Genomic DNA, 56,916 nt, shown 5'->3' on the forward strand with positions numbered 1-56,916 from the left:
CATCATTCGCGATCCAAGTGAAATGGATCGTGTTCAGCCTGGTGATGTTTTGGTTGCTGATATGACTGATCCAAACTGGGAGCCGGTCATGAAGCGTGCTTCAGCCATTGTGACGAATCGCGGGGGGCGCACTTGTCACGCAGCGATTATTGCTCGTGAGCTTGGTGTACCTGCAGTGGTTGGTTGTGGCGATGCAACCGAGAATTTACAAGACGGCATGATGGTGACCGTTTCTTGTGCTGAAGGTGATGAAGGTCATATCTACGATGGATTGATCGAAACAGAAGTGACTGAAGTATCGCGTGGTGTATTGCCAGATATCCCAGTAAAAATCACCATGAATATCGGTAATCCTCAATTGGCATTTGATTTCTGCCAGATTCCAAATGCTGGCGTTGGCTTAGCTCGTCTAGAGTTCATTATTAATAACTACATTGGCGTGCACCCTCGCGCAGTATTGGAGTATCCAAACATTGATCCTGACCTCAAGCGTGCAGTAGAGAGTGTTGCTCGCGGCTACGCTAGCCCACGTCAGTTTTATGAAGATAAGTTGGTTGAGGGCGTTGCTACTATTGCGGCCGCTTTTTATCCAAAGCCTGTCATCGTGCGCTTGTCAGACTTTAAGTCTAACGAATATAAGAAGTTGATCGGTGGATCGCGTTATGAGCCAGATGAGGAAAATCCAATGTTGGGATTCCGCGGTGCCTCACGCTATGTATCGGAAGATTTCGGCGAGGCATTTGCTCTAGAGTGCGCTGCAATGAAGCGTGTACGAGAAGATATGGGCTTAGACAATGTAGAAATCATGGTTCCATTTGTACGTACGATCAAGCAAGCTGAGCGTGTGATTGGCATGATGGAGAAGTTTGGCCTCAAGCGTGGCGTCAATGGCTTACGTTTGATCATGATGTGCGAGATTCCTTCAAATGCCATTTTGGCTGATCAATTCTTAGAGTATTTCGATGGCTTCTCTATCGGCTCTAATGATATGACTCAGTTAACTTTAGGTCTTGATCGTGACTCTGGTATGGAGCTATTGGCAATAGACTTCGACGAACGTGATCCATCAGTGGAATTTATGATTGCTCGCTCGATTGATGCTTGTCGTAAGCAAAATAAATACGTTGGTATTTGTGGTCAAGGACCTTCAGATCATCCAGACTTTGCCCGTTGGTTGGTCGAGAAGGGTATTACCTCTATCTCATTAAATCCTGATAGCGTAGTGACTACTTGGGAAATGTTGGGTAAGAATCTCAAAGCCTAAACATTCTTTAACGAACAAAAAAAGCCTAGATATTTCTAGGCTTTTTTGTTTTTACTGAGGGGCGTTGATTATCTTGTAGACCTACTTTTTCTTGGGCAGTGCCTTCTTGACCACCTTTTTCGCTAAGGTAGCTTTTTTGCTAACTGAAGACTTTACTGCTTTCGCTTTTGACGAAGGGGTATTAATCGGAACGCTACCCATTTTTTTGGCGGGAATGGAGATGTCACTTGATTTTTGAGTGCCACTCCAGCTTGGTTCGGCAATAGAGTTAAAGGCTTCACGCAGCTTCTCCCCCCATGATTGATGAATCATCGCAAAATAAGGATTTGCATCATCAAGGGTAACTAGTTTTGTAGCCTTTAAAGAATTTTTTTCATAAACCAGCATATCTAAAGGTAAACCAACCGAGATATTACTTTTTAATGTGGAATCCATCGAAATTAATGCGCACTTAGTTGCCAGATTAAGTGGAGTGGTGAAGTTAAGCACTCTATCTAAAATTGGCTTGCCGTACTTGGACTCTCCAATTTGGAAATAGCAAGTTTCAGGGGTGGATTCAATAAAGTTTCCGGCAGAATAAATATTGAATAGACGTGGCTTCTCACCTTTTACTTGACCGCCGAAAATCATATTGCAGTTAAAGTCGAGTCCGGCCTTCTCTAGGGCTGAATGATCTCGTTCATAAACTTGTTTAATTGCATCGCCTACAACAACCGCAGCTTCATATGAGTTTTTGGCTGTCCATAAGTTTCTGCCCTTGAGAGATTGACCTTGCAACAGAATTTCTTTAACAGACTGAGTGATGGCAAGATTACCAGCGCTCATGAGGGCAAAGAAGCGATCCTTATTCTGAAATAAGGTCATTTTTCTAAAAGTGCCAATTTGATCTACACCCGCATTTGTGCGAGTGTCAGACAAGAAAACAAGACCATCTTTAAGGCAAAGCCCAACACAATACGTCATACATTGACCCTCTTAATAATTTCTTGGAATTATCCCTTAATTATCCAAGAGGGTTGCTATGGCAACTGTTGAATGGAGATATTTGCGGTGAGTTCTTCGCCACCACCGCCTGAGCGAACACCCTTCACGGGCGCCGCTGAGTAATAGTCTCGACCAATGGCTAAACGAATGTGACTAGAATCAATTAAGCGGGCATGAGTAATGTCGACACTTGTCCAAATTCCTTTGTCAATATCACTACAAAAATCAATCCAAGCATGGCTAGCAAGGTTAGGTGATTCTTCAGCAAAAAAATACCCGCTCACATAACGTGCAGGGATTCCTGTTGCCCGACATAAGCTCAGCATGATATGAGCATGATCTTGGCAAACGCCAGATTTCATGGCGAACGATTGTGCTGCTGTAGTGGCAAAGTTCGTTTTTCCGGGAGAGTAAACAATCAAGCCTTGGATTGCTTCAGCGAGTTTAAGAACCTGATCAACTGAATTTTTCTTAGGCAGACTATAAGAGAAGTAATCGAGCATCTCTTCTGTTGGCTCAGTCAGATTGGTTTGTTGCAAAAGGTAGTAGGGTGAAACTGCTTTGGAATCATCAATGAACTCAAAAGCATCTTGTGTATGTACTTCGCCTTCAGCCTCAATCATCATCGAGGTATAAGGGCTTTCTTGCACAAACACACTGCATGTATTGCCAAATGTATCTATGGAGCTTGATGATTTTATGGGAGTGCTAATTCTCCACTTGTCGACTTGCTGGCCTGCAGTTGTTGGTGGTGTTAGGCGCAGTTCTTGGATGGAATACCGTACTGGAGTTTCATAGCGGTATTCAGTGCGGTGGCGAATTTTAAGATGCATATAGTCTTCGTGATTCTTAGGCGACAGCTAATGGAATGAGGTAAGCGTTACTGAACTCATCAGCTATGTGGTTGATGCGCTCTAGGAAGGTCTTAATAAACTCTTCAAGACCTTGCTCGAATACCTCATTAATATCTGAATAATCTAGACTGGCCTTAAGCTTCCCAAGTAAACGCTCGATTTCTTTTGATTGCTGATTCTTCACTTCGGAAATCAGAGGAATGAGTTCATTGATACAACAGACTAATGAGCGCGGCATTTGCTTGTTGAAGATCAGAAGTTCCGCTACTTGTTTGGGTGTTACCTGATCAGAGTAAATTTGACGGTAAATCTCAAAGGCGGACACGGAGCGGAGTAAGGCAGCCCAGTGATAGAAATCAAAAAATTCTCCATCTGTACCGTCTTCAGAAGATTTCTGGGCGCCCAGAACCTTGAGAGCATCTTGATCTTCGTATTTAGTCTCCAAAATGCGGGCAGTATTATCAGCGCGCTCTAGCAAGGTTCCCACATTAATGAAGTAGAAAGCCTCGTTCTTAAGCATGGTGCCATAGAAGACGCCTCTAAATAAATGACAACGATGCTTGACCCATTCAAGTAAACGACTAGGATCGGCTTGATGTCTTGCTTCTAGGATGCGTTGCAGCTCTAGCCAAGTGGTATTTTGAGTTTCCCAAACCTCGGAGGTGATCTTCCCGCGAATGACACGAGCATTTTCACGCGCAGCAAACAAGCAAGAAACAATGCTTGAAGGATTGCTAGTTTCATAGATCATGAAGTCCAAAACGTTTTCACGATTGATCACATCATATTTGCTTAGGAAAGCATCTTCCAGCTTCGAAATCGTGAGTAGCTTTTTCCAACTTTGCTCTAAAAATTCAGCGGGTTGTGGAAGTAGGGAGGTTTGATGATTTACATCCAACATGCGGGCAGTGTTCTCTGCACGTTCGGTGTAACGGGCCATCCAATAAAGACAATCAGCGGTACGACTTAACATTTTTTGTGGTTCCTCTTACTCTTCTCTCACTCTTCCAGTACCCAGGTGTCTTTAGTTCCACCACCTTGGGAGGAGTTCACTACTAAGGAGCCTTCTTTAAGTGCAACTCTAGTTAGTCCACCAGGCACCATCTTGATGGTTTTTCCAGAGAGCACAAATGGTCTTAAGTCGATATGTCTAGGAGCAACACCTGACTCTACAAAGGTAGGGCATGTAGAGAGAGCCAAAGTGGGTTGAGCAATATATTTATCTGGATTGGCAATGAGATGAGCTCTAAATTCTTCAACCTCTGCTTTGGTAGATGCTGGGCCAACCAGCATGCCATAGCCACCAGCTCCATGCGTTAACTTGACTACCAATTTATCTAGATTGGCCAATGTGTAAGCTAGGTCATCTGGCTTGCGGCACTGGAATGTAGGAACGTTATTCAGAATAGGTTTTTCGCCAAGATAAAACTCGATCATCTCGGGCACATATGGATAGATTGACTTGTCATCGGCAATACCAGTACCAATTGCATTTGCTAGAGTGACGTTACCAGCGCGATGTGCTGATAAAAGTCCTGCTACACCTAATGTTGAATCTGAGCGGAATGCTAGGGGATCCAAGAAATCATCATCAACACGGCGATAGATTACGTCTACTCGCTCAGGGCCTTGAGTAGTGCGCATAAAGACTTGCTCATTTTTTACAAACAAGTCCTTGCCTTCGACTAACTCAACTCCCATTTGTTGGGCTAAATAGCTATGCTCAAAGTAGGCGGAGTTATACATGCCTGGGGTGAGGACGACTACATTTGGTTTTTTTACATCATCGGGCTTAACCGACTTGAGACACTCGAGCAAAAGATCTGGGTAGTGTTCTACAGGAGCGACGCGGTATTTTTGGAAAAGATCCGGGAAGAGTCGCATCATCATCTTACGGTCTTCAACCATGTAAGACACGCCAGAGGGAACGCGTAGGTTGTCTTCTAATACGTAGAACTCGCCTTCACCTGCGCGAACAATATCAATACCTGCAATCTGTGCATAAATGTCGCGCGGCACGCTTACATTGCGCATCTCAGGCCGATATTGCGCATTGTTATAAATTTGTTCAGCAGGTACGATTCCCGCTTTAATGATTTCTTCATCGTGATAGACGTCATAGATGAAGCGGTTAAGTGCTTTTACTCGTTGGCGCAGTCCAGCCTCGAGCTGTTCCCATTCTTTAGCTGTAAATATTCGGGGTACCTGGTCAAAAGGGATTGTCCTTTCTGACCCTAGGTCGTCTCCGTAGACGGCGAAGGTAATGCCAACCCGTCTAAAGATGAGATCAGCTTCAGCACGCTTGAGACCCATTAAGGTGTCGCTTTGCTGCTTTAACCAATTGTGGAAGATTTGGTAGTGTGGACGCGCTTTGCCTGCGGCGTCGAGCATTTCGTCAAAAGGCAATTTCATAGTTACAAAACTAATGCCTTTTATAAGTATTAGGTAGGGGATTTTGAAGCGGCTTGGTGCTATATTGCACCATTAAAGTGCATAAATACTAAATTTCTAGCTTTTAGGGCTGTCCAAGCAAGTTTTTTGGTGCTTAAGCGTTTAAATCACCTCGAGCGATACGTCCCTTTTGTACTTCCCATTCACGCTCTTTGGTAGCGGCACGCTTGTCATGCTGCTTTTTGCCTCTAGCAAGCCCGATTTCGCATTTCACATTCCCCTTTGAGAAGTGGAGGTTCAGTGGGACTAGTGTGTAGCCCTTTTGCTCTACCTTCCCAATGAGTTTGCGGATTTCAATGGCGTTAAGCAGAAGCTTTCGAGTGCGGGTACTGTCGGGAACAATATGAGTGGAAGCTGATAGCAGGGGGGTAATATGGCAACCGATTAAAAATAGCTCCGCCTTGCGAATGACTACATACGCTTCTTTAATATGCACACGACCTGCTCGAATGGCTTTTACCTCCCAGCCTTCCAAAACAAGTCCAGCTTCAAAGCGCTCCTCGATAAAATAATCAAAGAAGGCTTTTTTGTTATCGACGATACTCATATTTATTTAGCTCTCAAGAACGATTATGGCAGACGTCTACAAGACCGTTTTAATTGGCCAGTCAGCCGACCGTATGTATGGCTTGGTTACTGATGTCGCCCGTTACCCTGAGTTTTTGCCTTGGTGTGGCGGGGTGGAAATTTTTGAGCAAACTGAGACAGTCCTTGATGCCAAAATCAATATTCACTTTAAAGGGATTACGCAGTATTTTCACACTCGTAACGTGAATCATCGTCCAGAGACTATTGATATGGTTTTTGTCGATGGTCCTTTTAAGCATTTTTCGGGGCAGTGGAACTTCATACCCTTGCGAGAAGACGCCTGTAAGGTGGAGTTCAAGCTTCACTGGGAGTTCAAGAGTGTCATCCTCGATAAGATTATTGGTCCTGTTTTTGGCCATATAGCCGGCACCTTTGTGGATTGTTTTGTAAAGCGTGCAGAGGAGTTGTATGGCTGAGCGCACGCTTGATTTGCTGCTCTGTGATGCGCGACAAGGTCAACCCGTTTTAAGGCCCTTTCAGCTCATTATTAGTGGTGATGAGACCCCAACGATTGGATTGGCGCTGATCCAAGCTGGGATTGCCGCAAGTCCAGACGACCCTGCTCTAGCCAGAAAGGGGTGCTATGGAGTCTTTGGCAAGCGTAAGGAGTGGGATAGCCCTATCTATCCTGGAGATCGCTTGGAGCTTTACTCTCCTTTGTTAATTGACCCCAAGATGGTACGCCGCAAAAAGGCCAATCAGAACCAGGATGCCAAATTCCAGGCTGCCGCAGCTAAAAGAAAGGCTAGGAGGCTATAATCTGTTTTTGCGACTAGGGGTTTTGCATGCGACTCATTCAAAAAGCACTCACTTTTGACGATGTGCTCCTCGTACCGGCTTATTCATCGGTACTCCCTCGAGATGCCAGTTTGGCAAGTAAATTAACTCGAGAAATTTCACTTAATACACCATTGGTGTCCGCTGCTATGGATACTGTCACTGAAGGTCGTTTGGCAATTGCCATGGCTAGTGAAGGCGGTATTGGCATCATTCATAAAAACTTGAAGCCTGCTGAGCAAGCGCGTGAAGTAGCTAAGGTAAAGCGTTACGAATCTGGTGTGTTGCGTGATCCAATCACAATTGGCCCAGACGTTACTTTGCGTCAGGTTAATCAACTTTCACGTGAGCATGGTTTTTCAGGATTTCCTGTTCTTATCGGCAAAGAAGTGGTTGGCATTATTACGAACCGCGACTTGCGTTTTGAAGAAGATTTAGACGCTCCAGTAAAAAGCAAGATGACTCCACGTGAACGCTTGATTACAGTGAAAGAAGGTTGTTCATTGGATGAAGCAAAGCGCTTGATGAGTCAACATCGATTAGAGCGTGTACTCGTTGTCAATGACAAGTTTGAATTGCGCGGCTTGATTACTGTGAAAGATATTCTGAAAGCTACTGAGCATCCTAATGCTTGTAAAGATAGCGAAGGCAAGCTACGAGTTGGTGCGGCGGTTGGTGTAGGCCCTGATAACGATGAGCGTATTGAATTATTAGTACGCGCTGGTGTTGATGTGATTGTGGTTGATACTGCCCATGGTCACAGCCAAGGAGTATTAGATCGAGTCAAGTGGGTTAAGAAAAACTACCCTCATGTGCAAGTGATTGGCGGCAATATTGCTACAGGCGATGCCGCAAAGGCATTGGCTGATCATGGCGCCGATGGAGTCAAGGTTGGTATTGGTCCTGGTTCCATTTGCACGACTCGTATTGTTGCGGGTGTAGGTGTTCCGCAAATTACAGCGATTGTGAATGTTGCGACTGCGCTCAAGGGTACCGGTATTCCGTTAATTGCTGACGGTGGTGTGCGTTACTCGGGTGACGTTGCTAAAGCGTTGGCGGCTGGCGCAAGTGCTGTCATGATGGGCGGTATGTTTGCCGGTACTGAAGAGGCGCCTGGCGAAGTATTTTTGTATCAAGGGCGTTCTTACAAGAGTTATCGCGGTATGGGTTCTTTGGGGGCGATGGCTGATGGTTCAGCTGATCGTTATTTCCAAAGCGACATTGTTGCCAATGCTGAGAAGCTTGTACCTGAAGGTATTGAAGGTCAAGTGCCTTATAAAGGAAGTGTTCTAGCAATCTTGCACCAGCTGACTGGCGGTATTCGTTCTTCCATGGGTTACCTCGGATGCAGAACGATTGATGAGTTGCATGAAAAAGCTAACTTTGTGGAGATTACCTCGGCTGGCGTGCGCGAGTCTCATGTGCATGATGTAAAGATCACTAAAGAAGCGCCAAATTACCATATTGATTAAGACTTAAAAAAGATTGCTTTATTCGTGCACGACAAAATACTGATTCTCGACTTTGGTTCACAGGTAACTCAACTTATTGCTCGGCGCGTACGCGATGGACGGGTGTATTCGGAGATTCATCCATATGATTGCGATCCCGAATTCATCCGCAAGTTCATTCAAGAGCAAGGTGGCAAAGGCATCATTCTTTCTGGTGGCCCTAGCTCTGTAACCGAGGAAGGAAGTCCACGCGCACCCCAAATAGTTTTTGAACTGGGTGTACCAGTGTTGGGGATTTGTTATGGCATGCAAACCATGGCTACCCAATTAGGTGGTGCGGTTGCATCAGCAGAGTCCTTGGGTAAAGCGCGTGAGTTTGGCTATTCTGAAGTGCGAGCTCATGGTCACACCAATTTACTCAAAGGTATTCAGGATTTCTCCACTAGTGAGGGGCATGGCATCCTCAAGGTATGGATGAGTCATGGGGATTCAGTCACTACACTGCCACCATCATTTAAGTTGATGGCCTCAACTGAGTCTTGTCCGATTGCTGGCATGGCTGATGAAGAGCGCCGTTTTTATGCGTTTCAATTTCATCCAGAAGTTACTCATACTATCCAAGGTACAGCAATTATTAATCGTTTTGTACATGAGATTTGCCATTGCAAACCTGATTGGGTAATGGGTGATTACATCGCTGAAGCTGTAGAAAATATTCGCAAGCAAGTAGGTGATGAAGAGGTTATTTTGGGTCTGTCAGGTGGAGTGGATTCCAGTGTGGCAGCAGCGTTGATTCATCGCGCTATAGGTGATCAACTCACTTGTGTGTTTGTTGATCACGGACTTCTTCGTTTAAATGAAGGCGACATGGTAATGGAAATGTTTGCGCGCAACCTAGGTGTGAAGGTAATCCGCGTTGACGCTAAAGATACCTTTATGGGTGAGTTAGTTGGCGTTACTGATCCAGAAGCAAAACGCAAAATCATTGGTAAAGAATTTGTTGAAATCTTCCAAACAGAATCTGGAAAAATTAAGAATGCAAAATGGCTTGCACAAGGAACTATCTATCCTGATGTGATCGAGTCCGCTGGTAAAGGCAAGAAGGGTGCGCATACTATTAAGAGTCACCATAATGTTGGTGGCTTACCTGAAGATATGCATCTCAAATTACTTGAGCCATTACGTGAATTATTCAAAGATGAAGTGCGTGAACTAGGTGTTGCATTAGGCTTGCCGCGCGAAATGGTTTACCGTCATCCCTTCCCAGGCCCTGGTCTAGGCGTGCGAATTTTGGGTGAAGTCAAAGCAGAATTTGCAAGCTTATTGCAACGAGCAGATGCAATATTTATTGAAGAGTTGCGCAATACGATTGATGAAGTTAGTCAAAAATCATGGTATGACCTCACCAGTCAAGCTTTCGCAGTATTCTTACCAGTAAAGTCTGTTGGTGTCATGGGCGATGGTAGAACATATGAATATGTTGTTGCGCTAAGAGCAGTGCAAACCCAAGACTTTATGACAGCGCATTGGGCTCATTTGCCACATGAGTTGCTTGGTAAAGTTTCTAACCGCATCATTAATGAGGTGCGTGGCATCAATCGTGTTGTTTATGACATCAGCGGAAAACCGCCGGCAACGATCGAGTGGGAATAAGAGCTCACACCAATTCCTTTGGTGTATCCATAGCTCAATAAAGTAGGTATAGTAATTCGCTATTGCTGTAGGCTTAAGGTGTAAAACATTCACCTGAAAATTCTAAATAAAAGATATGCCAATTTCATCTTACGGAGAAATTCATGGATAGCTTGAAAGAAGAGATACGCGAGCATATTTCAGCCATATACCAAACGGCTTTAGATGAAATTAAAAACGTATTTAATTTATTAAAAGAAATTTGGCCACTTTTATTTTTATTATTGCTTGCTCTTAGCGTTTTGATCTGGTTTGCAAAGCCTGCTCCCCCTAAAAAAGTACTAATGGCAACTGGTGTTGGTGGTTCATACAAGGTATTGGGGGAAAAATATCGCACTTTTTTTGAGAAAAAAGGTATTGAGCTCAAGCTTATTGAGACGCATGGTTCCAAAGAAAATCTTCAGCATTTAATTGACCGAAATGACCCAATACAGGCAGCTTTTGTTCAAGGTGGAATGATTGCGTCAGATGATCTTAGTGGCGTTCAATCTTTAGGTAGTGTTGATTATGAGCCAGTTTGGGTTTTTTATCACAGCAAGGCGTTCAACGAAAGTACAAGACTCTCGGATCGAGATATTGCTAGGCTCAAAATTAATATAGGTCCAATAGGAAGTGGTACCCATACTCAGGCGGTGAATATCTTCAAGTTAAACCATTTAAACACCAGCTCCCCTAATTTATTAAATATGGGTAATACGGATGGTGTGAGCGCTTTAGAACGTGGCGAAATTGATGGGGTTATTTTAGTTGATGGTTTTGATTCTCCTAACGTTCAGCGACTGATCAAAAATCCCGATATAAGATTGGCCACATTTAAGCGCGCAGATGCTTATACACGCCTGCTATCCTATTTCGAAGAGGTAAGCGTTCCTATGGGCGGTTTTGATCTTGGTAGTAACACTCCAGATCATCCCATTCAGTTGATATCGACCACAACAAACCTCTTGATTGATGATCGCTTGCATCCTGCCATTCAGGTCCTATTTCTCGAGGCGGCAAGGGAAATAAATGGCGGGAAGTCGTATTTTTCTAAAGTGGGTGAATTCCCCGTTTATATGAATACTGAAGCGCCTTTAAGTAATGAGGCAAAGTATTTTTATGAAAAGGGTACACCTACTCTCATGAAATATTTACCTTTTTGGTTGGCAGAATTTATAGAGCGGATGTTTGTGCTTTTATTGCCCTTTGCGGCATTTGCTTATCCAATTGTTAAATCCATACCAAACTATCGTATGAACCTCGCACGAAAACAAATTAACTCAATCTACAAGGATTTGGATAAATTTGAACAAAATACAATTGAGTCATTTGATCCAAGTAAGAGGGCGGAATACATTGAGATACTCAATGAGATGGAACTCAGAGCATTAAACTCAAAAGCATCTAGGTTAGCCACTGCAGAGTGTTATAGCCTCAGGAGCAATATTGAATTTATACGCAACGCACTTGAAAAGCAGGTAATTTACAAGGGTAGGCAAGCGCATTAAAAATATGTCCCGCCTGAAAATTACTATTCAAAATCTTTTTATGGGATTGGCTACAGAAGCCTATTGCTGTTATGTCTGAATTAAGACAAATTTCTTTTGAAGTTCTCGCTGTCGCAGATGCGCAAAGTAAGGTGGATAGGCTATTTCAATTATTTGATGACTATCAAAAGCAAGCAATTGAACTCGATATCTTTCTTAAGATTGACTCTCGAAATTTTATACTTCCCGGTCGTCCATCAAGGCCAGAGTTGGTGCCTCCCAAACTCGTCCCCAAAAGAAGAATGAATAGCCCAGAGGGAAGGGCGCGTTTATTGCACTCTTTAGCTCACATTGAATTTAATGCCATGAATCTTGCGCTCGATGCGATTTGGCGTTTTCCAGATATGCCTCAGCAATACTATGAAGATTGGTTACGGGTGGCCAAAGAAGAGGCGTATCACTTTAGTCTAGTGAATGAATATTTGCATTCTTTAGGTTTCTGCTACGGTGATTTCACTGCCCATAATAGTTTATGGGAGATGGTGGAGAGAACGACGGATTCAGTCATGGCCAGAATGGCATTAGTTCCCAGAACAATGGAGGCTCGTGGATTGGATGCAGTGCCTATGATTTTGGAGCGGTTCCAGCAGGTAAAAGATGCAAGGGCAGTAGAGATCCTTGAGATTATCTTGCGCGATGAAATTGGTCACGTACGAATTGGTAATCATTGGTTCAACTTTTTGTGCACTCAAGAAAATATCTCACCAATTGCTGCGTATAGAGACTTAGCTAGAAAATATCGTGCTCCTGTTTTAAAGCCGCCATTTAATTTGGAGGCACGTAAGCAGGCTGGTTTTACATCTGAAGAGTTAAGTCTACTGGGGGTCTAATTGATGAATATATATGCGAAGCTCTACAATGGAGCTTATTGACTTTTAATTGTTGCTTAGAGGGTTGGTTTAAATCTACATCTTCAGTATGAAAATTAAGCAAAAATTTACCCTTTTTTTAATGCCACTATTAATTGTGGGTTGTATTTCGTCTCAACCTTTTCCGCAAGGCGTTGTAGAGATTCAGCCTCAACCAATTCCTCAGATGCGCGCTCCAAGAGTTGGTCAAGAGTGGGTGTATCAGGTTCGCAATGTTTTTAATCAAGAAATTATTGATACCATCACTGAAAAAGTAGTTTCTGTTGGTAATGAAGTGCGCATTGCTCGTTCGAGCGCTAAAACAGGCCCATTGCCAGATGAAATTCAATCTCCTTGGGGATTTGTAACTCAGGATCCTCATTGGAGGCCGGCTCAGATTTTTACTAAGCCCATTCCTTTATGGCCCCCGCAATTAAGTGCTGGTTGGAATGGATTTTTTACTACTCAGTATCAAGTCCCATCCTATCCTGATAGTAAATACTACTGGGGCTTAGGCATGACCGCTTTGCAATGGGAGCGTATTAAGACCTCAGCAGGTGAATTTTTAGCCCTACAGGTTCATAACGATGTACCTAACTTTGTTAGTAATGACCTATTTAGGCTTGCCAATGAACGTCAAGAGGATTTGTGGTTTGCACCCGAGGTAGGTCGCTGGGTCATTCGGCGAAGCTCTGGACGCTACATTACCGCGGGGGTCTATTGGTCTAATGCCTACTGGGAAGATTATTTACAGTGGGAGTTAATCTCCTGGAAATAGGCAATGCGCTTAAAATAGACGCATTGCTATGTATACCGTAAAAGAACTATTTCCCACGCTTCAGGGCGAAGGAGCCCACGCTGGTAGGGCTGCAGTATTTTGTCGCTTCGCAGGATGCAACCTTTGGAGTGGGCGTGAAGAGGATCGTGATACTGCTGTTTGCCAGTTTTGTGACACTGATTTTGTGGGGAGTGATGGTCTAGGTGGGGGTAAGTTTGAAACGGCCAATGCTCTTGCGGATGCGATTGAGTCTTCATGGCGCAGTACTTCAGCGGGACCCCAACAACGTTATGTCGTGTTTACGGGAGGTGAGCCCCTCTTGCAATTGGATGAGAATTTAATTGCAGCTCTTCATCAAAAGGGTTTCGAAGTGGCTATTGAGACAAATGGCACGATTAGAGTGCCCAAGGGGGTTGATTGGGTTTGCGTTAGCCCAAAAGCAGGCGCTGAATTAATCGTTCTTCAGGCGGATGAGTTAAAGCTGGTGATTCCACAAAATGACCATCGAGAGTTAGAAAAACTGATGTCACGATTTGAGAAGATGGATTACCGCAATCGATTCTTGCAACCAATGGATGGCGCTAACCTCAAAAACAATACTGAATTAGCAGTAAGCTTATGCCAAAAGAGGCCCTTATGGAGATTAAGTTTGCAATCTCATAAACTTATCGGGATACGCTGAGCAAGTTAAGCTTAAAGAATAATGAATGACTTAATCAATGACTAATAAACAACCCGCCATCTCCATTACGCGTCGCTTAGAGTTTGACTCAGGACATCGCATCCCAAACCATGACGGTCAATGTCGTCATCTCCATGGCCATCGTTATGCCATTGAGGTAACGCTTACCGGAGAAGTGGCAGATCATCCTGGCAAAGCAGATGATGGGATGGTGCTAGATTTTGGCGACATCAAGCGCTTAACTAATCAACACGTTGTTGAGCTTTGGGATCATGCATTTCTGGTGGCAAAAGAGGATGAGGCTCTGGTTGCATTCTTAGGAACTTTGCCTAATCACAAGACGGTCATCATGGAGCATGTGCCTACTGTTGAGAATCTAGCGAATGCGGCCTTCGCGATTTTGCAGCCCATTTTTAGCAAAGCCTTTGGAGGTCGATTGGAGCTTTCTGCAATTCGACTTTACGAGACGCCGAATTGCTGGGCGGATGTTCATCCCTCTTAAATGATCCAAGCAGAGCTTGACCATCAATTTATGCGTTTGGCTATTGAGCAGGCTCAATTAGCAGCGCAATCAGGAGAGGTTCCTGTGGGTGCTGTGCTGGTACGTGATGGCAAGGTGATTTCTAAGTCATTCAATAAGCCTATCACCAACCATGATCCTAGTGCTCATGCGGAAATGTTGGCTTTACGAGAAGCGGGCGTGATTGAGCAAAATTATCGATTTCCTGGTAGCACCTTATATGTGACACTTGAGCCTTGTGCAATGTGCTCTGGTGCCATGCTCCATGCTAGGATTGATCGAGTTGTATATGGAGCGGCAGATCCAAAAACGGGTGCTGCGGGTAGCGTATTGGACTTATTTGCATCAAAACAGATCAATCATCAGACTAGCGTTGAGGGTGGCGTCTTGAGCGAAGAATGCGGTCAGTTGTTGCGCAATTTTTTTAAGGAGCGACGTTGAAATCGATTCATCTAATTGCTCCATCAGGGGCAAGTTTAGATAGCAAGAGTCCCTTAGTAGGCATTCAATGGCTTGAGAATCAAGGCATTGCTGTCCAAAATACGGACTGTGTTCAGCGCGTGTATGAGCGCTTTGCTGGAAGTGACAAAGATCGCCTTTCAGAATTAAATGCTATCTCCCAGCTAGATCCTGGGAAAGTGGTAATGGCTATGCGCGGGGGTTACGGTTTGCATCGCTTGCTACCAGAAATTGAATGGGATTTGATCGCAAAAGCAATTCAAAAGGGTCTGCAAGTGTGCGGTCATAGCGACTTCACTGTATTTCAACTAGGATTATTGGCTAAGACTGGCGCTGTTACATTGGCTGGTCCAATGCTCAACTATGATTTTGGTCGACTTGGGGATGACGGTTCTCCAGTTACGCCTGATGAATTTATGTGGAGCCATTTTCAGACGGCCATTCAAGAGCGAAAACTTGAATGTAATGTGTTGGTTGCACAATCCTTTTTAGGTGAGGCGAGCCCTAAGTCTCTTCAAGGTTTATTGTGGGGTGGTAACTTAACTGTATTAGCTGGTTTGGTGGGAACTCCCTACTTGCCGAGCACCAAACAAACTCAAGGCGGTATTCTATTTTTAGAGGATGTAAATGAACATCCTTACCGTATCGAAAGAATGCTGATGCAACTATTGGATGCAGGTGTTCTTGAAAATCAAGGTGCGATATTGTTAGGTGGCTTTTCCGCTTACCGCCTATACGATAACGACAAGGGTTATTCACTCGAGCGTGCTATTGAAGCGATTCGCAAGCGTTTGCCAAAAGATATTCCAATTCTCACTGGCCTACCATTTGGCCATCAGTCGAACAAATTGACCTTACCAGTTGGTGCTCAAGCAAGTTTGGGTTTCAACCCAAATGGCTTTGAACTAAAAGCCAACTGGTAATTTTTTGACACATCCATTCATGCGGGGCGCTTTCATTCTGATAGTGTTCGCCTTTACTGGGGTAGCAATGGCAACTGAAGAGCCCAAATTTACTATTCTCGAAAAAGAACCCCCGTTTGAGGTTCGTGCTTACGCTCCCATGATTGTTGCTGAGGTGCGGGTGGAGGGTGATTTGGATAGTGCTTCAAGTCAAGGCTTTAAGTTGATTGCAGCATATATCTTTGGACAAAATCAAGTAAATGAAAAAATATCCATGACTGCACCTGTAGTAGTTGAAGATCAAGGACCTAAGAGCGCCAAGATTGCGATGACTGCGCCAGTAGGAATTGAGTCAACAGCAGGTAAGTGGACAGTGTCTTTTGTGATGCCTGCTGAATACACTATGGACACAATACCCAAGCCATTAAATCCGCAGGTTCAACTTCGGCAAATTCCAGCACTTAAAAAGGCAGTAGTGAGCTTTAGTGGTTTTTATGACAACCAGAAGGTTTTGGAAAAAACCTCAGAACTTGAGCAATGGATGAAAACTCGTAATTTATACGCAAACGGGGCGCCTAATTTTGCGCGGTACAACCCCCCGTGGACCTTGCCTTTTATGCGTCGTAACGAGGTAATGATTACTTTGCGAGATTAGTTTTTCGCCTCAAAACTCTTCAAGATAAACTGTCCACCACCATTAATTTCTAAGGCCTTGGTTAAGGTTGGCAGTGCTTGCGCTAAGTGTTTTTCTAGAGTCCAGGGCGGATTAATAATGAACATGCCGCTTGCCTGCAGGCGACGCTCGCCTTGTGCGTTTTCAACGCGCAGTTCCGTATGCAACCAAGAACGCTTATAAGCACCGGCAATTTTTTTAAGACGATCAGGAAGGGCGGCTGATTCTCTGCGGGAGAGTACTGGGTACCAAATAGCGTAGCAACCAGTAGCAAAACGTTGCAAAGCTTCTTCCATAGCAACTTCTAGATAGCGGTAATCTTGTTTGTCCTCATACGATGGATCTATCAGCACTAGGCCACGTCGACTGGGAGGGGGAAGAAGTCCTTTTAATCGATTGAAGCTATTTTCAGAATAGATATCAATCTGTTTAGATTGTTTTAGTTCACTAATGTTGTGGCGAAGAATATCTATCTCTTTGGGATGCAGTTCAAATAATTTGATTCGATCTTGGGGGCGCAGGAGACGTGCCAAAATAAAAGGGGAGCCAGGATAAGTCTTGAGTTGCCTATCAATATTCTCAGCCAAAATGTAATCTAAATAGTTTTGAACGCTCTCTGGAATGGGGTTGCCTGCTTCCTTATATTTCATGAGTCGAAATATGCCTCCCTCTGCCTCTTTGCTAACAGAGGCAAAGCCATCTTCTAGGCTATAAATCCCAGCACCAGCATGCGTATCAACCAGCGTTAACGCTCCAGGCTTTTCTTGTAAATACTCGACAAGATGAATCAGAGTAAGGTGCTTAAGAATGTCAGCATGACTACCAGCATGAAAAGCATGTCGATAACTAAACATAAATTATTTTGGGTTACCAGAAATCTGGCTAAATTGCGCCTTGACAAAGAAGATCAAGGTGATTGTGACGATAGCAATGGACGCGTATTGCAATGGCAGATTTAATTCAAGATCCATGGTTTGGGTAAAGTGCGCATAGATTGCTGCACCACCACTAATTGCAATGATGCGAGGCCAGATATTTCTGGGTGTGAGTTGATTTTCAGGAACGTATTGCGCCAGAATTGCACCCAGCATTCCACACCAAATACCTATTCCAGCTCCAGCTAGTACGTCCGTAAGCCAGTGAGCTCCTACCCCCATGCGCGAAAGTCCTACAAGCGTAGCCACAATAAAAATAGGGAATGCTTTTATACGTCTAGATTGATCGCAGGCGAAGTAAAGCGCACTAGCGATGGCAAACGCCGTCAATGTATGACCCGATGGAAATGCCTTGCTTAGCAACGGCCCTCCAAGGTGATGAAAACTATCGCTACTGAGAAGGCTTTCGGGTCTCGGTAAGTTAAAGAGACGCTTGAGGCTGAAACTTGCTATCGCAGTAAATCCACCAGCAAATATTCCAGCGCTTAATAAGCGGGGCGCCAAGAGAAGTAAAGGAAAGGCGAGTGCAAAGACGCCCCAGCCATTTCCTAAGAATGTAAGCCAGGCCCATAGAGTGTCTGGGAGTAACTGTGTGAAGCGATTGATGAATAAAAAACTACTAGTTTGAATTTCACCGAAATAAATTGCGCATGCTAGCGCAAGAGGGGCCAGCGGAATAAACCAGGCGAAAGTCGGTATTACTTTCTTGCTCATCCAGCAGAGCGACCCTTTGCTTGATCAGAGGCTTTAAGTTGTACAACAACTTTCTCTAAAACTTGAGCTACAGTAATTGCTTGCATACAGACGTTGTCATGGCAAGGAGTCTTGCGATGATTGGCAGCGCTTACACAAGGTGAACAGGCTAAGTTGGCTGTAATGGCAATAGAATTACCAACTGATCCGTAGAGAGCCGGGGTCTCTGGGCCAAATAGAATAACAGTTCTTAATGGTGTTACTGCTGAGAAGTGGCCAGGGCCAGAATCGTTAGTCACCATGACATCAGACAGGGTGTAGAGCGGTGGAAGTTCAGCAAAGTTCACCTGGCCAGCAAAGTTCAAGGCATTTTTAACGTTAGCTACAGATCGAACCTTATCCACATACACGAATTCAGCAGGTGAGCCAGTAATTAAAATAAGATCATTGGGGTATTGTTGGTGGATTGCTTGAATCAATTCCGAAAAACGCTGTTGCGCCCAGCGACGCTGTGGCAGTAGGTCGCTAGCATTCGGATTGATCAGAATGAGGCGATCTTTTCCAGGGGTGTAACTGATCCTGGCTTCTCTTGCCAGTCTCTCAATACGTTCACGTACTTTTTCTAGGGCATTTGGATTGATGATGGCTTGCTCTAAGCGAACTTCAGAATCTGGAATCTCGATTTTGCTAAAAGGGATCTCAATTTTTTGAGCAAATGCCGCATGAATTAAGGATAAAAAATTCTTGGTAATGTGAATATGCGGGTTGTAATGAACTTTGCGAGTTAGCATGAACCCGCGCCATAATCCTTCACCATGAAAGATATGATACCCAACGCGACGACGCGCACCACACATCCCCGTTAGTAGAGCGGTAAATCTAGAAAATAGCTCCAAATCAATAACAGTATCGATGCGGTGTTTACGAGCAAGCACCAAAAAGCGCAAAGTATCTTTAATCAGACCACCCAAGCTAGACGAATCAATCGTAAAAATATTTTCTGGTTTCACCGTGTTGAGCAGTGTCAAACTAGCGCGATTACTTTTAAAGATCAAAAAGTAGAGTTCTGCACCGCGTGCTTGCGCATTACGCATCGCAGGATCGACCAAAATAGCGCTACCCATTTCGGATAGTTCAATGAAAAGTAGTCTTTTGGGTGTTTGCGGACCGCGGCTGAAAATATTTTTGATACCGTCGACCAGAGCAACTACAGGGCTCACGATTGCGCATAATGGCACACCAACCCAATGATCGATGGCGCGCATTGTATTGACACTAATAGTCATAGTCTTACTCTAGAAAATTATTTTCGTTTTAATAAAAAATAGGCGCCAGGCAAAACCGACAATACAGTAATGGCGCCGTAGCTAATGGAGGCAAGAACTGTTAATGAAGGATTTACACCCCACAGGGCGAGGACGGATGAAAGCGTAGCTTCTCGCAGGCCCCAGCCTGAAATACTAATTGGTAACATTAGTAACAAACTTAGTGCTGGCAGGCCAATCATTAATCCTTCAATAGGAGCATCCACCCCGTAGGCTTTCATGCAAAAAAGCAGAGTCAGGATGGTAAGGAAATGAATCCCAATTGCTAAACATGCTTGCGCAATATTATTAGGCCAAGCAAATGCAAGCTGGATACCTGGCATCGCTTGATACATATTGAAGCGATCTAAAACTTTTTGTAAAAGTTGTTTGCTAGGGGTCCAGGCCAGGATGACTGCAATCACTACGCCAGCAAGCAGCATGACGGCCATTACTGCATAGCCCAAGTCTTTACCCCATGCGGCTAGGGTAGCTCCACCCAGTATTAGGCCAATAGCGCCAAGCAAGTTATTTCCAGCTAAGCCCAAAAGTCGATCGACTAAGACCATTGCAAAACTCAGGCGTAATTTTGGCGTTGCGTGTTCGAGGTCTACAGAATGATGAAGCTCTTCATCGAGCTCTTTGGTTTCAGTAAAATTTCCTGTGCTGCTTAGGTGGGTGGCAGTGATGGCGCGATAGCTATCTCCACCCAATGTGCTCGGCAAGCCTTGATTAATTAAGCCGCCAGTAAAGTAAAGACCGATATAGGAATAGATTCGGCGAGGAAAACCTACGGACTGCATGAATAATCCCCAACGATATCCACCACAAACAAATGCCAACATCATGCTTCCTAGTGCGGCTAAAAACCAAAGAGGCTGCATTTGAATATGACTATCAAATAAAGAATGCCAATCAATGCCGCTAGTTGCTTTCCACAGAAGGGCAATCGATAGCAGAATGCGAATAGTGGGCCAAGCCCGTTTAAGAATAGATTTCCACCCCGATTGGGCTTTGGGTGTGGGCTGGGCTTGTGAACTCATAAGCGTAAGGATAATGCCTTAGGCGCCTAAGGTCTTGAATTTGAGGGAATTAGTCTATCTGACCCATGCCCCGCCAATTGCTACAAAGGCTAAAGTCAAATTTGGATAAGACGCGACCAAATCGTTCAATCTCTAAGCTATCCAATGGTTTGCAAGCCTCAAAACCAGAGTTGTTTCCTATGGGCATACCATGAGGCATGCCTGACCATTGAATAAGAAGGACATTCGCTCCTGGCGGGAGCTCTCCAAACCAGAGATCAAATTGATCTTTTCTTTGGTCTAAAACAAACACAGTAGTGGGTGAGGCATACCAAGCGGCGCGGCTACCCAAGGTCCAATTTTGTACGGCGATACCTTGTGCATTAGAGCCCTTTGTTAGTTCCGCAGCTTTTTGACCAGCTGCTTTCCATCCATATAAATCAGCGATGGGATTGGATTTCACAGATGTGGTGCTAATACCTCCTGATAAGACATAAGCAAAACCAATGCAACATAAAGCGATTTGCAGGGCAAATAGAATGCGAATCCATTGGCGATGTTGTGTAGCCCATGCTTTTGCCAAACCAATTCCTGCAAAAGGTGCAAGACAGAACCAAGCAGGTGAGGTCCAATGTGGCAGACCGCCGCCGCCAGAGAGGCTGACAAAAATGATGAAGGGAATTAAAAAGAAACCAAAAAGCGCTAGCAATGAAAGTTTTGTTGCATGCATGCAGTCTTTTAAAAAAACAACAGCACCTAATATTAGGAGAGGGCCAAAGACAAGTATTTGAACGCCGATGTAAGCGACCAATCTTCGCCAAAGCCATTCGCCGCCACTGCCATGGGCAAGTTGGTATTTAAATGAGATCCAATCATTAGCCCAATTCCAATACAGAACTGGCGTAATGAGTAGTAAGGCGATGAGTGCTGCAATCCAGAAGCCAGATTTAGAGAGCCAGCGCTTTCTGGGTGTGCTCAAGAAGACAAATAACAATGCAAGAGCAGTAAAGCTGGCCGTGTATTTACTAAGACCTGCTAGTCCCAGCAGAATGCCTGTGGCCATCCAATCGCCAAAGCTAAATTTATCTTTTGTGAGCCAACGCAAGGCCATCAACATCAGACCAAGGCTTAAGGGGGCTAGTAAAGTATCGGGCAATAAACCAATTGCCAAAATATGAAGCATAGGCGCAGCGATGATGGCTAAGACAGCCATCAATCCGCACAAATTAGCTGATGGGAGTGCACTTGTGAGATATCCCGCATTACGCCCGCGAATAAAGTGATGCACTTCAACGGTTACCTGATAAACCAAATAACAGGAAATAATCCAGAGCAATTCTGGAATCAGTCTAATGATGCCCTCTAAGGAAGTGAGAGTCACTAATGGCCATTGAATCCAGCCTACCAAAGGCGGATGATCATAGTAGCTCCAGTCAAGGTGTTGAGCATACAGCGCATAGTGGGCTTCATCTACTGAAAATTCGATTGAAAATCCCAAGGCTAGATGCACTCCTGCGGCAATCAAGACACAGATGACGGCCCAACTGGAAGGAGATTGATGGCGCATATGCTGATTTTAGACTCATGCAGGCTATTCTTTGGGACAATTAAAGTATGTTGAAACAAGTCATCAGATATTTATTTCTAGGCGTAGCCTTTTTCTTGGTTGGCTGTGCTGGCCTAAGTACTGATTCTGTGCAAAACGAAGCTGGTCAAGCAATTAACTTAGACCAATTACCGGCCCAGGAAGAGCTGCCTAAATTCTCAAGCGAAACTGCCCGTGAAGGTATGCCAAATGGCTGGAACTTTTATCGCATAGCCCCCTTCAAAAAGAACACGGTTTACCGTCTTGAAAACTATCAAGGTAGAACGGTGCTAAGTGCTAATTCCAAAACATCTGCTTCTGGGTTGGCAGTTAAGTTGCGTCCTCGTCAAGCATCCAACTTATGGTTGCAGTGGGAGTGGAAGGCGATAACTCCAATCGTCAATGCTGATAATGCTGATGGTTACACGGATGATGCACCGCTACGCATATTGGTTGCTTTCGATGGCAACAAGTCGAAACTGCCTTTAAAAGAAAAAATGACTTTTGAAATGGCCAATCTGATTAGTGGACAAGAGATGCCATACGCCACATTGATGTATATCTGGTCAGGAAAATCTCCCATAGACACAATCATTAGCAATGCACACACCTCCAGAATTAAGATGATTGTTGTGGATTCTGGTTGGGAAAATTTAGGTCAATGGCATAAACATCAACGTGACTTGGCTGCTGACTTCAAACGGGCTTATGGGGAGGCGCCTGGCGAAGTCATTGGGATTGCATTACTTACTGATACTGACAATACCAAATCAGAAACACGTGCTTTTTATGGTGATATTGAATTGATTCGCAAAACTCAAAAGCAGTAATAAAACATTGTCTAGGTTGAACTTAACCTAGTGCTGGGAAGGGTGCCAGCGCTTCAATAAGAGTGCATTGCTCAATACGCAGAAACTGGAGAGTGCCATGGCGCTGCCAGCTAGCATGGGTGATAGGTAGCCCAAGGCAGCCAGGGGAATGCCTGTGGCGTTAAAAATAAATGCCCAGAATAAATTTTGCTGAATTTTTCGCCAGGTTCTTTTTGAAATATCAATTGCATTTGCCACTAACGTTGGATCGCCTCTCATTAAAGTGATTCCGGCTGCTTGCATGGCCACATCAGTACCTGTTGACATTGCCATTCCAACATCAGAAGTAGCTAGGGCTGGGGCATCATTTACGCCGTCACCCACCATTGCAACAAACTGACGTTGACCATTCTTTAATTGAAGTTGACGAATAATGTTCGCCTTATCGCTTGGCATAATTTGCGCAAACACTTCTTGAATACCAATATTTTTTGCAACACGATTAGCTGCCGCGACATTATCTCCAGAAAGCATGACTGTGCGAATATGCATGTCGTTTAATGAAGTAATTGCATCTTTTGAGCTATCTTTAAGTTCATCTCCAAAAGTAATGATGGCAATTGGCGACGAAGGCGCTTCACCATTCATTAAGACGGAAACAGTTTGACCTGCCTCAAAACATGTTTTTGCTTTTTCTAGGATCGCGCAATAATGCGGACTTCCCTCCAATGATGCAATGCTTTGAAGAGTAAGATTTTGACCTTTAAAAACTCCTGAGCTGGGTTTGCCGCTAATACCAATGCCTGCCAATGCTTTGCTATCCATGGGAATAATGGGTTCTATTCTCTTTTGTTTTGCCGCCTCAAGTAGAGCTTTTGCAAGTGGATGTTCGCTGCCTAGTTGAAGTCCTGCGGCACTTGTGAGAATGTCGTCTTCAGAAAATGCATTCGTAAACGAAATAATCCCAAGCAGTTGTGGCTTGCCAATAGTGAGGGTGCCAGTTTTATCAAAGGCAACGACATTTAAGCGGTGCGCCAACTCCAATACCTGCGGATCTTTAATTAAGATCCCATAGCGAGCTGCTACGCCAGTTCCTGCCATGATGGCTGCCGGTGTCGCAAGACCAAGGGCGCATGGACATGCAATCACTAATACAGATACCGCTCTCAAAATAGCAATTGATGCGGAGTCTAAATAGAACCAATTGGCCAATCCAGTGATGATCGCTATGGCTATAACGCTAGGTACAAAAATAGCACTTACTTGATCAACTAGTTTTTGGATGGGTGCTTTTTGGGTCTGAGCATCCTCTACTAGTGAAATGATTTTCGAAAGAACGCTCTCAACTCCTACTGCTTGCGCCTCAATGACCAAAAGACCTTCGCCATTTAGCGAGCCACCAATCACTTTTTCAGTTAGATGTTTTTTGACGGGCTCACTCTCGCCTGTAAGAAGAGATTCATCAACATGACTGCTGCCACGAAGAATGACGCCATCCACCGGAATGCGCTCACCTGGTAAAACCAAGATGCGGTCTTTGGGGAAAACCTGATCCAAAGGAAGATCGCGAAATTGATCTAAGGGAGAGTTTTCGGAAATGATGATATTTCGTTCAATGACTTTGGCGTGTTCGGGCCAAAGCTTCTGAAGGGCGCGTATTGCTTCACTCGTTTGTTGTTTGGCTCTGGACTCTAACCATTTGCCAAGCAAGACCATGCAAATGATTACTGCAGAGCCTTCAAAATATAGTTCATGCGCTGCATGATCTGATGACAGCATTTGGTAAATACTTAATCCATAGGCGGCACTTGTGCCAAGTGCTACAAGCAAATCCATATTGCCAACCCCAGACATCAGGGATTTAAAGCCAGCTTTATAAAAACGCCATCCTAAAAAAAATTGAACTGGGCTTGCTAGTAGAAGTTGCCATTTTGGTGCAAGGGCCCAATGAATTCCGAAGGGCATTAGGAACATTGGTAGAAAGAGTGGGGCGGAGAGAGCAAAGCCTAATAAAACACGTCCTAGACCGTCTGCCCCCCAGAATAATTTAGCTGGCGCTAGCTCTTGGGTGCCATGAGGTGTACTGACTTTGGCTTCATAGCCTGTCTTTTGGACCATGGCGATAATTTCATCAATTTTGACTCCAGAATTGGTATTTAGGCGAATTTTGGCCTGCTCAGTGGCTAAATTGACGCTGGCTGCCTCGACCCCAGGAATTTTGTCCAAGGCCTTCTCAACCCTGCCCACACAAGAGGCGCAAGTCATGCCGCCAATATCTAGAGTAAATAGCTCGGAATTCGTGTCTTTTTGAGTGTTCATATAGAAGATAATCTACCCCATGAATGCCATGCTTACATTAAAAAGGTCTTTATGTTGACTCTAAAAGTATCCGGAATGACTTGTGGTGGCTGTATTAATGCCGTTACTCGGGCGATTCAGGCAGAGGATCCGCAAGCAAAGTTGCAGGCAGATTTAACGACTCAGACCATCAATCTTGAGACAAGTCTGCCAATAGAGAAGGCTAGTCAGCTCATAACAGATGCCGGCTTTCCAGTTGTTCAATAGCAATTGTTTAGAATGACCGCAAATCTAATAAAACTTGCAGTTTTGTCCTCAAAGGATCGTGATTTATGTTCTTCAGTAAGTTAATGCCTCACGATGGTAATTTCTTCGAGCTTTTCAATGAGCACGCCAATAATATTGTGTCTGCATCCGAATCTTTTTTAAAGTTCGTTGAGCATTACAACGATGAAACATTGCGAGCTAAGTACACCCAAGAGGTGGATAAAGCAGAGCATGCTTGCGATGATGTTGTGAAAGAGGTGCATCGTCGATTGCATAAAACTTTCATTACACCGATTGATAGAGACCAAATTTTTTCACTCATCAATACGATGGATGATGTGGCTGACCTGTTGCAGAATGGTACAGAAGCGATGCATTTGTATGATGTGAAGAAGATGACGTCTGAGATGTTGCAAATGGCGGAACTCTGCAACCAGTGCTGTATTGGAATGAGAAATGCTGTTGCCACTTTAAAAGACATTTCAGATCCAGAGGTGGCCAAAGCTGCCTTGAAGACCTGTGACGAGATTGATCACTTGGAGTCTGGTGCGGATCGTCTGCTTTCCACGGCTATCACAAAGTTATTCCGTGAAGATATCGAAGTTCGTGAGCTGATCAAGTGCCAACGCATTTATGAGTTACTCGAAGAAGTTACCGATAAATGTGAAGACGTTGCCAACTTGGTTGAGGGCATTGTTCTTGAAAACTCTTAAGGCGAAATAAGTTGCCAGCGACAGAAGTAGCTTTTTGGGTTGTGGCGCTTTTAGTGGCGCTAGCTCTCGCATTTGATTTCATGAATGGTTTTCATGATGCAGCCAACTCCATTGCAACGGTAGTTTCTACCGGAGTGCTTAAGCCGCAGCAAGCGGTAGTTTTTGCGGCCTTCTTTAATTTTCTAGCTATTTTTATTTTTCACTTAAGCGTAGCCGCTACAGTTGGTAAAGGCATTGTTCATCCAAGCGCAGTGGATTTGCACGTTATCTTTGGCGCTTTAGTTGGCGCAATTGTTTGGAATGTCATTACTTGGTATTACGGCATTCCATCTAGTTCTTCACATGCCTTGATTGGTGGTTTAGTTGGTGCCGCACTCCCTAAAGCAGGTATTGATGGTCTAGTCTGGTCGGGTATTTTGAAGACAGTCTCTTTTATTTTTATTTCACCGTTTGTTGGTTTCCTGCTTGGTTCATTAATGATGTTGCTAGTAGCTTGGGTTTGTAGAAACGCCAACTTGGCAAAAACCGATCGCTGGTTCCGTCGACTTCAGCTACTTTCTGCAAGCGCATATAGCTTGGGTCATGGTGGTAATGATGCGCAAAAGACAATCGGGATTATTTGGTTATTGCTGATTATTACTGGATACGCTGACGCTAGCGCAAAGATGCCACCAACATGGACCATCATTTGCTGTTACGTCGCGATAGCCATGGGCACGATGTTTGGTGGTTGGCGCATTGTGAAAACGATGGGCCAGAAACTTACAAAACTTAAGCCGGTTGGTGGTTTCTGTGCCGAGACAGGTGGAGCCATTACCTTATTTGCTGCAACTGCTCTGGGTGTGCCTGTTTCTACTACCCATACGATTACAGGGGCTATTGTTGGTGTGGGTTCAACTCAAAGAGCGAGCGCGGTTCGTTGGGGGGTTGCTGGAAATATTGTTTGGGCATGGATCTTCACCATTCCAGCAACAGCCTTGATGTCGATGGCTGTCTATTATCTAAGCTTGCTAATTTTTTAAGGTATTGCATGCCGGCTGAAATAGATCACTTTCAGCAAATATTGCCGGCTACGAGTAAGCTAGCGCTAATTAAGAAAATATAAGAGACCTAGGGGTGCATTCTAGGTTGATTCATTATTAGGAGAAAGTAGTGTCAGTTACCCCAGAGTTAGTGCAGGCGACTTTAAAGAATTTAATCGACTCCAACACAAAAATTGACTATGTGACCGCTAAAAGCGTGAAAAATATTCGCGTTGAAGATGGCGATATTTCTTTGGATATCGTTTTGGGTTATCCAGCTAAAAGTCAATTTGATTCCATTCGCAAGTCAGTCATTAGTGCTTTGCGTGAATTACCTGGCGTGAAGAATGTCAGCGTCAATGTTTCTAGTCAGATCGTTGCACATGCAGTGCAGCGTGGTGTGAAGTTATTACCCAGCGTAAAAAATATTATTGCAGTTGCTAGCGGTAAGGGCGGTGTTGGAAAGTCGACTACTGCGGTGAATCTAGCACTCGCTCTTGCTGCCGAGGGCGCACAAGTAGGAATTTTGGACGCGGATATTTACGGTCCAAGCCAACCCATGATGTTGGGTATTACGGGTAGACCGGATTCCCTTGAAGAGAACACGATTGAGCCGATGGAAGCTTACGGCCTTCAGGCTAGCTCGATTGGTTTTTTAATTGATGATGATGCACCGATGGTCTGGCGTGGTCCTATGGTGACATCTGCGTTGGAGCAACTTCTTCGTCAAACTCGTTGGCGTGACCTGGATTACCTAATCGTCGATATGCCTCCTGGCACAGGTGATATTCAATTGACTCTGGCGCAAAAGGTTCCTGTTACTGGTTCAGTGATTGTGACTACTCCGCAAGATATTGCATTATTAGACGCTCGTAAGGGTCTGAAGATGTTTGAGAAGGTGGGGGTACCGATCATCGGCATCATTGAAAATATGAGTACCTATGTTTGCACCCAGTGCGGACATGAAGAGCATGTCTTTGGTACTGGTGGTGGCGAAAAAATGTGTAAAGAATATGGAGTGGATTTCTTAGGCGCTTTACCGCTAAATCTATCCATTCGTGAGCAAGCGGATGCGGGACGTCCTACTGTGGTTGCTGACCCTGATGGTGCTATTAGCGCTATTTACAAAGGGATTGCTAGACAGGTGGCTATCCGCGTTGCTACTCTAGCTAAAGATATGAGCAGCAAATTTCCGAACATTGTGGTTCAAAACACCTGAGGACTTATGCGTTTTGCGGTATTAATGCGTAAACAAAATATTGATAACCCATGGGTCTCATACCGCTGGGTGCCTCAGGAGGTATTGCCAGATTTTGGGCAATTCAATAGCAGTCAAGGCAATTGCATCACGGGCCAATTCTTGGGTCGTGATGCTGAGGGCGAGTCCTGGTTATTTACAGGCTACGAATTGGATCTCTTTCCTGACGAGGCAGAAGGTTACTATCTGAATGTATCTGCAACCACACCGAGTTGGTTTGTTATGTGGCGTTTAGAGGAAGATGTTGAGCGCTATTTAGATGAGCAATCCATTGCCTTGGCAAAATCAGAACCCTCATTTGCAGTGCCGCACCGTATATGCGTCAGCTATAACGAAGCTGCTCGCTTACTGGATGGTGGGGAGTCGGTAGATACCATTCCTATGAGTGAGCAACACACGGCTTGGTTACAAGAGTACGCTAACGAACACTATCACCCAGAACCCAAAAAACGTCATAAGCCCGCTTCTTTCAAAGGCGCCGAGCGCCCACTGGAGGAATAATGGCTGATGGATTTTTAGGTCGCTGGTCTAGGCGCAAAGCCGGTGTTGATGTTGATGCTCCTCAAGAAAAAAAAATAGAGGCCCCAAAAGAGCCTTCGCAAGACCTTCCTGCTGAGAAGATTGCGGAAGAGGCTTCGCCACTTCCCACTTTGGATGATGTCGCCAAGATTGATCGTTTTGATCCAGACTTTTCGGCTTTTATGAAACCAGATGTTGATCCTGCTGTTCAGCAGGCGGCTCTTAAGAAAATGTTTACCGATCCTCATTTCAATATCATGGATGGGTTAGATATCTATATTGATGATTACAGTAAGCTAGACCCCTTGCCCCCAGGAATGCTTGAGCGAATGACGCAGAGTGATATGTTGAATCTGTTCCGCAAATCTGCTGATCTTGCATCTTCAGATTCAGAACAGAACGAAAGCCGCTTAACAGAGCCGCAAGCTCAAAGTGCTTTGCCATCCACAGAGCAAAAAACTTCTGCTCAATTGGGTGAAGTGACCGATGCAGTGCCAATTGAACCCGAACAGAAAAAAACTTAAGAAGATAGCGCATGAGTCAAAAATTAGTTTGCAACTGTAATGGCACGATGCCTTTGGATGCAAAGGCGATGGGAGCTCCGATTCATCAGTCTTTATGCAGACAAGAGGTCAGCTCTTTTTTAAAAGCTTTAGATGGTTCTGAATCCTTAGTAATTGCTTGCACTCAAGAAGCTGCTCTTTTTAGTGAATTGGCTAATCAAGCCGAAAAACCATTGGTTGCCCCATTACGTTTTGTAAATATTCGAGAAGTGGCAGGGTGGACCCAAGAGGCCAACACATCGGGACCCAAAATTGCAGCCTTGTTAGCCTTAGCTGATATGCCTGAGGCAGAACCTGTTCCTGTAGTGAATTATGAAAGTCAGGGCAGACTGTTAATTATCGGCGCAGGCTCTCAAGTTATTCCTTGGGCTGAAAAGTTAAGTCAGTCTTTGGATGTTTCGGTTTTATGCACAGAGTCTGCTGATCTTCCTCTTAATCGTAGTTACCCTATTTTTTCTGGAGTTGTTACAAAGTTAGATGGCTATCTTGGTAATTTTTCAGTCAATTGGGATTTGCAAAACCCGATTGATCCTGAGATGTGCACGCGCTGTGGCGCGTGTGTAGAGGTTTGTCCTGAAGGCGCTATTGATTTGTCCTTTCAGATTGATCTTGAGAAATGCAAATCTCATCGTGCTTGCGTGACTGCCTGTGCCGGCATTGGAGCAATTTCGTTTGATCGCAAAGAGCGTGAACGTAGTTCTGACTTTGATCTGATCTTGGACTTACGTGCCGATCCAAAAATGCGCATGAGTCAAACTCCTCAAGGTTACTTTGCGCCAGGTGTTGACCCCTTAGACCAAGCGCTAGCCACCAATCAGCTATTAGAGATGGTGGGGGAATTTGAGAAGCCAAAATATTTTGTCTATAACGAAAAAATTTGTGCGCATGGTCGCAATGGCAAAGTAGGTTGTAGTGCGTGCATTGACGTTTGTTCAACAGGGGCTATCGGATCTATTTTCAAAAATGGTCAAGGCTCAGTTGAAGTCAATCCCAACCTGTGCATGGGATGCGGAGCTTGCGCCACCACATGCCCTTCTGGTGCAATGCGCTACAACTATCCTAGCGTTGCTCATCAAGGTAAAGAGTTAAAGACACTCGCAAATGTATTTACTGCAGAGGCTAAAAAAATAAATCAAGCAATGGCTCCCAGTTTGCTATTGCATACTTTAAAGGCGGGCACCCAAATGATTGATGGTCTGGGTCGATCTGCCCACATCATGCCCAAGCAGTTTGAGGGGCTTCCTGCTTTTGTTATTCCTTATGGCATCGAACATATTGCCTCTACTGGACTTGATCTTTGGCTTGGGGCGCTTACTTATGGTTTTGCCGAGGTCATCCTTTTGTTAAGTGGAGATGAGGATCCTGCTTATCGTGCGGCGCTGGAACAGCAAACAGAATTGGCAAATAGCATTCTTAAAGCTTATGGCTTTGACGAGCGAATTCACTTGATAGCGGCAAGCTCCGCTGATGATTTAGCTTCGCTATCTAAAGCAATGGGAGCTTTCCGTCAGCGTGGCTCATTGGCTCCTATTTGCACTCCAGCAAGTATTGGTTTGTCGAATCAAAAGCGTGAAACGCTAGAAGCAGTTTTAGAGCATTTGCAAAGGCAGGCTAAGTCTCCTTTGCCTGAGTTCGGAGTAGCGCTACCAAAGTCTTCCTTAATTGGAGGTCTAACGATTAATAAAGATGCATGCACTCTGTGTATGTCTTGTGTGAGCAGTTGTCCTGAGGGGGCGCTATTAGATAATCCAGATGAGCCTGTTCTGTCTTTCATAGAAAAGCAGTGTGTTCAATGCGGACTTTGTGTACAGACCTGCCCTGAAAAGGCTTTGACTCTTGCGCCTCGATTACAGACAGTAGAACAACGCAAGCAAAGAGCCGTTCTCAATGAGACCCAAGCTTTCCACTGCATTAGCTGTGGCAAACCTTTTGGCACTCTAAAAATGGTTGATTTGATGTTGACTAAGCTGGGAGCTCATGGTGCCTTTGCGGGTGCAGCGATGGAAAGGCTCAAGATGTGCGGCGATTGTCGCGTGGTTGATATGGTGAAAAAAGAATCATGACTGAAAATACAAAAGAAGCAGTAAAAGCTACATCCCTAGCCGAAGTTGGGGATGTAGGCTTACCGGAGGATCTCGCGAGAGCTGATTTATACGGTTTAATTGCGCGTTTTTTTCAGATGCCGCCTGATCAAGAATTGCTAGATCAAATTGCCGCTACCGCTGATCAACACGATGCTTCTAATGAGGCCCCTTTGGCGAAGGTCTGGATGGATGTGGTGGAGGTTGCTAAAAATAACCCTGCCAAAGCTTGGCATGATGAATTTGACTTGAATTTCATTAGTGTTGGAAAGCCTAACGTCGTTCTTAATGGCTCCTTTTACATGGCAGGTCATTTAAATGAGAAGCCTTTGGTCAATATCCGCAAAGCCCTAGAAGGATTTGGTCTGGAGGCGGCAGAAGAGGTGACTGAGACCGAAGATCATATTTCTGCACTTTGTGAAGTCATGCGCTACCTTATTGCTGGGGATGATGTAGAAGTCTCAAACCTTACAAACCAAAGGGTTTTTTTCAATGAGCATATTCGTCCTTGGTACGACGAACTTTGCGATGCCATAGAAGGCATTCCTGAGATGCATCTTTATCGTCCAGTTGCCGCCTTGACCAGAGAATTCTTGGCTATTGAGGGGCAGGGATTTGACATGATTTGATATTGCAGTGCAGCACAGGGTAAGCCTTAGATAGATTTTGATATGTCTATATGCGAAAAATGCAATTACCAATTACACTTGCCCTAGATCAAGAATAATTAAATAGGAGCATGCCATGAGCACTAAATCCAAAGTTGCTTTAAGCGAAGAAAATAAGCCATCGCGTCGTAAGTTCTTTATTGGTGCAGGCGCAGCAGTAGGTGCTGTTGCTGTGGTCAGTCAAACCCCGGTTGGTAAGGCCGTTATCCAAGAAATTAGTGGTGCGACCGCCGTCAAAGATGCTGGCCAAACTATGACTGCGCACATGCGTAAATATTACGAAACCACATTGATTTAATCAGTTGTATTTAGCTTTCGCTGTAACTGTTATCCAAAAAATACAAAAAACTTTTTCAGGGACATCATATGAGTCTGACTCGTAAATCCAATACCCCACAAAGCAGTCGTGCAACTTCCCATTTAATTGGCAGCTTGTCACGAGGATTAAAGGCGGCTGTGCCAACAATGGATCGCCGTACATTCCTGAAGCGCTCAGGCGTTGGCGTTGGCGCTGGTATTGCTGCAAGCCAATTGAGTTTTGTGCAAAAGGCTGCTGCAGAGCCCAGCAAAGCGATGCTCGACGGCAAGGGCAAGATTGAAGTTAAGAGATCTATTTGCACCCATTGTTCAGTTGGTTGCGCAGTAGATGCGACTGTTGAGAATGGTGTTTGGGTACGTCAAGATCCTGTCTTTGATTCCCCAATTAATATGGGTGCTCACTGTGCTAAAGGCGCTGCTTTGCGTGAGCACGGTCATGGCGACTATCGCTTGCGTTACCCAATGAAGCTGGTGGATGGAAAGTATCAGCGCATTTCTTGGGATCAGGCGCTAACTGAAATTACTGCTCAGATGAAGAGTATTCGTGAGAAATATTCTCCAGATGCAATGTTCTTTATCGGCTCCTCAAAGCACAACAATGAACAGGCCTACTTACTGCGTAAGTGGGTCTCTTTCTTTGGCACAAACAATACAGACCATCAGGCTCGTATTTGTCACTCAACTACAGTTGCGGGTGTTGCAAACACCTGGGGCTATGGTGCGATGACTAATAGCTATAACGACATGATGAATGCCAAGGCAGCCCTCTATATTGGTTCAAATGCAGCCGAAGCTCATCCTGTATCTATGTTGAGTTTGTTGCACGCAAAAGAGAATGGTTGCAAAGTGATCGTGGTCGATCCACGTTATACCCGTACAGCAGCAAAGTCAGATCAGTACATTCGCATTCGTTCTGGTACCGACATTCCATTCTTATTTGGATTGCTCTATCACATCTTCAAAAATGGCTGGGAAGACAAGAAATACATCAATGATCGTGTTTACGGTATGGATGAGATCCGTAAAGAAGTCATGGAAAAGTGGACACCTGCAGCAGTAGAAGAAGCTTGCGGAGTTCCTGAAGATCAAATGTATAAAGCCGCTAAGACAATGGCTCAAAATCGTCCTAGTACAGTGGTTTGGTGTATGGGTCAGACCCAGCACACTATTGGTAACTCCATGGTGCGCGCATCCTGTATTTTGCAGTTGGCATTAGGTAACGTAGGTAAATCTGGTGGCGGTACAAATATTTTCCGCGGTCACGATAACGTTCAAGGTGCTACTGACGTAGGTCCTAACCCAGATTCTTTGCCTGGCTACTATGGCCTTGCCGCTGGCTCTTGGAAACACTTCGCAACTGTTTGGGGTGTCGACTACGAGTGGATCAAAGGTCGTTATGCGCCTGACATGATGGAGAAATCCGGTACAACGGTTTCTCGTTGGGTTGATGCAGTTCTTGAGAAGAACGACATGATCGATCAGCAAACTAACGTTAAAGGTTTGTTCTTCTGGGGTCATGCTCCTAACTCTCAAACTCGTGGCTTGGATATGAAGCGCGCGATGAATAAGTTGGATCTGTTGGTCGTAGTTGATCCATATCCAAGCGCTACTGCAGCAATGGCAGCAATGCCTGCGGCCGAGGGTGATGTAGTTAATAAAAATCGCAATGTTTACTTGTTGCCTGCTGCTACACAGTTTGAAACCTGTGGTTCTGCTACAGCTTCAAATCGTTCTTTGCAATGGCGTGAGAAAGTAATTGATCCATTGTTTGAGTCAGTGCCTGACCATGTAATCATGCAAGCATTCGCCGATCGTTTAGGCTTTGGCCAAGAGTTGTCCAAGAACTACAAAATCCTCAATTCCAAGTTTGCTGGTAAGCAATGGAAAGAGCCGCAGATTGAAGATATCTTGCGTGAGATTAATCGCTCAGTCTGGACAATTGGATATACCGGTCAAACTCCTGAGCGTCTCAAAGCGCACATGAGAATGGTTGCAACCTTTGATCCGAAGACCTTGAAGTCCCGTGGTGGAGTTGATCCGGTTACGGGTTATGACACCACTGGCGATTACTATGGCTTGCCTTGGCCTTGCTACGGAACTGCTGCAATCAAGCACCCAGGTTCACCCAACCTTTATGACACTAGTAAGAGTGTGATGGAGGGCGGTGGTAACTTCCGCGCAAACTTCGGTGTTGAGCGTGAGGGTGTGAGCTTGCTGGCTGGGGATGGCTCTTGCTCCAAGGGTTCAGCGATTACTACTGGATATCCAGAGTTTGATCACGTGTTTGTGAAGAAATTGGGTTGGTGGGATCAGTTGACCGATGAAGAGAAGAAGCTCGCCGAAGGTAAAAACTGGAAGACTGACTTGTCTGGCGGAATTCAGCGCGTTGTAATGAAGAATGGTTGCCATCCATTTGGTAACGCAAAAGCGCGCGCTGTTGTTTGGAACTTCCCAGATCCAGTGCCTATTCACCGTGAAGCCTTGTACAGCACGAATGAGAAGATGATGCGTAAGTACCCAACATCGGCTGACAAGAAGAATTTCTGGCGCTTACCTACTCTCTACAAGACTGTTCAAGATCAAAACTTGAATCAGAAATTGTATGAAAAGTTCCCAATCATTTTGACTTCTGGTCGTTTGGTGGAATACGAGGGTGGCGGTGATGAAACTCGCTCTAACCCATGGTTGGCTGAACTTCAGCAAGAAAACTTTGTGGAGATTAATCCTAAGGCTGCTGCGGCTCGCGGTATTAAGAATTGGGATTATGTGTGGGTTAAGTCCCCAACTGGTGCTCAAATTAAAGTTCGTGCTTTAGTTACCGAGCGTGTCAACGAGGGTACTGCGTTCGTACCATTCCATTTTGCTGGATGGTGGCAAGGGGCGGACTTGCGCAAATACTACCCAGAGGGTGCTGCACCAGTAGTTCAAGGTGAGGCGGTCAATACTGCAACTACCTATGGTTACGACCAGGTAACAATGATGCAGGAGACCAAAACCACGATGTGTCAAATCGAGAAATTTGCCTAAGTCAAAAAATAAAGTCAGGAGAACACAATGGCAAGAATGAAATTTATTTGTGACACAGAACGATGCATCGAATGCAACGGTTGTGTCACAGCCTGTAAGAACGATAACGAAGTACCTTGGGGTGTTAACCGTCGTCGCGTTGTCACTGTTAACGATGGCATCATCGGTCAAGAGAAATCTGTATCTGTTGCCTGTATGCACTGTACCGACGCTCCTTGTATGGCCGTTTGCCCAGTCGATTGCTTTTATCGCACTGATGAAGGCGTTGTATTGCATGACAAAGACATCTGTATCGGTTGTGGTTATTGCTCATTTGCCTGCCCATTTGGCGCACCTCAGTTCCTAAGCAAGGGCGCTTTTGGTTCGCGCAGCAAAATGGATAAGTGCACATTCTGTAGCGGTGGTCCAGAAGAGAATGGCAGTGTTGCTGAGTTTGAGAAATATGGACGTAATCGGTTGGCTGAAGGTAAGTTGCCGCTATGCGCTGAAATGTGCTCTACCAAGGCTTTGATTGGTGGTGATAGTGACATCATTTCTAGCATCTTTAATAATCGCGTTGCTACTCGCGAAAAGAATGGCAAGTATCCTGGTTCACAGGCATTTGGTTGGTCTACTGCCTATGGTGGTCCCGGTACTCCAGCTCCAAGCCCGACACCTGCTGACAAAATTCCAGGAGCCAAATAATGAAAGTAAATTTCAAAACTCTCGGCTTGTGTTTTGCGGCAACAACCCTCTTAGCAGCTTGCTCTGAGCCGCCAGAAATTGCGGCAAAAGCTGCCAAGCGTCCCGATGTCGCCCCATACATGGGAGCAAACAATGGCTTCGTGACAAAAGGTTGGACTCCAGGAAATCAGGCTAGTTGGACTGAGTCGATTGACAAACGAACTCAAGGTCAGAACGAATACAGTCGCGTTAAGTGATCAACTAAATAACAATAAATAAAACGAAAACGTTTAAGGACATGTGTATGAAACGATCATTTTCTAAAGTTCTACGCACTTTGGTGGTGACTGCTGGTTTGTCGCTGACTTTGGCGAGCGGACTCAGTTTTGCTGAGCGCGCACCTATGGCACCATTGCCATCTGCTAGTGGTGTGGATGTTCCTCCGCTGTCTGTGCCGGCAAATCCAAATAGTCTGGCCAATGGCACTCAAGCCCAGGCTCAGCCAGCAAACCCTTCTATTTTTACTACTGCAAATAGTGACCCATATAACTACGTTAGCATTCCAGATAAAGAATCAAGCGTTTTAATTCAACGTTCTGGTCAAGAATGGCGTGTGATTCGTAATGGTGTGATTACCGTATACGGTGGCTGGCTATTGGCCTTAGCATTCTTTGGGATCATCGCAACTTATACCCTTAAGGGTCCTATGAAATTGCATGAACCTATGTCGGGTGTCAAGATTAAGCGCTTCAGTGCATTTGACCGCTTGGTTCACTGGTTGATGGCATTCAGTTTCTTAGCCTTAGCTTTCACTGGTTTATTAATTTTGTATGGCAAGTATTTTGTTATGCCATTAATGGGTGGGGTTGCATATGGCTCATTCTTAATGGTTTGCAAAAATATCCATAATTTCACTGGTCCGTTATTTACGATTTGTATCGTGATTTTCTTCTTGCTGTTTGCTCATAAGAATCTTCCTGGCAAGGGCGATCTGCAATGGTTCCTCTCCTTTGGTGGAATCTTTAATGGTAAACATGTACCTGCAGGATTCTTTAATGGTGGTGAAAAAATCTGGTTTTGGTTTGGTATGACATTCTTGGGCTTGGTAATTTCAGGTTCAGGCTTTGTGCTCGATATGATTGTTCCATTCATGTCGATTGAGTACACCCGTGGCACGATGCAGATTGCCAACATCATTCACAGCAGTGCTGCAATCTTGATGTCAGCTATGGCAATGGGGCATATCTATATTGGAACCATCGGATCCCAAGGGTCGATTGATGGAATGAAGACGGGGTATGTAGATGCTACTTGGGCCAAAGAGCATCATGAGCTCTGGTATAACAAAGTTAACAAATAAGGAAAAAGCCATGAAAAAAATCATTGCTTTTGCACTCTGCACATTTAATGCAACTTTAGTGATGGCGGCATTGCCACCGCTATCCCCTGAAGCGCAAGAGGCTGCCAATTTGGCTAAAGCTAAAACTGCTTATGGCGATAAGGTTGGAGCATATCAATTGTGTCAAGCACAAAATCGTGTAGCTGACCGATTTAAGGTTGCTGGAACACCTGCTCCAGCTCCTTGTGTAGCGCCGCCGCCTTTTGTTCCACCAGTAGCGGCTACAGCCGTTCCTGCGGCAGCACCAGCAGCCCCTGCGGCTCCAGCGGCACCTGCAGCTGCCAAGTAATTAGTCGACAAGTAATTCTTGATGTAGGTAGCGTCTAGCTGCCTGCGTTTGGGGATCGGTAAAGAAAGGACCTACGGGTCCTTTTTCTTTTATCTCGCCTTGATCGATAAAAATAATGTACTCCGCAATTCGTTGTACTTGCGCAAGTTGATGGGATGAGAAGATCACATTTGCACCTTGCTGGGCGAATTGTCGAATGAGTTCTTCAACTTGCTCGGTGGTATTGGGATCAAGATTGGCAGTAGGCTCATCTAGCAATACCAAATTTGGTTTTTGGAGAATAGCTCTAGCAAGGCAAAGTTTTTGTCGCTCACCTGCTGATAATTTGTGAGCAGGACTGTCAGTCAGCTTATTCAATCCTACTTGTTCAATAACTTTAATGACATCGGATTGTTGAATGGATTTATCTGCATCTCGAACCATAGCGATATTGCATATTGCCGATGCCTTAATCATTGGCGTGTGATGAAGTACTAATGCTGTCTTGGTTTTAAAAAGAAAGCTTACTGTTCCGCTATCCGGTTTGATAAGTCCATCTAAGAGTTTAAGAAGTGTGGTTTTGCCGGCGCCGTTTGGACCAATACAGGCTGTGATTCTGTCTGCGGGGATAATCGCATGTGGGATATTGAGAATGACCCTTCCATTGCTCTTGACGATGACGTCTTTCAGTTCGATGAACTTGTCGAAATTCTCAACAGCATTAACCATAGCGACGCTCCGCAATTTGACGGACTGCAAAGGTGAATAGATTCGCTAACAGAACAATTGTTAGCAATACAATTCCGAGTGCAAGCGCTAAAGGTAGATCTCCTTTGCTAGTCTCCAAAGCAATTGCGGTTGTCATTGTCCTAGTGGAATGGTCTATGTTTCCGCCAACAATCATGACTGCGCCAACTTCTGATATTGCTCTGGCTAAACCAGCTAGGACCGCTATCGTTAACGAGAAGCGGCAGTCCCAAATCAACCACTTAAAACGCGAAAGTGGTGGTAGTCGGAGACTCATAAATGAATCGCGATGGATTTTCCAGGAGTCTTCCAGAATTTGCCTGCTAAGGGCGGCGATTAAAGGGGTTGTAAGCAATGTCTGAGCCACGATCATGCCCTTCGGCGTAAAAAGCCAACCCCATGCTCCTAACGGTCCTGAGCGAGATAACATCAGGTAAACCAAGACCCCAACAATCACAGTGGGTACTCCCATGAGGGTATTGAGTGTCACAATAATCGTCTTTTTCCCTATAAATTGCTCAGTAGCCAAGAGGGCGCCTATAGGTAGGCCAAGAAAAGTTCCGATCAGAAGGGCTGTAAGACTTACCTGCAGGGAGATAAATACGATGCCTAAAACACCGGCATCTAAATGGGCGAGCAGGGCAATGGCGTCTTGAAAGGCTTTTAACATGCGCTCGATTCTATCAAGGCGGTGGCAAAATGGCAGTAATGAGATTAATTACCCTATTTTCAATCTATGGCTGAAGTCGTTTGTCTCTGTAATGAGGTTTTCGATGTGGATTTGCGTGAATATCTAGATTCCCATCCCGTGGAATCTATTGATGAGTTGCGTGAGCAAGCCTCTATCTGTAATAAATGTATGCAGTGCCAAGATTTGGTTGAGGGCGAGATCTATTTAGCGCGAGTTCGGCGCCAACGTGCTGCAGGACAGTTTTAATGAGTTCTGCGAAGTCAGCTCGCTTCACGGTTCTGAGTATGAATCTACATAAAGGGATGTCACCTTTACATCGGCATTCAACGATCTACCAGTTACGCCAAAAAATGCGTAGTCACTATCCAGATCTACTTTTTTTGCAAGAGTTGCAACAGGAACATCGAGGTAGGGCAAAGCGTTTTTCTCAATGGCCTTTGACTGAGCTCACTCACTTTCTGTCAGAGGATTTTTGGCGTGATTGGCACTACGGAAAAAATGTCGAGTATCGCGATGGACATCATGGGAATGCCATTCTCTCTAAGCATCCCCAGCAAAAAGGCAACAACTACGATATCTCTGCTTATCGATTTGAGGGGCGTGGGCTGTTACATAGCGTGACTTATCTAGAGGGTATAGATAAACCAATCCATTGTTTTTGTGTGCATTTGGCGCTGTTTGAGCGTGGCCGCGAGCGACAGTTGGAAGCTATCATTAGACATATTCAGGCATTGACGCAAGAGGGACCCACTATCGTGGCGGGTGACTTTAATGATTGGCGCAATCGAGTAAGTGCACCCATGAGAGCAGCAGGCTTCGAGGAGGTCTTTGAGGTATTGACTGGTTCGCCAGCAAAGACATTCCCTAGTATCAAGCCATTATTACCTATGGATAGGATTTATGTGCGTGGACTCAAGATTCATTCTGCAAATATTTTGCATGAATGGCTAAAACTTTCAGATCATCTTGGCATAACTGCTGAATTGGAACTTGTATGAATATCTTAGCGTTTATTTTCGGATCGGTTTTCGGATTTTCATTAATTTGGGTTCCGATTGTTCATGTCCTCATTATCTTTTTGTTCGGCTTACATTTAATTTCAGTTAGAAGACCTGTTGGCGTGGCATTTGCCTGGTTTTTGATCGTCATATTACTCCCTTTGCTTGGTATCGCTTTATATATTTTGATTGGCGAGCGCCCGGTCGGAAGAAAGCTCACTCGAAAAATTATTCATATGAACCGTGAGTACGAAAAGCTCACCGAGATGATGCGTCAGCAATTTGCTGCTGATCGACAGAAGCTACCTGTTGAAGGAAGGGCTCTCAGTCTTTTGGCTGAATCAAAAAATGGCTCACCAGTTGTAGCTGGAAATAAGATTGAACTACACACCAATTCTCTTAAGATCCTCCAAAATTTTATCGATGAGATTAATCAGGCCAAAAAAAGCTTGCACTTAGAGTTCTATATATGGGCTTTGGGAGGTGATGCTGATCGGGTATGTGAGGCACTTATAGCAGCTGCGAAGAGGGGGATAGCATGCCGCGTTTTGCTTGACTCATTGGGTAGTAAAGATTGGTTTAAATCTCAGTGGCCCAGCAAGTTTCGTAATGCTGGAATTCAAGTAACTGAGGCATTGCCTATACAGTTTGGGCGCTTTCAATTTCGCCGTGCAGATTTGCGCCTTCACCGAAAAATCTTTGTGATTGATAATGCGATTGTTTGGACTGGTAGTATGAATTTAGTAGATCCGCGCACCTTCAAGCAAGATTCTGGAGTGGGTGAGTGGGTTGATGCTATGGTGCGGATTGAAGGGCCAGTAGCGTCTCAGTTTGAATTAACCTTTGCTTTTGACTGGAGTGTCGATAATCCAAAAATTCACAACTTCAATGATCGTGAGCCTCCAGTAGCACCACATGAGGGAGGTGCTATAGCCCAAGAGTTTTCCTCTGGACCTGTTTATCGTGACGATATTCTGTATCAAGTTTTACTCTCCGCCATTATGGATGCGAATGAGGAGCTGACTATAACCACGCCTTACTTTGGTCCTGATGATGGGTTAATTCAGGCCCTGATGGCGGCCGCGGGGAGGGGGGTTAAGGTAACGCTAATCGTTCCTAAGTTGAACGATTCAACTTTAGTTGCTTGGAGTAGTAAAAGTTTCTACGAGGATCTATTGAATGCGGGCGTTGCGATTGCCGAGTTTCATGGTGGTCTTTTGCACACCAAGAGTCTATTAATCGACAAGCGCATTGCTATCTTTGGTTCGGTAAATTTTGACCAACGAAGCTTGCGTCTGAATTTTGAAATTAGTCTAATTGTGTATAACGTGGATTTCTGCGCAAAACTAGAGAAGTTGATTGACTCCTATCTAGCGCAATCAGATTATGTAGATCCAAAAGCATGGGCAAAAAGACCTACTTGGCAGCGATATCTTGAAAATGCTGCACACCTCACTTCACCCCTGCTTTAAATTGCTCCACTAGCCCGCATTTCTGCAATCTCGGACTCTGCAATTCCCAGTTCTTTGAGGATGGAGTCTGTGTGCTCTCCAACTGCGGGGATTGCATCCATACGGTATTCATAGCTGTCATTTAATCCGGGTGGCAACAATGCGGGTATGGGTCCATTTGGAGTTCCCACTTCAGTCCAGCGCTCACGGGCTTTTAGTTGCTCATGCTTCCATAACCCTTCCATATCATTCAAATGAGCATTCGCGATTTGAGCCTTCTCCAGTCTGGCGATTAATTGTTCTGAAGTCAGTTTGCTAAAGCAGGCATTGATGATTTCTAATAACTCAGCACGTTTTTCATTGCGCTTAAAGTTGCGATCAAAGCGTTCATCTTGCGCAAGGGCGGTATTTTCTAATACGGTCTCGCAAAACTGCACCCACTCACGTTCATTTTGCAGTCCAAGCATGACAGTTTTGCCGTCACCAGCCTTGAAAGGTCCATAGGGGTAGATAGTCGCATGTGACGCTCCATTGCGTGGTGGCGGATCTGCGCCATCATAGGCGTAATACATGGGAAAGCTCATCCATTCGCTCAGGGCTTCAAGCATAGAAATATCTATGACAGAGCCTTTTCCAGTTTTTCCTCTTTGTAGTAATGCTGCCAGGATATTGGTATAGGCATACATGCCTGCGGCGATGTCAGCGATCGAGTTACCAGCCTTGCTGGGCGTTTCTGGGGTTCCAGTAATTGAAAGAAAGCCTGCTTCACTTTGGATTAGAAGGTCATATGCTTTTTTATCTCGATAGGGTCCGTCATTTCCGTAGCCTGAGATGGCGCAGGTAATTAGACTAGGATTCTCTTTTTGCAAAACTTCTGGACCGAGGCCCATACGAGTGGCTGCGCCAGGCGCCAAGTTCTGAATAAAGACATCGGCAGTTTTTAATAAACTTTTCAATACCGCCATCGCAGACTCTTGTTTGAGGTCTAGCGTCAAACTTTCTTTAGAGCGATTTACCCAAACAAAGTGAGATGACAGACCTGCAACTTGGGTGTCATAGCCTCTGGCAAAGTCTCCGCCACCTGGGCGCTCAATTTTGATAATGCGTGCACCTAGGTCAGCTAATTGCCGAGTGCAAAATGGAGCGGCAATGACGTGCTCGAGTGCAACTACTGTGATGCCATCTAAGGGACGGATGCTCATGTTGATATCCCGTTAGAAAGATCTAGGAAGGCCAAGCACATGCTCGGCAATATAGGAGTAGATCAAGTTGGTTGAAATTGGTGCAACTTGATAGAGGCGTGTTTCTCTAAACTTGCGTTCAACGTCATACTCATTAGCAAAACCAAAGCCACCATGGGTTTGTAAACACACATTAGCTGCTTCCCAAGATGCTTTGGCTGCAAGATACTTGGCCATATTTGCCTCTGGCCCGCAGGGTTGATGTGCATCAAATAGCTCGCAAGCTTTAAAGCGCATCAGATTAGCAGCCTCAGTCTCGATATAACTATCCGCTATCGGAAATTGAATACCTTGATTTTTGCCAATCGGCCGATCAAAAACTACCCGATCATTTGCGTACCGACGAGCGTGATCAATAAACCAGTAGGCATCCCCAATGCACTCGGCTGCAATTAAGACGCGCTCTGCATTGAGTCCATCGAGAATATATTTAAATCCCTGACCCTCAGTACCAATAAGGTTTTCAGCGGGAATTTCTAGATTATCAAAGAAGACTTCGTTGGTTTCGTGGTTCACCATATTTGCAATGGGGCGCACTTCCATGCCTTTACCAATTGCATCAGCAAGATTCACGATAAAAATCGACATACCTTCTGATTTTCTCTGTACTTCATTGATGGGGGTAGTTCGAGCTAGCAGAATCATCAGATCTGAGTGTTGAATGCGGGAGATCCACACTTTCTGACCATTAACAATGTATTTGTCGCCTTGTTTAACTGCGGTAGTTTTCAGTTTAGTGGTGTCTGTTCCAGTGGTGGGTTCAGTGACCGCCATGCTTTGAAGACGCAATTCGCCCGAAGCAATTTTAGGGAGATACATTCTCTTTTGCGCATCAGAACCATGGCGCAATAGTGTGCCCATGTTGTACATTTGTCCATGACACGAACCTGAATTGCCACCCGAGAGATTGATCTCTTCCATGATTACGGATGCTTCAGCAAGACCTAGTCCCGAGCCCCCAAATTCCTCTGGAATCAAAGCGGCTAACCAACCAGCCTTAGTCATCGCTTCCACAAAGGCTTCTGGATAAGTCCTGTCATGATCAATCTTTTGCCAATAGGCTGAGTCAAAAGTGCCACAAAGATCCCGCAATGCCTCGCGCATTTCTTGAAATTGATCGGGCTTAGGAATAGGTTGATTCATTGGTGTCTCAATTTATAGGTTTTATGATGTTTCTTCTGATTTAAGCATTAGTTTAAGCAAGATTTGAAAATCCAGGAGATTAAGTAAAACAGGGCAAAATAGACTCTATGAGACCGACAGAAATTCGCTTCTATGCCATCCCTGTAAAAGGCATTGCTTAATGGACCACCTGTTCGAGAGTTTTTTTGCATGGTTTGAAATGCCTGTAGTAGGGCTGCCAGCAGTATTTATAAGCTCCTTTATTTCTGCAACATTAATACCAGCTGGATCCGAGCCTATTTTGTTTGGCTATATCACTCTAAATCCACACTTATTTTGGGTTGCCATTGCCGTTGCTACAGTTGGCAATACATTGGGCGGTATGCTGGATTGGTGGCTGGGAGTATTGGCGCGCAATAGATTCAAGTTGATGGATGAGCCTCGCAATAGTCGTCTTAAGCGCTGGCTCGGGAATTGGGGGCCAAAATTACTGTTGCTATCGTGGCTGCCTGGTCTGGGTGATCCCTTGTGTCTTGCGGCGGGATGGTTAAAGCTACCATGGCAGCCATGTCTTATTTATATGTTTATTGGTAAGTTATTGCGTTTTATTACGCTGACATGGCTTCTTACTTTGGTCCCAGAAAGCTTTTGGCACCAATTAGGTCACTGGCTTCACATTATCTAAATCAAAAATCCAATTTTTAAACGGCACAATACTTTTGCTGAATCTCGTCATTGTTTAAAAGGTTCTGAGCAGTGTCATGAAATACGATCTCACCCTGATCTAGGATGTAGGCGCGGTCAGAAATCTTTAGCGCTTGTTGGACATTCTGCTCCACCAAAAGAATAGTTAAGCCTTGCTGTTTTAGCTTGGCAAATAACTCAAACATTTCTTCAACTAAAACCGGCATGATGCCTTCAGATGGTTCATCAAGCAGAATTACTTTGGGCTTACCAATCATTGCTCTGGCAATTGCCAGCATTTGTTGTTCACCACCTGACATCGAGGTGCCGTCTTGATGGAGGCGCTCTTTCAGTCTTGGAAAAGTTTCGGCAATTTCATCGACTAATGCACTCATATCGCCCTTATTTTTTTGGGCGATAACTCCTAATTCAAGGTTTTCTTTGACGGTGAGTCCAGGAACGATTCGACGATCCTCTGGAACATATGCCAACCCCAAATGAAAGCGTTCATGAGCAGGCAAGTCTAGGAATGAAGTGCCATCAATTGCCGCCGTGCCTTGGCGCTTAGATAAAAGGCCCATCAAGGAGCGCAGGGTGGTAGTTTTACCGGCACCATTGCGACCCATTAAGGTCACAATTTCTCCTTTGTTTACTTGAAGCGAGATACCTTGCAAGACGTGACTGCGGTCATACCAGGCATTTAAGTTTTCAACACGCAACATGTTTGGCCTTCTCTTTAACCTTGACCTAGGTACACGCGACGTACCTCGGCATTATTTTGGATTTCTTCTGGAGTGCCTTCTGCGAGGAACTCGCCATGATGAAGAACAATGATGCGCTTACAAAGCCCCATGATCAGCTTCATCTTATGTTCAACTAGAATGACAGTACGCTCACTTGCGAGAGTGCGAATGAGCTCCATCATGACTAATGTTTCTTCTGGAGACATCCCTGCGGTAGGCTCATCTAATAATAGTAGGCTTGGATTGCAGGCAAGCGCCATAGCGATCTCAAGTGCGCGCTGTTGACCGTGAGCCAAATCACCCGTCTTTTTATTCCGCAAATGCTCAAGATTTACTCGATGAAGTAATTCATCGGCAATCTCAATGGGTTTCGGATAGCTTTGTGCATTCCGTAAAAAGTTATAGCGCGCCGTTTCCATTTGAGCGGCTACACGCACGTTTTCATGAACACTTAATTGCTTAAAGACATTGGTGATCTGAAAGCTTTTAGAGATTCCAATGCGTGCAAATTCATGTTGCTGCATTCCAGTAATATCTTTGCCGTTAAATAATATTTGACCGCTTGTAGGAGGAAAAGCGCCGCTTAAGACATTGAAGAATGTGCTCTTGCCGGCGCCATTGGGTCCAATGATGGCAGTCAGTGTTCCAGGCATAAAACTAGTGGAGACATTTTGCAGGGCCTTGAACTTACCAAAGCTCTTGCTAACGTTGCGCGCCTCAAGAATGGGGGTGATGGTTGCGCTATTCATTATTTGGAATCCTGATTAATTTGTAGCTTGCTCAGAATGGTGCCCCAAATGCCTTTAGGGAAGAACAGCACAAAGAACATGAAAACTATGCCAACAACGGCCATCCAGTGTTTTGTAAAGGTGGTTACGACATCCTCCAAATAGAGCATGACCGCTGCTCCAATAAAGGGACCAAAGAAGGTTCCCATACCACCCAAGATGCTCATCATGACCGCTTGTCCAGACTGCAAATAATGCAAGGAATCAATCGGCACAATAGAAAGGTGCAGGGCGCGCAATGAGCCAGCCAATCCACAAATAGCTGCTGATAAAACAAATACCAACAGTTTGGTGCGAGCAACATCAAACCCGCAGGCAGCAGCACGCTTTTCGTTTTCGCGAATCGCTTCCATTACTGCACCTAGAGGTGAACTCAAAATGCGAGAGATGAGCCAAATCGCAATGACTACAAAGAAGAGTATTACGTAGTACTTAACGAGTGGGTTTAAGAAGTCAACAGGAATACCCAGAATCTTGAACTCATCAACTCTGACGCCGCGTAAACCATTTTCACCACCAGTCAGACTCTCCGCTTTGTAGAAGATGTAGTACACAATTTGACCAAGCGCTAATGTCACCATTGAGAAGTAGATGCCACGAGTACGAATAGCAAGATAGCCCATGATCAGTCCGCCTATCGCTGCACCAATAATGCCAACCAATATAGCTACGCCCCAAGGCATCCCATAATGAACAATGCCAATGCCAGTGAGATAGCTCCCAATGCCAAGAAAGGCTGCATGGCCAAAGGATAAGAGACCCATATAGCCAAATAACAAGTTGAAGCCCATGGCGAATAAACCAAATATCAAAATATTGATTGCCAGTGCCTCATAAGGCATGATGAATGGAAATATGGCTAGAAATAGGGTGCTAGCTAGTACCCTATGGCGTGCTACGAGTTGAAAAAATGAATTCATAAATATACGGAGCCTTAGCCCATCGCTCCTGCTTTACCAAATAAACCTTGCGGACGAATTAATAACACCACCGCCATCAAGACAAAAATAGATAGTTCGGCTAAATCTGGAAAGAAGAGCGAAGTCATGCTGTAAACCACACCAACAAGTAAGCCCGCTACTACCGCGCCTGCAGGTGAACCCATGCCGCCAACGACGGTGACCACAAAGGATTCCGCCAAAATAGGGATGCCCATTTCTGGGTTAACAGATCGAGTCGGCGAAGCAAGAATTCCGGAGAGACCGGCGATTGCACAACCTAAGCCAAAAACTAATAACCAGACTTTGGCGATATCGACGCCCAATACCTTCACAATTTCTTGATCTGCTGCGCCAGCTTTGATAATTAAACCGTAGCGTGTTTTCTGAATAAAAAACCACACTCCAAAAATGATGACTGCGGTGGCTACGATTAAAAAGAGTCGATATTTTGGAAAGTATCCAATTCCCACATTGACTGTTCCACCCAAACCTTCTGGAGTAACTGAAGGTAGACCTTCTATACCAAAGGTAATTCGCATTGCTTCAATCAGAACATAAGAGAGGCCAAAGGTTAGTAGTAGCGGGTAGTCCAGTCCGCGCCCATAGAGCGGTCTCACTAGGAAGCGCTCAGTTACTAATCCAATAGCACCAGTAAGTAATGGTGTGAGAACTAGGCTAAACCAAAAGTTTCCAGTGATTCCCAAGAAGTACACACCCAAGAAAGCGCCCACCATAAAGAAAGCGCCATGTGCAAAGTTCACCACATTGAGCATGCCAAAAATGAGACATAGGCCAAGCGCAAGAAGCGCATAAATACTACCTAAGGCGATGCCCGTAAGTAGTTGCATGCAAAGAAGTTCAAATGAAAGACCGGTCATATATTTACTCAGAAAAACTACCCCTCACTTCATTGTGCGGGGTTGTGAATCAGGGTGAATGAGTATTCACCCTGAAATTTTTGGATTAGGCTTTATGTCCTAGCTCAGCGCAAGTGCGCATGTTTTTCTCAGTAGTGGGTTCAATCGTCAAAATATTGAAGACGTCATACTTATCTTTCATATTCTTGGATTTAGACTCAACAATGATGACGGTCTGTACTGCTTGATGGTCACATTTGCGATAGTATTCAGGACCCTTGTACCAGTCATACTTCAGATTTTCCATCGCTGTAACCACCTTCATGGTTTCAGTTGATTTAGCAATCTTGATTGAGGCTAATACGCTCTTGACGCCTGCATAGCCTAATGCACCGTAATCTGATGGAACTGAGCCGTTATACATTTTGCGGAATGCATCGTTAAAAGCTTTCGCAGTTGGAATGCGATCTTCAAGACCCCAGTAATATGATGTGCCACCGATGATGCCTTCGAATGCCTCAGGGCCGCCTGCAAGACGTGAGGTATACAGAAGTACAGGTGTCACGATCTTCATGCTCGATTTAAGGCCGAAGTCAGTGCATTGTTTTGCTGCATTCACCAAATCACGACCAAAGTTGCAAAGTACCAAAATATCTGGGTTCAACGCCTTAATGCGTGGCAGGAAAGCGGAATAATCAGATGCGCCCAATGGATGGCGGATATCAGCTAGAGTGGTTGCGCCCATTTCTTTGCCGGCACGTTCAAAAGCGCGCACCATTTCATGGCCGTAGGCGTAATCAGCTGTGAGGAAGACAATTTTTTTGCCAAAACGTGGAATAGAGTAACGAGCTACAGCACCAGCAGTCATTGTTGGGTTTAATGCTTCATGGAATGTGTAAACACTCCAGTCTTTCGCTTCGTTAATTGCATCAGACTGACTGATGGAGTTGAACAACACTTTTCTTTCTTTGCAAACCGCATTGATCGAGAGTTGTGTTGCGGCAGAAAGTGAGCCTACAACGAAGTTCACCTTATCTTTTTCGATTAACTCTAAAGTGCGGGTAGCCGCTTCGCCTGGATTGAGCTTGTCGTCACGAACTAAAAGCTCAGCTTTGCGTCCATTGAAGCCGCCAGCATCATTGAACTCTTTAATGGCCAATTCAGCAGCCTTCACCTGATCTTGTGCTTCGGCAGAAAATGGGCCGGTTAATGGAGTTGGAAAACCAATCTTGATGGTATCAGCTTGAGCGTTTGCAACATTTAACCAAAGTGGGGTACTTGCTACTGCTGCTCCACCAATTAACATCTGACGTCTAGTTTGATTCGTTACTTTTTGTTTCATGGTTGTCTCCTCCATATAAAACCTTGTTAAATAATCGTGCTTTTAGTTTTTCTAAATCTTAACTGAATGCGCTTTTTAATGCGCGGATTCAGGTACTGCTTTTCCTTGTGCCAATAGATCAGTCAGATCAATTGCTGTCTCCGCCATCACAGTATTGGCATTTCTTTTGAGATTCTCAGAATCCCGAGTACCTTTGCTACCCTGTGCTTGCATATAGCGCCCCAAATATTGGGCTCTCGCGACCACCTGCTGTCCGAGTTTGAGTCGCTCATTTCCGTATGCACTTAAGGCTTCTGGAGTGGCGCCGAGCTTAGCTATGTGTCGTGTAATGGACATTGCCTCGTCCCCAGCTTTGGTGACACCCATTCCTACGTGGGGTCTACCTACAAAAGCGGCATCACCCATTAATGCGATTCTGTTAAATACAATTTCTTCAGAACGAACATCGTAAATAGCTTGAAAAAATGGAGCGGCAGTTTTTTCTAGTATCTCTGCGTATTGAGGTGCCAAAATGTCTTGTGCCACTTTGCGCATATGAGAAATATTTTTCCAAGATACCTTTAGTGGCGGAATCCCTGTCGGGTAGTAATGCCCATCGTTATCTGTGAGTAGATTAACTAGCTCTTCTTGTTCTGACGCAGGTCTGTACCAAACAAAGTTGTAACGACGCTTGCCAGGGCGAGTGTCGTTACCAGAACCCGCTACGGGATAGCCCAGCATTTGCTCGCCATTAGGCAAGCAAAAGCCAAAATAGTTAAATAAAGTATCTAGCGTGAAATTCGATAAGCAGGCTTCATCACATACGCCACGCCATGCTATGTAACCGGCATACTCAGGCTGAATCTGTGGCGCAATTTGAGCCCTTACTGCTGAACGAATCCCGTCAGATGCAATCAGGAGTTCGGCCTCAAATTGACTGCCATCTTCGCATAGCACTTGTACTTTTTTAGCATCTTGAGCGACTGTTTTTACTGCCTTACCTTGCAGATAACGCTCATTTGGAAAACTCTCTTTGAGCATGTGATAGAGACGGCTCCAGGAGGTGAGTACCTGAGGGAATTCCATTTCACCAAGGCTTTTGCCATCTGCGCCTAACGTCACCCTTTTGGTAACAGGCACACCGAGTGTGTGGTCAACGGTAACTCCAGAGGCGCGTAGTGCTTCAGTCAATGAATCATGCGTCACGATACCGGCACCGCGACCATCCATGGATCCAATGGTCTTTTCTAGAAGAGTAACGTCATGACCCTGACGCAGCAACATATTTGCCGCGAACAAGCCGCCAAGAGATCCGCCCACCACTAGAATTTTTGCCATTAGTAGTTCCTATGCCGCCTTAGCATCTAATGCTGCTTTTTCTTCTGCGGGGTAATTAAGTTCAATCACTACGCCGTTTGGATCATCTAAAAAAATCTGGTGCAGTTTTAGCACTGGCACCGTGCGCTCGCGATATGGGATGTTTAATTTCTTCAAGAGTGCAATTTTTTCTTCAAGTCCAGTGGCAAAAAAAGCGATGTGATCAACTGCGCCAGATCCATGCAGGGAACTTGGGTCTCGATCACCTAAGTATTTCTTAAGGCCACTTGGATCGTTTTTATCAATGGCGATGAGATGTAAAACCGCATTAGCCCAACTGCTCTCATCTCCGTTATATAGCCAAACACCAGGAAAGGGGAACTCAGGCCTTGGGCCAACTGTTAAGCCAAGAATTTTGCTAAAAAATTCAGTTGTCTTTTCGATCTCAAGACTGCGAATAGAGAAGTGATTTAGGCTTAGGTTAGACATGATGACCTTTTGGATTAAGCAAATAGTAATTTTGCGGAATGAAGATAAGACTGCACGCGATCGCGAATAATTTCTTGTTCTGTATTAGTGCTCTCGACTGCGTAGATTGCTTGTCCATAGATCCACCTTCTCATACCGATATAAAAAATACCGCCATGTAAGCCCATGAGGAATTCAAGTTCACGCTGGGTGGGTTTGGAATTGTTTGGTCTTCCGCAATACTTGCGCGTTTCGCGAATGAGTCTAGGTAACAAGCGTGAACGCAATAGCTCAAAGAATCGATCACTAATGGTGTGATCGCTTAAGCCTGAGAAAATCAAGATTCGCACAAAGTCATAAGTTAAAACGGTATTGGAGTAGTCCAAATAGAAGGCATTGAATTTTTCTTCAGGCGTCAGAGACTCATCATCCAATAGTGCCTCCCACTCTGGTTTCCATCTCGACTCAAAAACCTCTTTATAAACTTCTTGAATCAAAGCGTCTTTGGTTGGGAAGTAGTGATAGAGAAGGGTATGGGTGACGCCTAATTCTTTGGATAAATTTCTGAGTTGTCCATCAATTCCATTTCTGGCGAAGAACTGAATGGCGCTATCCAATATTTGGCGTTTACGCTCTGCGGTGCCCATTCTTCTTTTGGTGGGCGGCGTCAATTCTGCTGAAATTTCAGCATTATTTGAGCTGGAAACGTGATCTTCAGTAAAACGCATGTCTTCTCAGGGTTTATCCGAATTTGGACTTATTGACCAAAAGTTAAATAATGGTACATTGTTGAACAATTGGTAGATAAGACTCTATTCGTACAAACCCCAAGGAGATCAAATGGAATTAAATGGCGAGCAACTCATATCCGCTCCAATCCCTGAGGTATGGAGGGGTTTGAACGATATTGACGTGCTGGCCAAGTCTATTCCGGGCTGCGAAGAGATCAGTCGCATCTCCCCAGAAGAGGTTCATGCCAAGGTTATGTTCAAGATTGGTCCAGTAAGAGCCCGATTTGCTGGGAAATTGCTCCTAAGCGACATCATTCCTGATCAGTCTTGTTCTATGGCATTTGAGGGGTCGGGGGGTGCTGCTGGATTTGCTAAAGGCAAATCTCGGGTTGAGTTAAAGCAGTCCGAAGGAGGTACTTTGGTTTGTTATACGACCGAAGCTTCAATTGGCGGGAAATTGGGGCAAATTGGCGGGCGCTTGATTAGCGCATCAGCTAAAAAAATTGCAGATGATTTTTTTCAGCAATTTGCAAAAGAATTAGGCGGGGAGACGATAGCGTTGGAGTCAGACGCTGGCAGTAAATAAAAATAGTCATAGAGCTATAAAACATAACTATAAAAAGTAGTTGCATTAATGCAGTTGTAGTACGTGTAGTGCAAAAAATAAAAAGCTAAAAAGCTGAATATTTTAGTGGTGGAGGAGACGTAATGAAATCAGCAGCATTTGATTATGTGAAGCCGAAGGTTTTGCAGGAGGCTTTGTCTTTGCTTGAGCAGGGGGGTGATGATGCGCGCTTAATTGCCGGTGGACAAACTCTGTTGGCAACTTTAAATATGCGTTTATCTGAACCGAGTGTGCTAATCGACATTACTGATTTAAAAGAGCTCCAAGGCATCACGGTAGTAGGCGATCAATTGCGTATTGGGGCGTTGGTAACTCATACTGAAATTGAGGATTCAGAGTTGGTGGCAAAGCATGCACCACTGTTAAAAGCAGCTGCTCCTCACATTGCCCATCGCGCTATTCGTAATCTAGGAACCTGGGGTGGATCTTTGGCATACGGAGACCCCGCCGCTGAATGGCCTGCTTGCAGTCTGACTTTACAAGCAACTATGATCATTCATGGCCCTGCGGGTGAGCGCAGAATTTCTGCAAAAGATTTTTTTATTGATCTGTACACAACCTCTCTTGAGCCAGATGAAATTCTGGTGGCTACCGAGATCCCGCTTGCTAATAAACAAGAAGTTTTCTATTTCCATGAACTGGCTAGACGTCATGGCGACTATGCGGTTGCTGGCTTAGCGGCCGTGGCGCAAAAGCAGGACGACGTGCTCAATCATTGCGCATTTACGTTCTTTTCAATTGGCGCTACACCTGTGATGGCAACCAAGGCTCAAGATCTGGTCAATGGTCAAAAGTTAAATGATGAATTAATTGCCAAAGCCGTAGCGACAGCGCGGGATGAGATTGAAGCAATAGCTGACATCACTAATAGCGCAGAAGCCAAGCAACATTTAATCGGTGTATTGCTTGAGCGTGGACTCAAGCAGATGGTTGCTTAAGTCGCAATCAATAAAACATCATTCGAGAAATTCGGAGATCAGTATGAGTTTGAAGAAAAAAATTTCAATGACCGTAAATGGCCAACTTGTGAATGCGGAGATTGAGTCGCGTAAACATCTGGTAGATTTTTTGCGTGAAGATCTCCATTTAAAAGGGCCGCACTTAGGTTGTGAGCAAGGAGCATGTGGCGCTTGTACCGTCAAGGTGGATGGTCAAATCATCCGCGGTTGTCTATTTTTGGCTGTTCAGGCTAATGGAAAGGTGGTCGAAACAGTTGAAGGACTTACCAAAAATGGCGTGTTAGCTGATCTTCAAGAATCTTTTCTGCGACATAACGCCATGCAGTGCGGTTTCTGTTCGTCAGGTATGTTGTTGGCGGCAGCTGAGTTGATCGAAAAGCAGCCCAAGGCTACCCGTGAGCAAGTACGCGAATGGATTTCTGGAAACTATTGCCGTTGCACTGGTTATCACTCGATTGTCGATGCGATTGTTGCTGTGTTAGATACTCGCGCAAAAGGTCAAACTAATAAACCAGTCGTTGCTCACGCTTAAGGTGTGAAGGAAATCATATTATGAATAAGCCAAGTGATTTAAAGGGAATGGTGCTTGATCCGATAACAAGCGATCAGCGTTATATCGGATATAGCGAGCCAAGACACGGCGCTCGTCGACTGCTTGAAGGGCAAGGCACATACATTGACGACATTCAATTGCCGCGTATGGCTCATGTAGTGTTCTGGCGTTCCCCCGTAGCACATATGAAGATTGGCAAAATTCATACAGAGCAGGCAAGCAAGATGCCCGGCGTGCTCGCGGTTGTCGATGGCGTGCAAATGGCTAAGATTTGTAAGCCATGGGTTGCCACCTTGGGGCACTTAGCAGGTATGAAGTCGGCACCTCAGCATGCCTTGGCAATCGATCGAGCTTGCTGGCAGGGAGAGCCAGTTGTAGCGGTAGTGGCTGAAACTAGAGCGCAAGCAGAGGATGCCTTGCAACATGTGGATGTGGAGTGGGAAGAATTACCCGCCGTAGTTTCAATGGAAACGGCTTTAGATGCAGATACACCGGTCATTCATCCAGAACTTGGCGACAATTTATGTTTTACACGTTCTTTAGATGTGGGCAAGGTGGATGAGGTATTTGCGACTGCCGATGTTGTAGCGGAAGCCACTTTTGGATTTGGACGTCACACTGGAGTAACGCTAGAGCCACGTTGCCAGATTGCGGATTACAACCCTGGCGATCGTCGTTTGACGGTATATCACTCGCAACAAGCACCGCACATGATGCAAGATTTATATTGCCGTCAATTCGGATTATCAGAATCGGATGTGCACGTCATTTGCAAGGATGTGGGTGGCTCATTCGGTATTAAAGTACACGCCTATCCTGATGACTTTGCAACCGTTGGCCTTGCGATGATGCTTGAGCGTCCTGTGAAGTTTGTGGCAGACCGTTTGGAATCATTTACCAGCGATATCCATGCACGTGAGCATCGCATTAAAGGTCGTATTGCCGCCAATAAGGATGGCGATATCTTGGCTTTTGAGATTGATGACTTGACTGCTATTGGCCCATATTCCATGTTCCCAAGAACTAGTGCAATTGAAGGCAATCAAGTCGTGAATTTAGTTGGCGGTCCCTATAAGCACCAAAATTACCGCGCGCATTTAAATGTCGTTTTTCAGAATAAGACCCCTACCTGTCAGTATCGAGGGGTTGGACACCCCATTGCCTGTGCGGTGACAGAGGGCTTAGTTGATTTGGCTGCGCAAAAATTAGAGATGGATCCTTTAGAGTTTCGTAAGCGCAATGTCATTCCCGACGACGCCTATCCTTGTTCTGGAATATCTGGCATTAAGTTGGAAGTGTTATCGCATGAGCAATGTTTAAGAACCATTGAAAAAATGATGGACTATCCTGCTTTGCGAAAAGAGCAGGCAGAGTTACGTAAACAAGGTATTTATCGTGGCATTGGTTTTGCTACCTTAATTGAGTTAACCAACCCTAGTCCAGCTTTTTATGGAGTTGGTGGTGCACGCATCGCCTCTCAGGATGGCGCTACTGTTCGCATGGATCCGAGTGGTGTGATTTCAGTGTTGGTTGGTGTTGGAGAGCAGGGTCAAGGCACTGAAGGTATCTACACTCAGATTGCTGCTGATGCAGTCGGAGTTTCTATTGATCAAGTACGAGTTGTGACCGGTGATACCGATGTCACTCCTTATGGTGGTGGAACATGGGCATCCCGAGGCGCAGGCGTTGGTGGCGAAGCAGTTCTCCTAGCTTCACAGGCCCTACAAGAAAACATTATTAAACTCGCAGGCGCAATATTAAATCGCCCAGTTGAGGGGCTTATAGCGCGTCGTGGACAGATTTTAGATAAAGCTACTGGAGAGCAGTTATTGCCATTTAGTGAGGTAGGAAGGATTGGTTATTTCCGGACAGATACTTTGCCACCTGGTTTTTCAGCTGATCTGATGGTGACTCGTCATTACACTCAAAAAGAATATCCATTCATTTTTACCAACGGTGTACAGGCTTCTTATGTAGAGGTTGATCCTGACACAGGCTTTGTAAAGCTACTCAAGCATTGGGCGGTAGAAGACTGTGGACGAGTCATCAACCCAATGTTAGTCAATGAGCAAGTGCGTGGCGCAATTGTGCAAGGCATTGGTGGCGTCTTATTTGAAGAATGCTTATATGACGAAAGTGGTTTACTCCGTAATGGCAGCATGGCTGATTATTTGGTGCCGATGGCAAATGAGATGCCAGATATCGAAGTAGCTCACGTTGAGACCCCAACCCAATCTTCTAAATTGGGCGCCAAGGGTGCAGGTGAGGCTGGTACCGCAGGGGCTCCTGGTGCGGTACAAAATGCGATCAATGATGCTTTAGCCCCATTTAAAGCAACTGTCTTTGATCAGCCAATTACCTGTGAAAAGATTTTGCGCGCTCTTAAGAAAATCTAGTTTTTTCATAGTCTAGGTCACCCTTAGTGCATAAGCATTAGGGGTGGCTCAGCTCATCCTGTAACATCGAGCCTTAGGGTTTGAGCTTCCATAAAGCCCTTTAGTTAACTTAATACGGTAAAAGATATGTCCACATTAAAAGGTAAAACTGCACTAGTTACAGGATCCACTAGTGGTATTGGTTTGGGAATGGCCATTGCATTGGCAAAGCAAGGGGTCAATATTATGGTTAATGGCTTTGGTGAAAAAGATGAAGCGATTGCAAAAATTAAAGCGTGTGGAGTAGAGGTCGACTATCACGGCGCGGATATGAGCAAGCCTGCTGAAATTGAAGATCTTATTAAACAAACTGAAAAACGTTTTGGCTCGCTCGATATCTTGGTAAACAATGCTGGTATCCAGTACACAGCAAATATTGAAGA

The 56,916-nt window shown here is 44.9% G+C and carries 60 protein-coding genes (2 of these 60 running past the window's edge); 37 read left to right on the top strand and 23 right to left on the bottom strand.

What is annotated here, in order from left to right; translation table 11 throughout:
• Positions 1–1,264: the 3' portion of a phosphoenolpyruvate synthase gene (gene ppsA / locus FD973_RS02990; RefSeq protein ID WP_251368817.1), read on the top strand. 1,142 nt of this gene lie to the left of the window's left edge; only the last 1,264 of its 2,406 coding nucleotides appear in the window; the start codon falls outside the window, past its left edge; its stop codon occupies positions 1,262–1,264.
• Positions 1,265–1,345: 81 nt separating this feature from the next.
• Here ppsA and FD973_RS02995 read toward each other — a convergent pair whose 3' ends face one another.
• The 5 genes from FD973_RS02995 to smpB form a co-directional block, all read right to left on the bottom strand.
• Positions 1,346–2,227 (bottom strand): peptidase, encoded by an 882-nt coding sequence (locus tag FD973_RS02995; RefSeq protein ID WP_251368818.1) that lies wholly within the window; start codon positions 2,225–2,227, stop codon positions 1,346–1,348.
• Between the two features lie 56 nt (positions 2,228–2,283).
• Complete coding sequence (locus FD973_RS03000) at positions 2,284–3,081, bottom strand: transglutaminase family protein (RefSeq protein ID WP_215324155.1); 798 nt, start codon at positions 3,079–3,081, stop codon at positions 2,284–2,286.
• Between the two features lie 16 nt (positions 3,082–3,097).
• Positions 3,098–4,075: an alpha-E domain-containing protein gene (locus FD973_RS03005; protein ID WP_215324156.1), complete on the bottom strand. Its 978-nt coding sequence runs from the start codon at positions 4,073–4,075 to the stop codon at positions 3,098–3,100.
• A gap of 26 nt (positions 4,076–4,101) precedes the next feature.
• Positions 4,102–5,514, bottom strand: coding sequence for a circularly permuted type 2 ATP-grasp protein (locus FD973_RS03010; RefSeq protein WP_215324157.1), 1,413 nt, complete (start codon positions 5,512–5,514; stop codon positions 4,102–4,104).
• Between the two features lie 133 nt (positions 5,515–5,647).
• The gene (gene smpB, locus FD973_RS03015; RefSeq protein WP_114638281.1) at positions 5,648–6,100 is read right to left on the bottom strand and encodes an SsrA-binding protein SmpB; all 453 of its coding nucleotides are present in this window, start codon (positions 6,098–6,100) and stop codon (positions 5,648–5,650) included.
• Positions 6,101–6,125: 25 nt separating this feature from the next.
• Between smpB and FD973_RS03020 the strand changes: the two genes are divergently transcribed.
• From FD973_RS03020 to FD973_RS03075, 12 genes are all read left to right on the top strand, one after another.
• Positions 6,126–6,557, top strand: a complete 432-nt coding sequence (locus FD973_RS03020) for a type II toxin-antitoxin system RatA family toxin (RefSeq protein ID WP_215324158.1) — start codon at positions 6,126–6,128, stop codon at positions 6,555–6,557.
• On the top strand, positions 6,550–6,900 hold the full coding sequence (locus FD973_RS03025) for an RnfH family protein (RefSeq protein WP_215324159.1): 351 nt from the start codon (positions 6,550–6,552) through the stop codon (positions 6,898–6,900). Before FD973_RS03020 ends, FD973_RS03025 begins: the two co-directional genes overlap by 8 nt.
• A gap of 26 nt (positions 6,901–6,926) precedes the next feature.
• Positions 6,927–8,390 (top strand): IMP dehydrogenase, encoded by a 1,464-nt coding sequence (gene guaB / locus FD973_RS03030; protein ID WP_215324160.1) that lies wholly within the window; start codon positions 6,927–6,929, stop codon positions 8,388–8,390.
• A 24-nt stretch (positions 8,391–8,414) separates the two neighbouring features.
• Positions 8,415–10,022: a glutamine-hydrolyzing GMP synthase gene (gene guaA / locus FD973_RS03035; protein WP_215324161.1), complete on the top strand. Its 1,608-nt coding sequence runs from the start codon at positions 8,415–8,417 to the stop codon at positions 10,020–10,022.
• Positions 10,023–10,165: 143 nt separating this feature from the next.
• Positions 10,166–11,548 carry a TAXI family TRAP transporter solute-binding subunit gene (locus FD973_RS03040; RefSeq protein ID WP_215324162.1) on the top strand — a complete coding sequence of 461 codons (1,383 nt, stop codon included), beginning with the start codon at positions 10,166–10,168 and terminating at the stop codon, positions 11,546–11,548.
• Between the two features lie 71 nt (positions 11,549–11,619).
• Positions 11,620–12,417 (top strand): ferritin-like domain-containing protein, encoded by a 798-nt coding sequence (locus tag FD973_RS03045; protein ID WP_215324163.1) that lies wholly within the window; start codon positions 11,620–11,622, stop codon positions 12,415–12,417.
• A gap of 88 nt (positions 12,418–12,505) precedes the next feature.
• A complete protein-coding gene (locus FD973_RS03050) occupies positions 12,506–13,213 on the top strand; it encodes a hypothetical protein (RefSeq protein WP_215324164.1) in 708 nt (235 codons plus the stop codon).
• 28 nt (positions 13,214–13,241) lie between these two features.
• Complete coding sequence (queE, locus tag FD973_RS03055; protein ID WP_215324165.1) at positions 13,242–13,895, top strand: 7-carboxy-7-deazaguanine synthase; 654 nt, start codon at positions 13,242–13,244, stop codon at positions 13,893–13,895.
• A gap of 37 nt (positions 13,896–13,932) precedes the next feature.
• Complete coding sequence (queD, locus tag FD973_RS03060) at positions 13,933–14,397, top strand: 6-carboxytetrahydropterin synthase QueD (protein WP_215324166.1); 465 nt, start codon at positions 13,933–13,935, stop codon at positions 14,395–14,397.
• Entirely contained in the window at positions 14,398–14,856 is a 459-nt protein-coding gene (gene tadA, locus FD973_RS03065; RefSeq protein WP_215324167.1) for a tRNA adenosine(34) deaminase TadA, read from the top strand. It begins immediately after the preceding gene.
• Positions 14,853–15,797 (top strand): LD-carboxypeptidase, encoded by a 945-nt coding sequence (locus tag FD973_RS03070; RefSeq protein ID WP_215324168.1) that lies wholly within the window; start codon positions 14,853–14,855, stop codon positions 15,795–15,797. The genes tadA and FD973_RS03070 overlap by 4 nt, the downstream gene beginning before the upstream one ends.
• A 19-nt stretch (positions 15,798–15,816) precedes the next feature.
• Entirely contained in the window at positions 15,817–16,431 is a 615-nt protein-coding gene (locus FD973_RS03075) for a heme-binding protein (protein WP_251368819.1), read from the top strand.
• Here the strand turns inward: FD973_RS03075 and FD973_RS03080 are convergent.
• The 5 genes from FD973_RS03080 to FD973_RS03100 are packed head-to-tail and all read right to left on the bottom strand — an operon-like array spanning position 16,428 to position 21,970.
• Positions 16,428–17,303: a 23S rRNA (adenine(2030)-N(6))-methyltransferase RlmJ gene (locus tag FD973_RS03080; RefSeq protein WP_215324169.1), complete on the bottom strand. Its 876-nt coding sequence runs from the start codon at positions 17,301–17,303 to the stop codon at positions 16,428–16,430. The genes FD973_RS03075 and FD973_RS03080 overlap by 4 nt on opposite strands.
• A 3-nt stretch (positions 17,304–17,306) precedes the next feature.
• Positions 17,307–18,098, bottom strand: coding sequence for a phosphatase PAP2 family protein (locus FD973_RS03085; protein WP_215324170.1), 792 nt, complete (start codon positions 18,096–18,098; stop codon positions 17,307–17,309).
• Entirely contained in the window at positions 18,095–19,363 is a 1,269-nt protein-coding gene (locus tag FD973_RS03090; protein WP_215324171.1) for a glycosyltransferase family 9 protein, read from the bottom strand. The genes FD973_RS03085 and FD973_RS03090 overlap by 4 nt, the downstream gene beginning before the upstream one ends.
• A 17-nt stretch (positions 19,364–19,380) precedes the next feature.
• Entirely contained in the window at positions 19,381–20,424 is a 1,044-nt protein-coding gene (locus FD973_RS03095; RefSeq protein ID WP_215324172.1) for a lysylphosphatidylglycerol synthase transmembrane domain-containing protein, read from the bottom strand.
• A gap of 49 nt (positions 20,425–20,473) precedes the next feature.
• Complete coding sequence (locus tag FD973_RS03100) at positions 20,474–21,970, bottom strand: glycosyltransferase family 39 protein (protein WP_215324173.1); 1,497 nt, start codon at positions 21,968–21,970, stop codon at positions 20,474–20,476.
• A 47-nt stretch (positions 21,971–22,017) separates the two neighbouring features.
• Between FD973_RS03100 and FD973_RS03105 the strand changes: the two genes are divergently transcribed.
• Positions 22,018–22,818: a DUF3047 domain-containing protein gene (locus tag FD973_RS03105; protein WP_215324174.1), complete on the top strand. Its 801-nt coding sequence runs from the start codon at positions 22,018–22,020 to the stop codon at positions 22,816–22,818.
• 27 nt (positions 22,819–22,845) lie between these two features.
• Here the strand turns inward: FD973_RS03105 and FD973_RS03110 are convergent, their stop codons facing one another.
• The gene (locus FD973_RS03110) at positions 22,846–25,116 is read right to left on the bottom strand and encodes a cation-translocating P-type ATPase (RefSeq protein ID WP_215324175.1); all 2,271 of its coding nucleotides are present in this window, start codon (positions 25,114–25,116) and stop codon (positions 22,846–22,848) included.
• Between the two features lie 51 nt (positions 25,117–25,167).
• Here FD973_RS03110 and FD973_RS03115 point away from each other — a divergent pair, with 51 nt between their 5' ends.
• The 14 genes from FD973_RS03115 (at position 25,168) to FD973_RS03180 (ending at position 37,882) form a co-directional block, all read left to right on the top strand.
• Entirely contained in the window at positions 25,168–25,362 is a 195-nt protein-coding gene (locus FD973_RS03115; protein ID WP_215324176.1) for a heavy-metal-associated domain-containing protein, read from the top strand.
• Positions 25,363–25,427: 65 nt separating this feature from the next.
• Entirely contained in the window at positions 25,428–26,075 is a 648-nt protein-coding gene (locus tag FD973_RS03120) for a DUF47 domain-containing protein (RefSeq protein WP_215324177.1), read from the top strand.
• A gap of 80 nt (positions 26,076–26,155) precedes the next feature.
• The gene (locus FD973_RS03125) at positions 26,156–27,097 is read left to right on the top strand and encodes an inorganic phosphate transporter (protein WP_251368863.1); all 942 of its coding nucleotides are present in this window, start codon (positions 26,156–26,158) and stop codon (positions 27,095–27,097) included.
• Positions 27,098–27,227: 130 nt separating this feature from the next.
• Positions 27,228–28,316: an iron-sulfur cluster carrier protein ApbC gene (gene apbC, locus FD973_RS03130; protein WP_215324179.1), complete on the top strand. Its 1,089-nt coding sequence runs from the start codon at positions 27,228–27,230 to the stop codon at positions 28,314–28,316.
• Between the two features lie 24 nt (positions 28,317–28,340).
• Positions 28,341–28,856, top strand: coding sequence for a DUF3305 domain-containing protein (locus FD973_RS03135; protein ID WP_251368820.1), 516 nt, complete (start codon positions 28,341–28,343; stop codon positions 28,854–28,856).
• Positions 28,856–29,398 carry a DUF3306 domain-containing protein gene (locus FD973_RS03140; protein ID WP_215324181.1) on the top strand — a complete coding sequence of 181 codons (543 nt, stop codon included), beginning with the start codon at positions 28,856–28,858 and terminating at the stop codon, positions 29,396–29,398. The genes FD973_RS03135 and FD973_RS03140 overlap by 1 nt, the downstream gene beginning before the upstream one ends.
• A gap of 11 nt (positions 29,399–29,409) precedes the next feature.
• The gene (locus FD973_RS03145; protein WP_215324182.1) at positions 29,410–31,500 is read left to right on the top strand and encodes a 4Fe-4S binding protein; all 2,091 of its coding nucleotides are present in this window, start codon (positions 29,410–29,412) and stop codon (positions 31,498–31,500) included.
• Positions 31,497–32,147, top strand: coding sequence for a molecular chaperone (locus FD973_RS03150; RefSeq protein ID WP_215324183.1), 651 nt, complete (start codon positions 31,497–31,499; stop codon positions 32,145–32,147). Before FD973_RS03145 ends, FD973_RS03150 begins: the two co-directional genes overlap by 4 nt.
• Before the next feature lie 115 nt (positions 32,148–32,262).
• Positions 32,263–32,484: a hypothetical protein gene (locus FD973_RS03155; RefSeq protein ID WP_215324184.1), complete on the top strand. Its 222-nt coding sequence runs from the start codon at positions 32,263–32,265 to the stop codon at positions 32,482–32,484.
• A 68-nt stretch (positions 32,485–32,552) separates the two neighbouring features.
• Entirely contained in the window at positions 32,553–35,531 is a 2,979-nt protein-coding gene (locus tag FD973_RS03160; RefSeq protein ID WP_215324185.1) for a formate dehydrogenase subunit alpha, read from the top strand.
• A gap of 27 nt (positions 35,532–35,558) precedes the next feature.
• A complete protein-coding gene (gene fdh3B / locus FD973_RS03165) occupies positions 35,559–36,215 on the top strand; it encodes a formate dehydrogenase FDH3 subunit beta (protein ID WP_215324186.1) in 657 nt (218 codons plus the stop codon).
• On the top strand, positions 36,215–36,451 hold the full coding sequence (locus FD973_RS03170) for a hypothetical protein (protein WP_215324187.1): 237 nt from the start codon (positions 36,215–36,217) through the stop codon (positions 36,449–36,451). The genes fdh3B and FD973_RS03170 overlap by 1 nt, the downstream gene beginning before the upstream one ends.
• Before the next feature lie 47 nt (positions 36,452–36,498).
• Complete coding sequence (locus tag FD973_RS03175; protein ID WP_215324188.1) at positions 36,499–37,554, top strand: formate dehydrogenase subunit gamma; 1,056 nt, start codon at positions 36,499–36,501, stop codon at positions 37,552–37,554.
• Positions 37,555–37,564: 10 nt separating this feature from the next.
• Positions 37,565–37,882, top strand: coding sequence for a hypothetical protein (locus FD973_RS03180; protein ID WP_215324189.1), 318 nt, complete (start codon positions 37,565–37,567; stop codon positions 37,880–37,882).
• Here the strand turns inward: FD973_RS03180 and FD973_RS03185 are convergent, their stop codons facing one another.
• Positions 37,883–38,590 carry an ATP-binding cassette domain-containing protein gene (locus FD973_RS03185; protein ID WP_215324190.1) on the bottom strand — a complete coding sequence of 236 codons (708 nt, stop codon included), beginning with the start codon at positions 38,588–38,590 and terminating at the stop codon, positions 37,883–37,885.
• Entirely contained in the window at positions 38,583–39,278 is a 696-nt protein-coding gene (locus tag FD973_RS03190; RefSeq protein ID WP_215324191.1) for an ABC transporter permease, read from the bottom strand. The genes FD973_RS03185 and FD973_RS03190 overlap by 8 nt, the downstream gene beginning before the upstream one ends.
• Before the next feature lie 66 nt (positions 39,279–39,344).
• Between FD973_RS03190 and FD973_RS03195 the strand changes: the two genes are divergently transcribed.
• Genes FD973_RS03195 through cls form a run of 3 tightly spaced genes read left to right on the top strand, consistent with a single transcriptional unit; the run spans position 39,345 to position 41,769 of the window.
• Positions 39,345–39,545 (top strand): hypothetical protein, encoded by a 201-nt coding sequence (locus tag FD973_RS03195; protein ID WP_215324192.1) that lies wholly within the window; start codon positions 39,345–39,347, stop codon positions 39,543–39,545.
• On the top strand, positions 39,545–40,297 hold the full coding sequence (locus FD973_RS03200) for an endonuclease/exonuclease/phosphatase family protein (RefSeq protein WP_215324193.1): 753 nt from the start codon (positions 39,545–39,547) through the stop codon (positions 40,295–40,297). Before FD973_RS03195 ends, FD973_RS03200 begins: the two co-directional genes overlap by 1 nt.
• Positions 40,294–41,769, top strand: coding sequence for a cardiolipin synthase (gene cls, locus FD973_RS03205; RefSeq protein ID WP_215324194.1), 1,476 nt, complete (start codon positions 40,294–40,296; stop codon positions 41,767–41,769). Before FD973_RS03200 ends, cls begins: the two co-directional genes overlap by 4 nt.
• On the opposite strand, the gene FD973_RS03210 is transcribed toward cls, so the two are convergent.
• Entirely contained in the window at positions 41,766–42,950 is a 1,185-nt protein-coding gene (locus FD973_RS03210; RefSeq protein WP_215324195.1) for a CaiB/BaiF CoA-transferase family protein, read from the bottom strand. The genes cls and FD973_RS03210 overlap by 4 nt on opposite strands.
• Before the next feature lie 12 nt (positions 42,951–42,962).
• On the bottom strand, positions 42,963–44,132 hold the full coding sequence (locus FD973_RS03215; protein ID WP_215324196.1) for an acyl-CoA dehydrogenase family protein: 1,170 nt from the start codon (positions 44,130–44,132) through the stop codon (positions 42,963–42,965).
• 160 nt (positions 44,133–44,292) lie between these two features.
• On the opposite strand from FD973_RS03215, the gene FD973_RS03220 reads away from it, so the two are divergent.
• On the top strand, positions 44,293–44,796 hold the full coding sequence (locus FD973_RS03220; protein ID WP_215324197.1) for a YqaA family protein: 504 nt from the start codon (positions 44,293–44,295) through the stop codon (positions 44,794–44,796).
• 16 nt (positions 44,797–44,812) lie between these two features.
• Here the strand turns inward: FD973_RS03220 and FD973_RS03225 are convergent, their stop codons facing one another.
• From FD973_RS03225 to FD973_RS03260, 8 genes are all read right to left on the bottom strand, one after another.
• Positions 44,813–45,517, bottom strand: coding sequence for an ABC transporter ATP-binding protein (locus tag FD973_RS03225; RefSeq protein ID WP_215324198.1), 705 nt, complete (start codon positions 45,515–45,517; stop codon positions 44,813–44,815).
• A gap of 14 nt (positions 45,518–45,531) precedes the next feature.
• Positions 45,532–46,287 carry an ABC transporter ATP-binding protein gene (locus FD973_RS03230; protein ID WP_215324199.1) on the bottom strand — a complete coding sequence of 252 codons (756 nt, stop codon included), beginning with the start codon at positions 46,285–46,287 and terminating at the stop codon, positions 45,532–45,534.
• Positions 46,287–47,246, bottom strand: a complete 960-nt coding sequence (locus tag FD973_RS03235) for a branched-chain amino acid ABC transporter permease (protein WP_215324200.1) — start codon at positions 47,244–47,246, stop codon at positions 46,287–46,289. Before FD973_RS03235 ends, FD973_RS03230 begins: the two co-directional genes overlap by 1 nt.
• Before the next feature lie 14 nt (positions 47,247–47,260).
• A complete protein-coding gene (locus tag FD973_RS03240; RefSeq protein WP_251368821.1) occupies positions 47,261–48,115 on the bottom strand; it encodes a branched-chain amino acid ABC transporter permease in 855 nt (284 codons plus the stop codon).
• A 115-nt stretch (positions 48,116–48,230) separates the two neighbouring features.
• Complete coding sequence (locus tag FD973_RS03245) at positions 48,231–49,466, bottom strand: ABC transporter substrate-binding protein (protein WP_251368822.1); 1,236 nt, start codon at positions 49,464–49,466, stop codon at positions 48,231–48,233.
• A gap of 75 nt (positions 49,467–49,541) precedes the next feature.
• The gene (locus FD973_RS03250) at positions 49,542–50,783 is read right to left on the bottom strand and encodes an FAD binding domain-containing protein (protein ID WP_215324202.1); all 1,242 of its coding nucleotides are present in this window, start codon (positions 50,781–50,783) and stop codon (positions 49,542–49,544) included.
• 9 nt (positions 50,784–50,792) lie between these two features.
• Entirely contained in the window at positions 50,793–51,251 is a 459-nt protein-coding gene (locus FD973_RS03255) for a glyoxalase (protein WP_215324203.1), read from the bottom strand.
• A gap of 14 nt (positions 51,252–51,265) precedes the next feature.
• On the bottom strand, positions 51,266–51,958 hold the full coding sequence (locus tag FD973_RS03260; protein ID WP_215324204.1) for a TetR/AcrR family transcriptional regulator: 693 nt from the start codon (positions 51,956–51,958) through the stop codon (positions 51,266–51,268).
• Between the two features lie 112 nt (positions 51,959–52,070).
• Between FD973_RS03260 and FD973_RS03265 the strand changes: the two genes are divergently transcribed.
• The 5 genes from FD973_RS03265 to FD973_RS03285 form a co-directional block, all read left to right on the top strand.
• Entirely contained in the window at positions 52,071–52,547 is a 477-nt protein-coding gene (locus FD973_RS03265; RefSeq protein WP_215324205.1) for a CoxG family protein, read from the top strand.
• Between the two features lie 122 nt (positions 52,548–52,669).
• Positions 52,670–53,524, top strand: a complete 855-nt coding sequence (locus tag FD973_RS03270) for a xanthine dehydrogenase family protein subunit M (protein WP_215324206.1) — start codon at positions 52,670–52,672, stop codon at positions 53,522–53,524.
• A 43-nt stretch (positions 53,525–53,567) separates the two neighbouring features.
• Positions 53,568–54,077: a (2Fe-2S)-binding protein gene (locus FD973_RS03275; protein ID WP_215324207.1), complete on the top strand. Its 510-nt coding sequence runs from the start codon at positions 53,568–53,570 to the stop codon at positions 54,075–54,077.
• 20 nt (positions 54,078–54,097) lie between these two features.
• The gene (locus FD973_RS03280) at positions 54,098–56,494 is read left to right on the top strand and encodes a xanthine dehydrogenase family protein molybdopterin-binding subunit (protein WP_215324208.1); all 2,397 of its coding nucleotides are present in this window, start codon (positions 54,098–54,100) and stop codon (positions 56,492–56,494) included.
• 126 nt (positions 56,495–56,620) lie between these two features.
• Positions 56,621–56,916, top strand: partial view of a 3-hydroxybutyrate dehydrogenase gene (locus FD973_RS03285; RefSeq protein WP_215324209.1) — the 5' end (the start) only. Its footprint extends 481 nt past the window's final position; the window shows 296 of its 777 coding nt (coding positions 1–296); the start codon lies at positions 56,621–56,623; its stop codon lies beyond the right edge, outside the window.

It is taken from the genome of Polynucleobacter sp. MWH-Braz-FAM2G, from assembly GCF_018687635.1.
GTDB lineage: Bacteria > Pseudomonadota > Gammaproteobacteria > Burkholderiales > Burkholderiaceae > Polynucleobacter.

What these genes read in the sequence shown, in the direction of transcription:
- FD973_RS03095 (WP_215324172.1), bottom strand. Translation starts at nt 20,424, where the DNA reads ATGAGTTCACAAGCCCAGCCCACACCCAAAGCCCAATCGGGGTGGAAA.
- FD973_RS03125 (WP_251368863.1), top strand. Translation starts at nt 26,156, where the DNA reads ATGAATGGTTTTCATGATGCAGCCAACTCCATTGCAACGGTAGTTTCT.
- FD973_RS03115 (WP_215324176.1), top strand. Translation starts at nt 25,168, where the DNA reads ATGTTGACTCTAAAAGTATCCGGAATGACTTGTGGTGGCTGTATTAAT.
- FD973_RS03210 (WP_215324195.1), bottom strand. Translation starts at nt 42,950, where the DNA reads ATGAGCATCCGTCCCTTAGATGGCATCACAGTAGTTGCACTCGAGCAC.
- FD973_RS03180 (WP_215324189.1), top strand. Translation starts at nt 37,565, where the DNA reads ATGAAAAAAATCATTGCTTTTGCACTCTGCACATTTAATGCAACTTTA.
- FD973_RS03080 (WP_215324169.1), bottom strand. Translation starts at nt 17,303, where the DNA reads ATGTTTAGTTATCGACATGCTTTTCATGCTGGTAGTCATGCTGACATT.
- FD973_RS03170 (WP_215324187.1), top strand. Translation starts at nt 36,215, where the DNA reads ATGAAAGTAAATTTCAAAACTCTCGGCTTGTGTTTTGCGGCAACAACC.
- FD973_RS03280 (WP_215324208.1), top strand. Translation starts at nt 54,098, where the DNA reads ATGAATAAGCCAAGTGATTTAAAGGGAATGGTGCTTGATCCGATAACA.
- FD973_RS03075 (WP_251368819.1), top strand. Translation starts at nt 15,817, where the DNA reads ATGCGGGGCGCTTTCATTCTGATAGTGTTCGCCTTTACTGGGGTAGCA.
- FD973_RS03260 (WP_215324204.1), bottom strand. Translation starts at nt 51,958, where the DNA reads ATGCGTTTTACTGAAGATCACGTTTCCAGCTCAAATAATGCTGAAATT.
- FD973_RS03050 (WP_215324164.1), top strand. Translation starts at nt 12,506, where the DNA reads ATGAAAATTAAGCAAAAATTTACCCTTTTTTTAATGCCACTATTAATT.
- FD973_RS03005 (WP_215324156.1), bottom strand. Translation starts at nt 4,075, where the DNA reads ATGTTAAGTCGTACCGCTGATTGTCTTTATTGGATGGCCCGTTACACC.
- FD973_RS03025 (WP_215324159.1), top strand. Translation starts at nt 6,550, where the DNA reads ATGGCTGAGCGCACGCTTGATTTGCTGCTCTGTGATGCGCGACAAGGT.
- FD973_RS03245 (WP_251368822.1), bottom strand. Translation starts at nt 49,466, where the DNA reads ATGAAACAAAAAGTAACGAATCAAACTAGACGTCAGATGTTAATTGGT.
- FD973_RS03215 (WP_215324196.1), bottom strand. Translation starts at nt 44,132, where the DNA reads ATGAATCAACCTATTCCTAAGCCCGATCAATTTCAAGAAATGCGCGAG.
- FD973_RS03265 (WP_215324205.1), top strand. Translation starts at nt 52,071, where the DNA reads ATGGAATTAAATGGCGAGCAACTCATATCCGCTCCAATCCCTGAGGTA.
- FD973_RS03200 (WP_215324193.1), top strand. Translation starts at nt 39,545, where the DNA reads ATGAGTTCTGCGAAGTCAGCTCGCTTCACGGTTCTGAGTATGAATCTA.
- FD973_RS03275 (WP_215324207.1), top strand. Translation starts at nt 53,568, where the DNA reads ATGAGTTTGAAGAAAAAAATTTCAATGACCGTAAATGGCCAACTTGTG.
- FD973_RS03105 (WP_215324174.1), top strand. Translation starts at nt 22,018, where the DNA reads ATGTTGAAACAAGTCATCAGATATTTATTTCTAGGCGTAGCCTTTTTC.
- FD973_RS03240 (WP_251368821.1), bottom strand. Translation starts at nt 48,115, where the DNA reads ATGCAACTACTTACGGGCATCGCCTTAGGTAGTATTTATGCGCTTCTT.
- FD973_RS03255 (WP_215324203.1), bottom strand. Translation starts at nt 51,251, where the DNA reads ATGTCTAACCTAAGCCTAAATCACTTCTCTATTCGCAGTCTTGAGATC.
- FD973_RS03185 (WP_215324190.1), bottom strand. Translation starts at nt 38,590, where the DNA reads ATGGTTAATGCTGTTGAGAATTTCGACAAGTTCATCGAACTGAAAGAC.
- FD973_RS03160 (WP_215324185.1), top strand. Translation starts at nt 32,553, where the DNA reads ATGAGTCTGACTCGTAAATCCAATACCCCACAAAGCAGTCGTGCAACT.
- FD973_RS03010 (WP_215324157.1), bottom strand. Translation starts at nt 5,514, where the DNA reads ATGAAATTGCCTTTTGACGAAATGCTCGACGCCGCAGGCAAAGCGCGT.
- FD973_RS03225 (WP_215324198.1), bottom strand. Translation starts at nt 45,517, where the DNA reads ATGTTGCGTGTTGAAAACTTAAATGCCTGGTATGACCGCAGTCACGTC.
- FD973_RS03140 (WP_215324181.1), top strand. Translation starts at nt 28,856, where the DNA reads ATGGCTGATGGATTTTTAGGTCGCTGGTCTAGGCGCAAAGCCGGTGTT.
- FD973_RS03270 (WP_215324206.1), top strand. Translation starts at nt 52,670, where the DNA reads ATGAAATCAGCAGCATTTGATTATGTGAAGCCGAAGGTTTTGCAGGAG.
- FD973_RS02995 (WP_251368818.1), bottom strand. Translation starts at nt 2,227, where the DNA reads ATGACGTATTGTGTTGGGCTTTGCCTTAAAGATGGTCTTGTTTTCTTG.
- queD (WP_215324166.1), top strand. Translation starts at nt 13,933, where the DNA reads ATGACTAATAAACAACCCGCCATCTCCATTACGCGTCGCTTAGAGTTT.
- FD973_RS03175 (WP_215324188.1), top strand. Translation starts at nt 36,499, where the DNA reads ATGAAACGATCATTTTCTAAAGTTCTACGCACTTTGGTGGTGACTGCT.
- FD973_RS03190 (WP_215324191.1), bottom strand. Translation starts at nt 39,278, where the DNA reads ATGTTAAAAGCCTTTCAAGACGCCATTGCCCTGCTCGCCCATTTAGAT.
- FD973_RS03150 (WP_215324183.1), top strand. Translation starts at nt 31,497, where the DNA reads ATGACTGAAAATACAAAAGAAGCAGTAAAAGCTACATCCCTAGCCGAA.
- FD973_RS03230 (WP_215324199.1), bottom strand. Translation starts at nt 46,287, where the DNA reads ATGAATAGCGCAACCATCACCCCCATTCTTGAGGCGCGCAACGTTAGC.
- FD973_RS03040 (WP_215324162.1), top strand. Translation starts at nt 10,166, where the DNA reads ATGGATAGCTTGAAAGAAGAGATACGCGAGCATATTTCAGCCATATAC.
- queE (WP_215324165.1), top strand. Translation starts at nt 13,242, where the DNA reads ATGTATACCGTAAAAGAACTATTTCCCACGCTTCAGGGCGAAGGAGCC.
- FD973_RS03155 (WP_215324184.1), top strand. Translation starts at nt 32,263, where the DNA reads ATGAGCACTAAATCCAAAGTTGCTTTAAGCGAAGAAAATAAGCCATCG.
- FD973_RS03100 (WP_215324173.1), bottom strand. Translation starts at nt 21,970, where the DNA reads ATGCGCCATCAATCTCCTTCCAGTTGGGCCGTCATCTGTGTCTTGATT.
- FD973_RS03250 (WP_215324202.1), bottom strand. Translation starts at nt 50,783, where the DNA reads ATGGCAAAAATTCTAGTGGTGGGCGGATCTCTTGGCGGCTTGTTCGCG.
- smpB (WP_114638281.1), bottom strand. Translation starts at nt 6,100, where the DNA reads ATGAGTATCGTCGATAACAAAAAAGCCTTCTTTGATTATTTTATCGAG.
- tadA (WP_215324167.1), top strand. Translation starts at nt 14,398, where the DNA reads ATGATCCAAGCAGAGCTTGACCATCAATTTATGCGTTTGGCTATTGAG.
- FD973_RS03145 (WP_215324182.1), top strand. Translation starts at nt 29,410, where the DNA reads ATGAGTCAAAAATTAGTTTGCAACTGTAATGGCACGATGCCTTTGGAT.
- FD973_RS03085 (WP_215324170.1), bottom strand. Translation starts at nt 18,098, where the DNA reads ATGAGCAAGAAAGTAATACCGACTTTCGCCTGGTTTATTCCGCTGGCC.
- FD973_RS03135 (WP_251368820.1), top strand. Translation starts at nt 28,341, where the DNA reads ATGCGTAAACAAAATATTGATAACCCATGGGTCTCATACCGCTGGGTG.
- FD973_RS03020 (WP_215324158.1), top strand. Translation starts at nt 6,126, where the DNA reads ATGGCAGACGTCTACAAGACCGTTTTAATTGGCCAGTCAGCCGACCGT.
- FD973_RS03090 (WP_215324171.1), bottom strand. Translation starts at nt 19,363, where the DNA reads ATGACTATTAGTGTCAATACAATGCGCGCCATCGATCATTGGGTTGGT.
- cls (WP_215324194.1), top strand. Translation starts at nt 40,294, where the DNA reads ATGAATATCTTAGCGTTTATTTTCGGATCGGTTTTCGGATTTTCATTA.
- FD973_RS03120 (WP_215324177.1), top strand. Translation starts at nt 25,428, where the DNA reads ATGTTCTTCAGTAAGTTAATGCCTCACGATGGTAATTTCTTCGAGCTT.
- FD973_RS03110 (WP_215324175.1), bottom strand. Translation starts at nt 25,116, where the DNA reads ATGAACACTCAAAAAGACACGAATTCCGAGCTATTTACTCTAGATATT.
- FD973_RS03235 (WP_215324200.1), bottom strand. Translation starts at nt 47,246, where the DNA reads ATGAATTCATTTTTTCAACTCGTAGCACGCCATAGGGTACTAGCTAGC.
- FD973_RS03195 (WP_215324192.1), top strand. Translation starts at nt 39,345, where the DNA reads ATGGCTGAAGTCGTTTGTCTCTGTAATGAGGTTTTCGATGTGGATTTG.
- FD973_RS03045 (WP_215324163.1), top strand. Translation starts at nt 11,620, where the DNA reads ATGTCTGAATTAAGACAAATTTCTTTTGAAGTTCTCGCTGTCGCAGAT.
- guaB (WP_215324160.1), top strand. Translation starts at nt 6,927, where the DNA reads ATGCGACTCATTCAAAAAGCACTCACTTTTGACGATGTGCTCCTCGTA.
- FD973_RS03220 (WP_215324197.1), top strand. Translation starts at nt 44,293, where the DNA reads ATGGACCACCTGTTCGAGAGTTTTTTTGCATGGTTTGAAATGCCTGTA.
- FD973_RS03000 (WP_215324155.1), bottom strand. Translation starts at nt 3,081, where the DNA reads ATGCATCTTAAAATTCGCCACCGCACTGAATACCGCTATGAAACTCCA.
- fdh3B (WP_215324186.1), top strand. Translation starts at nt 35,559, where the DNA reads ATGGCAAGAATGAAATTTATTTGTGACACAGAACGATGCATCGAATGC.